The organism is Diaphorobacter caeni (assembly GCF_015354245.1).
Lineage (GTDB): Bacteria > Pseudomonadota > Gammaproteobacteria > Burkholderiales > Burkholderiaceae_C > Diaphorobacter_A > Diaphorobacter_A caeni.
Genome location: NZ_JADKYZ010000005.1, coordinates 343,018 through 396,552, shown reverse-complemented (window position 1 = coordinate 396,552; position 53,535 = coordinate 343,018). Strand labels below are relative to the sequence as shown.

Sequence of the window (53,535 nt, the reverse complement as noted above, 5' to 3'; positions counted from 1 at the left end):
CACTGCGATACATCGTCACCAGTTCACGCAGGCTCACTTCATCGGCAAGCAGGCGCGTGGCGCGATTGAGCACGCGCAGCTGCTCCTCGGAGCCCTCCCCACCATCAGCCCGCTGCGCCGCGGCATTCTTGATGCGATCCAGGGCGCCGGTTAGCGCCTGCCCGAACTTCACCGGAACCAGCAGATCACGATCCACCATGCTCGGGCGCAGCGACGACGAGATCGCATCGTCGAGCGTCTGGCGTTCCAGCAGCAACGAGAGCTGGGCACGAATCTCGCTGTCGGGCGGCGCGGAGAGCGAGCGCTCTGGCAGGCTCATGTCAGCCTGATCACGCGTATAGGTGATGCTCTCGATACCCTTGTCAAAGTTCAGGCCCTGACTGCCTGGGGTGATCTTGTTCATGGCGCGTGACGTCCTCGGTGGGCGGGTTGACGAATGAATGGGCCAGAAGGAATGACCGGGAAAGGAGATCAGAAATCCGGCTGCATAGCGAATGAGTAACCAACGCACCGCACTAGTTCCATCCCGCCGTGAAATCCTTGCACACCCGCATCACTTCACGCGTGAGCCACCGTCGACTGGTGCCATTGGCGCAAAAAGTCATAGCAATCACTGATCGCCCGAGCGGTCACCTCATCCTGCGGCAGGCGCGTGCCCAGCACCAGCCAATGGCCCGCAGGCGTCGCACGCAAACCCACTTGCAACGGATGCCTCGCACTGCGGATCGAGGCCGCCGCACGCATCTGCTCCAGCAGCGTGCGTTCCATGTCATAGCGCAGCGGCTGCGACCACAGCACCAGCACATCGTGCTCGGACTGCACCACGCCGAGCAGACTCTCATCGCCCATGCGGAACTGCACCTCGTCGCCCGAACCCAGCTCCGCCGCGTCCAGCCCTACCTCGTGGCAAAAATCTGCCAGCGCCTGTTGAAAGTTAGCCATCACTCACCTTCCTCTTCACGTTCAATTGCCTTGTCCAGCGCGTCCTGCAGGGCATTGAACACGCCCTGGCGCTGATCGGCGTCGACAAAGACGCGCTCGGGCATGCTGCGCATCAACGACTTCAGGCCGGTCAACATGTGGATCTGCGCCTCGGTCGTGCGTGCGCCCTGCTTTTCAACCAGCGTCGCAAAGCGCGAGCCGGCCACCCATTTCTCCGAACTCAGCGTCACCAGCTCCTTCGTCAGCGCCACGGCATCGCCGCCCAAGGAGCCATGCCGACCCGCCAGTTGCGTGAACAACTCCTTGGCCGAATCAAGCACCGTGGCCACCACGCGCAGGTGGTAGAGATCCTGGATCAGGTTCTGCAGCCGCGTGGGATCGCAGGAGCTGCGCGCTGCCGCCACGTCCTGCCCCAATGCCTTGATGAGCCGGTCCATGCCCACCGCGAAATCCTTGGGGCCCAAGCGCGAGAGCGCAAGCGACAGCGTGCCCACCAACGTGGGCTCGCCCAGCACGATGTCGGTGTAGGTCTGCTGAAACTCCTGCAGCTCCTCCTTGGAGCCCATGCCTTCGCTGGCCGCGCCCAGGGTGTTGAGGTCGGCGCGAATCTGCGGACCGGCCTCCATATCGAGGTCATCGAGCGCCTCGCGAATGGCGTCCAGCACCTCGCCATCCGCGCCCTCTTCCTCGCCCTTGTTCAGCGCATATTGCAGCGCCAGAAACTGGTCCGACGCGCGCCCGAACTTCTGGCGCGCCAGCCGCCCGGGGTCTTGCCGCCCAGCCAGCAACAGGTGGGCGAACATCGCCTCTTCCTCGGCGTTCTCGAAGGTGCCCGAGGCTTCCATGCACTCGGCCACCTCGTTCTTGTTCATGCGCTCGAGCGAGCGCATGGTGTCCTTCTTGCGCTCGGCTGCGTTCTTCGACTCGGCCTTGGACGAGTTGAACAGACTCAGCTCCTCGGCCGACTCCGTGATCAGCATGGCCTCGTCTTCCACCTCGATCAACTGCCCCTCGAACTCGCCACGGCCGCGCGCGCCCCCACCACGGTCAAGGCCACGGGCATTGTCGCCCTGGGCTGCGTAATTGGAGAAACCTTCGATTTTGGACATGGTGCGGCTCAATGAAGCTCTGTTCAGCCCACTTGGTAACGCGCGAGGAGATCCAGTTCCATGTCCAGTCCAGTCCAGTCCAGTCCAGTCCATGGCATCCGAGCACAAGGCACCCGGACCGCTCATTCACAGAAATTTTCCGGGCGCATGGAACTCGTCGCAGATGGCGGTTACTTACCCATCAATCGAGCAACACAGCTCACCACCAACCCCTTCCACAGGAGCACAGCCATGACCGCACGTCTGGATCCGCAAGAAATCATCGCTGCATCGGAGCGCCTGCTGGCCGAAGCCCAGCAGCTGATAGACCAGGCGGACGCCAAGCTGCGCAGCGATGGCCTTGACCCAGCCAAGTTCCTCTCCACCGCCGCCTCGGAACAGGCCGAAAAGGAAGGCCGGGCGCTCTTTGAGGCCGACATGCAGGCCATTGAGCGCGAAGTGGAGGCCGAGCGCGTTCGCCTGCAGTTTCACAACCCGCAGACCAATGCGGCCAGCAAGCCGGTCAGCGGCGGAGTCCGCCGGCCACGCAACATGATTTGATTGATTCGAGCCAAACCAACCGCCCATCCGATGAACTGAATATCACCCACCTCGATATTCACAACCGACGAGAGCCATTATGGGAAACGCCAACGATCTAATAATCAATCAAACTCCCGGCCTGTCCAGTGCGGGAAACATCGACACCAAGACAGCGGATATTGACTTCATCATGACCGTGCTGGAAACGCAGACAAGGCGTACCAAGCACCTCGATACGGCCGTATCGGCACAAATGCGCGAGATGAAGATGAACAATACCAAAACCGCCTCGACCAATGCCTTGTTGAGTGAGCTGCGCGGTTTGAACAACTGCGTGCGCAAGCATGACAAGGGAAAAGATGGAGGTATGGATGACAAGAACAAGACCGATGGCAAGGTCATCCCCCCCAATGACCCCACCGCTAAAGAATTCAAAGCAAAAATCAACGTCCTATGCAGGGAACTGAATATCAGTTTCACGGATAAAAACCCCGGAGAATTGGAAGTAATGATCCAGAACATCAAATCCTCACTGGATGGTCTTTCCAATGACCAGCAAATGCACATGACCCGCCTTCAAAACCTCATGTCCAAACGAAATGAGTGCTTTGACTCCATGACCAATACATTGCGAAAAATCCAGGAACAAAAAGACCGGATGATTGCGCACATCAGCTGACCCGCACGTCAAACCACCAGGAGAGCAACATGGACCTCAATGCAGCCGTCAGGGCAGACAGCCTCACCCTGGCCGAATTCCAGTCAATGGACACGGAGACGATGCTTTACTTCGTCCAATTGAAACGCGCCACGGACCTTGAAGACAAGTTGCGCGGAAAAATGGAGAAGGTAGCCAAGAATATCGATGACCATGGCGCCGACAGCACCAAGATCAACGACAACCTGAATGAAATAGCGCGGATTGAAAAGACTGGGCGAGTAGATCCGTCCAAATTCGATGCCACCAAAGACAGGGAGTTGCTCAACGCCCTACAAAGCTCAGACGCAGAAGGTTTTGCTACCCTAACCTCGGAGCAATTGAGTTCCTTAAATCATAGCGGTAGAAGCACGAGCAACGGCAAAACCACAGAATACCAAATACACGGCGGAAACATGTCGGTCACAATATCAGATGGAGAAAAAAAAGTCACCAAATCAAGTTGGGTAACACCTCAACCCGACGGAACATTTAAAATTAAAATTCTTCCCGAATTAGGACCCATTTTAAATCTTCATATTGAAACGCGTATAGCTATTACCGAAAACTCCAAAGATTCTCAGGCAGTCATTGACAAAGCCATCTCCGACCTCAAGACAGAAAATGAATCATTGAAGGTCAAGGTGGATACCGCCACCAATCTGCAGCAATTGGACATGATCGAGTTGCAGCAACTCATGACCAATATGAATCAGGCCTTCGACATGGTGTCCAACGCCATGAAGAAATTCGCCGAGACCAAAGGCGGAATCATCCGCAATACCTGATTCGCAGGGAGTAGATCATGCAAGCCAACCCAACCGCATCGGCCGCCGGAGCCAATCCGCCGAACCTGGAGACGCAGGTGCTCGATCTGTTTGCCGCAGGCGTCACGCTGGGCGACATGTTTCACTTTTCCGAGCATGACTACGAGGCGGTCTACGCCCTCGCGCACAGCCTGTACAGCCAGGGCCGCTTTGATGACGCCATGCGCCTGTTCGCATTTCTCACGGCCAGCAGCCCCTATGAGAAGCGCTTTGCCAACGCGCTGGCGTCCAGCATGCAGATGCTCAAGATGTACAAGCAGGCCATCGAGTACTACAGCGTGGCTTCGGTCATGGATTTGATGGACCCCATGCCCACCTTCCACACGGCCGAGTGCCTGATGGCGCTGAGCCACTACCCCGAGGCTCGCCAGGCGCTGGAGCTGGTGCTGCGCCAAACGCAGACGCCGGAGCGCGAAGCCCTGCGGGCTCGTGCCACAGCCTTGCTGGAGCACATGAGCGAGAAGAAGCTCGGCGCAGGCGAGCGCCCACTCATCGATTTGGCGAAGCTCGACGAAGAGTCCGCCAAGTCAACCCTTTGAACTGCCACCACCACTACAACACCACCAGGGAGCAACGTCATGACGGGAACCAGAACAGTCGGCAGCATGGGCAACATGGGAATGGGCGGCCTGCAGACCATGGAAGAGGCGGGTGAAGGCAACCCCATCGTCAACGATCAGGATGAGCAGATCGATCCCGAGTTGACGCGGGACATTGGACGCAAAGGCCAACCCATCGGCACCACGGGCCACACGCCCGCAGACGAACAGGCCGGTATCTTCAACGCCATGGGCGCCCCGGCCATCGCAGACGTCATGACCGGCTTTTCCGCCGAAGAAATGGCGATTGCACTTCAGGCCATCCAGAACAAGGTGCAACAGCAGCAGATGCTGACCGCCAAGGAAGGCATCAAGCTCAGCAAGACGCAGATCGATCAGGCCAATCAGAAGTCCATGGACAAGATCAAGGACTGGATCAAGGCCAGCGATGACGCGGCCGCCAAGGCCAAGAAGAAGTCGATCTTTGGTTGGTTGTCCATCATCGGCGCGGCCATCGCCTGCGTGGTGGCGGTGGTCGCCACGGTGGCCACGGGTGGCCTGGCCTCCCCGCTGCTGGCGGTGGCGGCGATCGGCGTGGCAACGCTTGCCTATTCGGCAGGCAAGATGGTGCTGGAGAAGCTCGGGGTTCAAGGCGACCTCTCGGACCTCTTCACCTTTGTTGCCAACAAGGTGATGCAGATTCTTCCCATCCCGGAGGAAAAGCGCGAGGCCATTGCACAGATCGTGGGCTGCGGCCTGGTGATGCTGGCGACCGGCGGCGCAACCCTGGTGGTGGACCCGACCGTGTTCAGCAAGGTGGTCGGCGGCTCAGCGGCGCTCGTCACAGACAACCAGGAGGTCCTCGGCTGGGTGAACATGGTGGCAACGGCAGCGGCGGCCGTCGGCACGGCCATTGCCGTGACCGTCATGACCGGCGGCGGCGGAGCGGCCAAGGCGGTGTCCGGAATCATCAACGCCATCAGCGCGGTGGGCAGCGCAGCGCAGAACATCGGCTCCGGCGTGATGGATCTGGAGATCGCCAAGGACGTGAAGGCCGGTGAGCAGGCCAAGGCGGACAAGAAGGAAATGGATGCCTTCCTGCTGAAGCTGCAGCGACTGCTGGAGGAGGACACCGAGCAACTCAAGAAGGTGCTGCAGGAGCTGGAAGAAGGCTTCGCCTCGATCTCGCAGATTCTGTCCGAGAGCGCTGCAAGCCGCACCCAGATCACATCCAACATCGGCCGCACGATGGCCTGATGCCCCGCCCCCATTGCACAGAGGTTCCCATGAACGCCACCGTCAATCCGTTCAGCGCCGACATCTCGGCCCACTTCAAACAGCATACGGCTGCCGAGAGCGAAGCCTATGTCACCGAGCTCTATGCCACGGCCTCCGTGAATGACCGCGAACTGATCGAAGCTGCTCTGCAGTCCATTGGCGACGAGATCGGCAGCGGCGCGAACGATGCCGTGGAAAACAGCGGCTTCACCAAGGAAAACATCGCGCAATGCAAGGAAGCCATCCGCGAGTTCAACGCACTCAGCGCCCAGAACATGAGCGTGGACATGCTCGACATTCTGAAGTTGCTGCAGAGTTCCTCGCAAAGCATGCGCAATACCTACCGCAAGATCCGCAGCGATGAGTCCAACGCGCAGATCAGCACCATGCTCGATGCCGCCAAGGAGATGAAGAGCGCCGCCGATCACCGCTACAAGGCGGCTCAGATCCAGGCATGGACGCAGATTGCCACGGGCGCGGTGCAAGGCATCGGCGCAGGCATGAGCGCCTTCGGCTCCGTCAAGTCCCTGGGGAAGATGGACAGCATCACCAAGGTGGACAGCGCGGGCAAAGAGTTCAGCAAGCTGGTGGATACGAGGGCATCCAAGAACTGGGGGAACTTCGGCTCCACTTCCAATGCCGCGGGAGAGTCGCTCGGCAACATGGGTGGCGGCATCGGCAAGCTCATCTCCGCAGGTGAGGAACGCGAAGCATCGTTGGCCGATGCCCGCTCCCGCGAGCTGGACGCCTCGGGCAAGCTGCATGAGTCCGCTTATCAGGACGCCAACGACCAGATGCAGCGCAACCAGGAAATCATCCGGGACGTGATGGACAAGCTGCAGGCCATCCAGCAGTCAAATCTGGAAACCAACCGCCGCATCAACAACAACATCTGACGTGAAGACCGCAGACATGAATACAAGCACCACGCCCGATCTGGCCGAGGCATTGCTCTCGGAAGTGGATCAGTACGTGCAGGCGCTGGGCGAGCTGCCCGCCAACAAGCGCCTGTCGGCCCCGACGCTGGATCTGGTCTACAAGCTCGCGCTGCAGCAGCTCGGCTTCGGTCACGTGAAGACCGCGCGGGACTACCTCAGCCTGCTGCTGGTCTATGCGCCCACCGATGCGCGCTTTCTGGAAGCCCTTGCCCAGTGCTGCGAGCAGGAGGGCGATTCGGACGAAGCGCTGCGCCACTACTCGCTGGCGCTCTACATCTCGCCCACCTCCAACCGGCTCGCACTGGCCGTGGCGGAAAACCTCGCCCGACGTGGCGAGGAGGCATCGGCCATCAGCATCCTGCAGGACGTGGTGCGCCTTGCCAATCAGCCTTCGGAACTGAAGTACCGCTTGCGCGCCGAGGTCTGGCTGCAGCGCCTGAAGGAAGGCGCGGTGGAGCCCACATGAGCCACACTCCAGTGAGGTTGCACCGTGCTCGATCCCGATGATGTGAACCTGCTCACTCAGATCGGCTTTCTCGCCGCAGCGCGTGGCGACGCCAAGCGCGCCGAAGTGATCTTCGGCGCGCTTTTGCGCGTTCGGGCGGAGCGTGCGTTCGCCCACGTGGGTCTGGCCATGACGTGGCTGAACGCGGGCCGCGCAGGCGATGCAGTGGCGCATCTGCGCAACGTGCGCCTGCCCGACAAGGAAGACAACGATCTGGTGCAGGCCTTTCTGGGATTGGCTCTGCAACTCGACGCGCGCGCCAGTGAGGCTCAGCGCGTGCTGACCAGCGTTGCGCAAACTGCTGAAAACACCCATGCCACTGAAGGCGCATTGCTGGCACAACGTCTGCTCGGACAGAGTGCGACAACACCGCAGGCGGCAAATCCAACCCCTGGCCCCTCGGCATTCGCGCTGGGCCAGAGATAACACCTACATCCGAGGAGCGCTCCATGGACATCATCAACACTGCGGCAATGGCGGCTCTGAGCACCGCCACCTCCACCTCGGCCGTGGGTGCAAGCGCCGCCACCGCTGCCCCCGATGCGCTGGCAGCGGCCCGTTTTGCCGAGCTGATGGCGCAGCCCGTCGCGCCCGTTCAGGCACCCAACGCACTGGAGGCCACCGCCGCAACCGCTGCGCTGCAGCCAACGACCAACGCACTGCCCGCCAACCCCAGCGTGGGCGACCGCATTCTGCAGGGCATGGAGAACGTCTCGCAGACCTTCCGCAATTCCTGGGAAGGCGTGAACAAGATGCTGGACACCACCAACGCCGATACCGGCAACGTGCAGGACATGCTCAAGCTGCAGATGCAGCTCACGCAGGTGGCGTTTGAATATGACCTCGTGGGCAAGCTGGTGAGCCGCTCCACGCAGAACATTGACCAACTGGTGCGCGTGCAATGATGTTTCCCCGAATGGCCGCACTCATGGAGTGCAAGAACTGGTTTCGTGTGGCTCTGGCCTGTCTGTGTCTGACGCTGGCGGCCTGCGGCGCACGCGTCGATCTGATGGGCAACATCCCCGAGGACGAGGCCAACGATGTGCTGTCCGCGCTGCTCAAGGAGAACATCTCCGCAGAGAAAACCGCGGGCAAGGAAGGCATGGTGGGCGTGCGCGTGAATGCCGACCAGGTAGGCCGCTCGCTGGAAATCCTGCGCGCCAACGGACTGCCGCGCGAGCGCTTTGCGGGCATGGGGCAGGTGTTCAAGAAGGACGGCCTGATCTCCTCACCCGTGGAAGAGCGCGCCCGCTATATCTATGCGCTGTCACAGGAGCTCGGCAATACGCTCTCCAAGATCGACGGCGTGCTCACGGCTCGCGTACATGTGGTGCTGCCCGAGCGCGGTGCGGTGGGCGAGGCGGGCACGCCTTCCACTGCGGCTGTGTTCATCAAGCATCAGGACGGCTACAACCTCGAGATCATCCAGCCGCAGATCCGCAAGCTGGTGACCAACAGCATTCCGGGACTGACGACGGATCGGGTCTCGGTGATTTTCGTCGCCTCTCAGGCAAGAGATGCCGCGAGCAAGGACAGCGCGGCCGCACCACCGCAGGTCTGGGGCATGGATGTGGCAGCTGGCAATGCGGGCAGCTTCGCTTCAGTGCTTTGGGGACTCGCGGGTTTGCTGGTGCTGACCTTGCTGGCGCTGGCTGCGCTGGTCTGGAAGTTCGTGCTCGGCAAGAAACCGGTGAGAACGGTTCCGACAGCCATTGCAGGTGAGGCTGCATGACGAACATGAGCGCCGCCCTGCCCGATCTCGACTCGCCGCTCGCTGCTTCGCTGCAGGTGTTCAATCTGCTGCCAAGCCGCACATTGCATGGTGAGCGGGCGCGCAGGCTGTGGCCCGAAGATGCAGCGCACGCCGCGTTGGTGGCCCATCCCGCGATGGCGCAGGTGCTGCACCGCCAGCGCTCGGAGCAACTGCTGCATTCGCTGGGTGCAGATGCGGCCCCGGTGCTGAATGTGCAATATCCCGGCATGCCGCTGGCGTTGGCGCAGACGCCGCAACTCTCGCAGATCGCCCGGCTCGCTGGCGCTGCGCTGCTTGGAGGTCATCTGCGTCGCATGATCACACGCGCTCAGGTGAATCAGGCGCGGGAATCACTGCAGCCCGAAGTCTTTGAATGGGCGCAGCAGCGCGCAGGTGATTTGCATGAGGGCATGAGCGACGAGCAATTGCGTCCGTGGCTGAACGCCGATTTCCATGACAGCGCGCAGTGCCTGGGCTCCGGTCTGTTGGCTCACGCCTTTGGTGATGCGCCATCCCCTGTGCGGTTGCGTGCGCACTTGAAACTGCACCCCGCTGCGGACGATGGACAACTGCGCGAAGCGAGCGGCATGTCCGCACGCGGCGCACGCGAGCTGTGCCTCGCACTGATGAAGCAATTGGATTCGACATGGCTTTCCTACTTCCCCGCGATCCGCTGACCCCGTCCCGCAGCTTGCAGGCGCAAGTGGCGCCAGGCCAGCGCATTCTGCGTGCTGCGGATGTTGCCGTCTGGGGCGAAGCCGAGGCATTGCTGGCCTCGGCGCGCGCACAGGCGGACGCCATCGTCGCCCGCGCGGAGTCCGAACTCGAAGCCGAGCGCCAACGCGGCTATGCCGAAGGTCTGGCCGAAGCGCAGATGGAGCAGGCCGAAAAGATGATCGATACGGTGAGCCGCACCATCGACTACTTCGCTCGCGTGGAAGGCGACATGGTGAATCTGGTGATGTCCGCTGTGCGCAAGATCATCGATGACTTCGACGATACCGAGCGCGTGCTCATCGTGGTGAAGAACGCGCTTTCCGTGGTGCGCAACCAAAAGCAGATGACGCTGCGCCTGCATCCGCAGCAGGTCGAGGTGGTGCGCTCTCGCGTCAACGATCTGCTCGCGGCCTACCCGGGCGTGGGTTATCTGGACATCGTGCCCGATGGCCGTCTCGCCATGGAGTCCTGCATTCTGGAGAGCGAGATCGGTCTGGTGGAAGCGAGCATCGAAAGCCAGATCAAGGCCATCGAGGCAGCCTTCCACAAAGTATTGGGCAGCCGCGTATGAACGCCTACGCCGCCAGCATCAGCAGCTCATCGGGCAAGCGCTCGATCCATCAGTTCGACTACATCACCGAGATGATGCAGATCGCGCTGGACGACACGCCCGTTCTGCAGATAAAGGGCCGCGTCACGCAGGTGGTGGGCACCATCATCAAGGCCGTGGTGCCGACGGTGAAGGTGGGCGAGGTCTGCGTGCTGCGAAATCCGGGCGAAGACTTCGAGATGAAGGCCGAGGTGGTGGGCTTTGCGCGCGATGCGGCCCTGCTCACGCCCATCGGCGACATGTACGGCATCTCGTCCGCCACTGAAGTCATCCCCACGGGCCGCGCGCACATGGTGCCCGTCGGCTTCGGGCTGCTGGGGCGGGTACTCGACGGTCTCGGCCGTCCACTCGATGAGGCAGAGCGCGGGCCGCTCGAAGCCACCAAGTTCTACCCGGTGTTCCAGGAAGCACCAGATCCGCTCAAGCGCCGCATCATCAGCCGGCCGCTGGAGCTGGGCGTGCGCGCGCTCGACTCGGTGCTGACCTGCGGTGAAGGCCAGCGCATGGGCATTTTTGCGGCAGCCGGCGGCGGCAAATCGACGCTCATGGGCATGCTGGTCAAGGGCGCGGATGTGGACGTGACCGTGGTCGCGCTGATCGGTGAACGCGGCCGAGAGGTGCGGGAGTTTCTGGAGCACGAACTCGGCGAGGAAGGTCGCAGGAAAAGCGTGATCGTCTGCGCGACCAGCGACAAGTCATCGATGGAGCGCGCCAAGGCCGCCTATGTGGCGACGGCGATCGCGGAGTATTTCCGCGACCAGGGCAAGAAGGTGCTGTTCCTTATGGACTCGGTCACGCGCTTTGCCCGTGCGCAGCGCGAGATCGGCTTGGCTGCGGGAGAGCCGCCGACACGTCGCGGCTATCCGCCCAGCGTGTTCGCCACGCTGCCCAAGCTCATGGAACGCGTGGGCATGAACGACAAGGGCTCGATCACCGCGCTCTACACCGTGCTGGTCGAAGGCGACGACATGACCGAGCCGATCGCCGACGAAACGCGTTCGATCCTGGACGGCCACATCGTGCTCTCGCGCAAGCTGGGCGCGGCCAATCATTACCCGGCCATCGACGTGCTGGCGTCCGCATCACGCGTGATGAATGCGGTGATCACGCCCGAGCACAAGAAGGTGGCGGGCCGTCTGCGCGAGTTGATGGCCAAGTACGACGAGGTCGAACTGCTCGTGAAGATCGGCGAATACAAGCGCGGAGGCGATGCCACCACCGACGAAGCCATCGACAAGATCGAGCACATCCGCAGCTTTCTCAAGCAGCGCACGGAAGAGCATTCGTCGATGTCTCACACCCTTGAACAACTCACGGCGCTGGTTGGCGCAGGAGGCACGCGGTGAGCATTTTCAAGGAGCTTCTGGCGATCAAAGCCTTCCGTGAAGGGCAGGCGGAATCCGCCATGCGCATGCAACGCAGCATCGCTCTTGAAGCCAGCGAAAAGCGCGAGGCCGCCGAGGTGCTGCTCGCCCGCTTGCTGGCCGAAGGGGTGGACAAAGAACGCCATATGTACCGCGAGCTGTGTGAGCGCATCGTCAAGCTGCGGGACATCGAGAACGTGCAGCAGTCCGTGGCCGCGCTGCGCGTCCGCGAGATGCAACAGCAAGACAATGTGGATGCCGCCATCCGCGTGCTGGACGAGGAAAACCAGAGGCTCGACAAGGTGCGTGCGGCTCACAAGGAGGCCAGCCGCCAGAAATCCAAGTTCGTGGATCTCTCGCACAACCACACCAATGAGCTGACCCGCGAAGCCGAGCGCAAGGAAGACCTGGAACTCGAAGAGGTGGCCAACATCAAGCGCGACCGCGAGGATTGGGAAGAGTATGCGGGAGGCGAGCAATGAGCGGTGATCGTCCCATTCATCTCGACCTGGGCATGCCCTCCGGCAGCCGCTATGACGTGGGCCATCAGGGCACGGATCAGCAAGCCCAACCCGAGCAACGCAACGCAACGCAATTGGCAGACGATGCCGCCGCCTTGCGCACGCTGCTGGACGCGCGCAGCGCTCCTGGCCAGTCAGGCCTGGGTACTCCCGCGCAGCCACCACAAGCCTCGAGCCCGTTTGCGCTGTTCGGCCAAGGCGCGACCTGCGAAGCATCCACATCCACATCCACAGGAACATCGACTCACGAAGCACTCGCAGGCCTTGACCAGACGCTCAGCCAGATGGCCCAGCGCCTGCTGGTGGGCGATGGCAGCAGCGGGCGACGCGGCGTGCAGATCCAGTTGAGCAAGGACAGCTTGCCCGGCGTGGTGATGGATGTGTTTGAAGACGCGGGCGCGGTGGTGGCCGAGTTCACCTGCAGCCTCGAAGCATCGCGCGAGCGTCTGAAAAAATCCGCGCAGTGGCTTGCCGATGGGCTGAGCCAGGCGCTGCAACGCCCCACCTGTGTTCGCGTGCAGACCGACGACCCGGAGGACCGCTGCGCGACACAAGTGCAGGCGGGCCACTGATTCGCTGCAGCAAAGTCACCTCGCAAGTCACCCGAACCACCACCCTCATTCCAAAGCAGCTTCTCCACATGTCCGCCCTACCCCAACAACCTGCAATTCGTGCGCTGCCGCTGCCGCGCCTGACACGCAACGAAGCGCAGGGGCGCACCATCATTGCGCAGCGTGGAGTCGATCTGCCCCTGCAACTGGGTGACTCGACATGGCTGGCGCGTCTGGTGCCGATCACGCATGCAAGCGCTCCCCAGGACCATGATCCGTCGGCGCAGCCAAGCTCGGTGATCCGCATGGAATGGGCAGGGGCCAACTTCACACTGCGCCTGCCCATTGCGGCGATGGAGCAGCAGGTCAGCGCACAACTGGGCGGCGCGAGCCTGCCCGAGTTGCCACCATCGCTCGCACAGGCGGCACAGGAGGCGGTGCTGTCCAGCGTGCTGCATGCGTTGCAACGCCTTGGGCGCGGCACTCCGTCGTTGGTGAGCCAGTTGTCGGCGTCCGTCGACAAAGCGGCTGAACCGGCCCACGCCTTCAAGCTCACACTGCGCACGGAACAAGGCCCGCAAGCCATTGAAGGCAGCCTGCACGCCGACGGCCTCGGCCTGCTGCTGGTGGCGGGTCTGCTCAAGGACCGACCCTTTGCTCCGGCCAGCATCGAACCCGATTTCCCTCTGAAACTGCATGCAGAGCTGGGCTTCACGCGCACCACCGCCGAGGAAGTGGCGCAATTGGGCACGGGCGATGTCGTGCTCATGAGCACCTGCTTCATTACCGCGCAGCGCGTGCTGTGGCTGAGTGCCGATGGCCACGCCGGCATCCATGCCCAACTGCACTTGCCGGGCGCAAACGATGCGCCCGCGCCACCAAGCCTTTCGATCATCCAGACCTGGACGGCCCACATGCCTACCGACACCAATACATCTCCGAGCAACGATCAGGACATCGCCCAAAAGAGCGCGGAGGTGGTATCACTTGAATCACTGCCCGTGCGCCTCTCCTTCGATCTGGGTGAGGTCACGCTGACACTCGTGCAGGTACATGCGCTGCAAGTCGGACAGGCACTGACACTCGATCATCCATTGCAGGGCGCGGTGCGCATCCGCGCCAACGGAGCGCTGATCGGCGAGGGCGACCTTGTTGAAGTGGATGGACGCATTGGCGTGTCCATAGCGCGCATTCTGGGCTCGTCCCGCTGAAGCGCAGACGGAGCAGGCTTCATGCAGAATTTCGACCCCATCACGCTGGCGATCGTACTGGCGATCATGGCCTTGCTGCCCACGCTGGTCGTGGTGTGCACTTCATTTCTCAAGATCGCGGTGGTGATGTCGCTGTTGCGCAATGCCATCGGCGTGCAGCAGGCACCGCCCAATCTGGCGCTCTACGGCATGGCGCTGATTCTCTCGGCCTACGTGATGGCACCCGTCGGCACGGCGATGTTCGAGCGACTCACCACACAACCCGACTCCCTGAAGAACGTGACCAGCTTTGTGACCTCGGTACGCGAAGGTGCGGAGCCGCTGCGCGAGTTTCTCACCAAGAACAGCCGCCTCGAGCAGCGCGACTTCTTCATGCGCACAGCCCAGCGCACCTGGGGCCCCAAGCTCTCGGAAGGCATCACCCAGACGGACTTCATGGTGCTGATCCCGGCGTTCATGGTGAGCGAGCTGACGTCGGCGTTCCAGATCGGCTTTCTGCTCTATCTGCCGTTTGTGGTGATCGATCTGATCGTCTCCAACATTCTGCTGGCGATGGGAATGATGATGGTCTCGCCGGTCACCATCTCGCTGCCGCTCAAGCTGTTTCTCTTCGTGATGGTGGATGGCTGGTCGCGCCTGATCCACGGTCTTGTGCTCACCTATGTTTGAGGTATCCAGTCATGCAAACGGTTGACGTCGTATCGTTCTTTTCGCAGGCACTCTATCTGGTGCTCTGGCTGTCGCTGCCTCCCATCATTGTGGGCTCGATCGTAGGCACGCTGTTCTCGCTGTTCCAGGCGCTCACCCAGATTCAGGAGCAGACGCTGTCCTTCGGCATCAAGCTGATTGCCGTGTCGCTCACCATCCTGCTGACGGCCCGCTGGGTGGGCGGCGAGATGTTCAACTTCACGCTGCAGTTGTTTGACGCGATTCCCAACATGGGCCGCTGACGCACGAGATTTGCGCTTTTCCCGCGAAAGGATGGAACTGCATGGACCTGCCGGTTACTTACGAAGAAGCCAAGACGCTCATTGGGACGTTGGCTTTGACGCAACCGCGCATTCTTGCCATGTTCATCGTGCTGCCGCTCTTCAATTCGCAACTGGTGCCCGGGCTGATCCGCTTCGGCATCGCGGGAACGCTTGGCGTGATGGCCATGCCGCTGGTGGCTGCCGATGTGTCGGATCTGAACCTGAACTTTGTGGCGCTGTCGGTGCTGATCATGAAGGAGGTCTTCGTCGGCTTCGTCATCGGCTACCTCGCCTCGATTCCGTTCTGGATATTCGAAGCCATTGGCTTTCTGGTGGACAACCAGCGCGGCGCAAGCATCGCATCCACGCTCAACCCGCTCACCGGCAATGACTCCTCGCCCATGGGCATCATGTTCTATCAGGCGTTCATCGTTTTCTTCCTGATCTCGGGTGGGTTCTCGCTGTTGCTGGGCGTGCTCTACGACAGCTTTCTCTACTGGAGCGTGACGCAGTGGTCGCCCACATTGAGCGCCGAATCCATCCCGCTGATGCTCAAGCAGCTCGATCAGCTCATGCACATGGCCGTACTGCTCGCGGCTCCGGTGCTGGTCGCGATGTTCCTTTCGGAGTTCGGTCTCGCGCTCGTGAGCCGCTTCGCGCCGCAGCTGCAAGTGTTCTTCATGGCCATGCCGATCAAGAGCGCTCTGGCCGTGCTTGTGCTGATGCTCTACGCGTCCACGCTGTTCGAGTACGGCAAGGACGAGATTCTCGCCATCGTTCGCATCCTGCCCTTCCTGCGCGAGCAGTGGGGCGCGGGCTCTTCCTGATCCCACGAAACGAGTGCAGCCGTCATGAGCGAAAAGACCGAACAACCCACCTCCAAGCGCCTGCGCGAGTCGCGCAGGAAGGGTGACGTCGCCTACAGCAAGGACTTCACGCAGACGCTGCTGATCCTGTCCATCTTCGGCTATCTGCTGGTCAGCGCCTCGGCCATCGTCGAGAGTCTGGGCAAGCTCATGCTGCTGCCCGGCACCGTGCTGCAACTGGGCTTTTCCCAGGCCGCCGAGACCGTCGTGAACGCGGCACTGCGCGAATGCGCGGAGGTGGTGCTGCCGTTCATCGGCATCGTGCTCATCGTCGGCATCTTCGCCGACACGATGCAGGTGGGCATTCTGTTCGCATTTGAAAAGCTCAAGCCATCGGCCAAGAAGCTCAACGTGATCGCCAACGTGAAGAACATCTTCTCGGTGAAGAATTTCGTGGAGTTCCTCAAGTCGGCGCTCAAGATCGGGTTTCTGTCAGCGCTGCTGAGCATTCTGATCCGCGATGCGCTGCCCATTCTCACCAGCATTCCCGATGCGGGCATGGCGGGCTTCGGCAGCGTGGTCGGCGCGCTGCTCAAGACCATGCTGATCAACATCGGCATCGCCTACGGAGCGATCTCCCTGGCTGACTTCGCATGGCAGCGCTACCAGTACCGCAAGGGCCTGATGATGTCCAAGGACGAGGTCAAGCAGGAATACAAGGAGATGGAGGGCGACCCCCACATCAAGCACAAGCGCAAGCATCTGCATCAGGAAATGATGCAGGAAGGCGCCGTCAACAGTGCCAGAAAGGCGACCGTCGTCGTGACCAACCCTACCCACTATGCCGTTGCGCTGCGCTATGACGCGGATGAAACCCCGCTGCCGGTGGTGCTCGCCAAGGGCGAAGGTGCCCTCGCCGAACGCATGATGCAGGCGGCTCGCGAAGCGGGCGTCCCTGTGATGCAGAACATTCCGCTTGCGCGCGCGCTCACTGCGCAGGCCGAATCCGGTCAATACATTCCCTCCGAGCTGGTCGAACCAGTCGCCGAGCTGCTGCGCCTGCTGCAGCAGATGAACCAACACAATCAGGACCCACTCGCATGAGAAGCACCGCCCCGCCAGATCCCGCAAGCGCCCGACTGCTGCAGGCCTACTCCGCGCAGATCGGTCTGGACAGCAAAGATTTCCGCCTCAACGATCCGCTCGACATGCAGGTGGATGACCGCTATCGCCTGCGCCTGCGTGCCCTGCCCGAAGGCGGCATCGTCATCGTTTCCCGCCTGCAAACCCTGCCCGATCCCGGCAACGACCGCGACAAGCTGATACTTCGCGTCGCGCAGATGGCTCTCGGCATGATGAAAGAACATGCCAGCACCTGCGTGGTGGACGAGCGCGAGCGCGCCATCTGGCTGCAGCAGACCGTAGCGACCCACTCCACGCATGAGATCGACGAAGCCATCGGCGATTTCGTGAACGCTCTGGCTTTCTGGTCCAAGGCCATCACGACTGTCTGAATGGATGACGCCATGACGAACCACGCGCCCTCCATCCTGCAAAGCCTCTTGCGCAAGCCCAGAGCCCTGTCCTGCGCCATGGCCACGGCCTGCGCCATGCTGCTGGCATCGCCTGCCGCGCAAGCCTCCCCTCCACCATGGGCAGACGCGCCCTACAGCTACTACGCCAACAACGAGTCGCTGCGGACCGTGCTCGGCAATTTCGCGGGCAGCTTCAGCCTTGCGCTGGAGGCCTCTCCCGAAGTCAGCGGCAACATCAACGGCAAGTTCAACGCGCAGAACCCGACCGAGTTCATGGACCGACTCGGCAGCGTGTATGGCCTGAACTGGTTCACGCACGCCGGCACGCTGTTCGTGAGCCGCACCACGGAGATGAGCACCAAGGCCATCTCGTCGGGCAGCAGCAATATCGCGATGGTGCGAGAGGCTCTGGGCAGCCTCGGCCTTCTGGACAAGCGCTTTGGCTGGGGAGAACTGCCCGAGCAGGGCGTGGCGCTGGTCTCCGGCCCACCGGCCTACGTCGGCCTGATCGAGCGGACCATGGCGACGCTGCCGCTGGCGGCCGGCGGCCAGCAGGTGGCGGTCTTCAAACTCAAGCATGCCTCTGTGGATGACCGCACCATCATGTACCGGGATCGGCAGATCACCACGCCCGGCCTGGCCCAGGTGCTGCGCAATCTGATCAACAACGCGGGCAGCTCGGGATCGTCCGGCGTGAGCAATTCGTCGATGTCATCCGTGGCCAACATGCTGGCCTCGTCGCCCGGCATGGCCGCCGCAGCCAACACCGCGGGCATGAATTTCGACCCCAACGGCAACGGTGCCGCCAACGGAGTGGCGGCGTCGCCCTATGGCACGGCCAACGCGACAGGCGCTGCACCCAGCGGCATGGGTCAGACTGCCAACGGTGCTCGGGCACAGAACGGCAACGCTCAGATGGGGATGCGGCGCACGGCAGCTCCATCGATCCAGGCGGACTCGCGTCTGAACGCCATCATCGTGCAGGACACGCCCGAGCGCATTCCTCTATACAAGGCGCTGATCGATCAGCTCGACGTAGCCACGCCGCTGATCGAGATCGAGGCGCTGATCATCGACGTCAACACCAATCGCCTCGACGAACTGGGCATCGCCTGGTCCGGCCGCAAGGGAGGCACGGTCGGCGGCTTCGGCAACATGACGCCCACAGGCGACGGCAACGACCTGATCGTCGGCGGGATCAACCGCTCAGCCACCTTTGACCCGACCACGCTGGTGGTGAACACCGGCAACTTTCTCGTCAGCCGCATCCGCGCACTGGAGACCAATGGCGATGCGTCGATCCAGTCGCGTCCGTCGATACTCACGGTGGACAACACGGGAGCGCTGCTGGATCTCTCGGAGACCTTCTACGTGCGCACCATCGGCGAACGGGTCGCGACGGTCACTCCCATCACGGCAGGCACCACGCTGCGCGTGACGCCGCATTTCGTGATGCGTGACGGAGGCCCGGTCGTTCAACTCGATGTGGACATCGAAGACGGACAGATTCAGGAGACTACCGTCGACACCCTGCCCACCGTGCGCCGCAGCACCGTGAGCACCCAGGCCATCGTCGGCGAAGGCCAGACGCTGCTGATCGGCGGCTACCGCAGCACCTCACGCACCAGCTCGGTCGAGAAGGTGCCGGGCCTCGGCTCCGTGCCCATTCTTGGCTTGCTGTTCTCCAACCGGACCAACAACTCCCAGATCCGCGAACGCCTGTTCATGATCCGGCCTCGGGTAGTGTCATTGCCTCCTCAGCTCGGCGTTGCCGTGAATGCCCTGAAGACCCAGGATCCCTTCCCGCAGGAGATGCTGCCGACAACGCTGCACGCTCCGGCACCGTCGTCCGAGAGCGTTCCGGCGCTGACAGGTGTTCAGCCTCAATGAAATCGATACGGGATGCGGCGGTCGGAACAGCCCCCCCACGGGAGCTCCTCCGCACCGCGCCATCCCGGCCTTGCCGGATCCAGCCTGTACAAGGTGAGGCGCAAAGAAATGGACAGGAAAAACAGCAGGGTATTGAACGGGAGCGCGTCTTGCGACCGGGGGACTCAGAAGTCGAGCACCACGCCGCGCGCTTGCAGCTTGGCCTTGAGCGTGGAGCGCGCGCGCGACAGGCGACTGCGCACCGTGCCGACGGGTACCGTGAGCAAGACGGCCGCTTCCTCGTAGGACATCTCGTCCACCGCCACCATCAGCAGCACGTCGCGCATGCTTTCGGGCAACTCGGCCATCGCATCATTCAGATGCTGCAGATGCTGGGCCTGTCCAATGGCCTGCTCAGGCGTCAGGCTCTCGGACACCACATGCGCGAGCTCCGACTCATCAGCGAATTCGTAGCGCCGATGCGGCGCTCGCGACAGATGATTGCGCACGAGATTCATCGCGATGCCGTACAGCCAGGTCGACAGCTCCGACTGTCCACGGTATGTCTCGTAGGAGCGTACGGCCTCGAGAAACGCCTGCTGCGTCATGTCGTGCGCCTCGTCGCGATTGCCAATGTTCTTGATGATGAAACGGTGCAGACGACTGCCGTGGCTCTCCACAAGATTGCGGAACAGCAGCTCTCTGTCTTGCGGTTCTTGCACCATGTTGTGCGGGAACTGAAGTTGGGCGGACATGTCAGCCACGCTTTCTGATGGCATTCAACACTTCGGAAGCAATGGACGATTCAAGGCGCGCGCGAGCTTGCGACGCAGTCGTCTTCTGAAGCCATCTTGTCGCCATATGCCACGTCCCCTCATGTTTCGATTCGAGCCCCGCACGTCGTTGGACGCAGGGGGACTCCCCGGTGAATAGGTGTGCCGCTGGAGCGCAAGGGTCAAGGGCCAATTTGCAGCACATCGTCAATTCGCCAGCATTGATTCGAATCACTTGAATCCGTGTACTGTCCCAATGGATTCACGATTCATAACGATTAATAACAATGCCGCAGTTTTCAAATCGTATCGAAAGCGTGAAATTTTGTATGTCACCTATTCAGGGTAATTTGTGGCGATTTTTTCGCAATGCGGAAAAAACAGACCAAAATTAGTAACAGGCGACGGTTGCGCACTGGGCGCATGTCCCATGCACGCGTGCAGCGCGCATGACGCTCATCTCAGGAACGCGATTGAAGCGCCGCGGTGAGCCAGGTCTCTGCCGTTTTCGTGCTCACCGGTGACTGTCCATGGGCGGCGGCATTCTCGAATTGCCGCGCCATGACGGCGTCAATCTCACGGCGCTGCTGGGCATCAACATCGGCTGGCGAGATGCTCAACTGGGCACAGGCACGCTGAAACGCGCTGCTGTTGGAGCTTGCGCTGCAACTGATCTGCGTAAAGAAATCAACGCCGCTCAGGGCGTTTTGCGACGTTTCCGCCATGTCGATGGCCTGCTGCACGACGCGAGACGAAAGCGGCTTGCCGGGCGTGGGCGAAAGCCCGAGTTCTCGGGCGACATTCGACTGGATCCCGGCCGAGAAGGAGCGGCTCAGCGCATCCATGAAAACCGAGGTCGTATCCACATCAGGCGCCACCCAAGCCACGCTGCGCTGGGACGGCGTGTGCCCCTGCGCGAGCACCTTCCACTGTTCGCCGTCGTGCCCCATGACGACGGCATTGCCCTGCGCTGCCGCGTTCCGGAACTCGTCCAGAGTGGGATGCGCATCAGTCGGTGTCGCTATGGAAGGTCGGAGGGAATCAATCACGTTTTTGCTGGCTGAGGGCGAGTGAGGTTTCGAGATTAGTAACAGCGCATTCGATCGAGTTCCAGCGCAATGCAACTAAATGCCATCTCACTGAGAAATATCCCAATAATGAACCAATGCAAGTCATCGGACTGTCAAGATATGAAACAGCACAGGTGCTTGTTCTGATGCTTATTTTGATCGCAGACACCCGTTCGAGCGCTGTGGGTCTCTGCACCATCCGGTGCACAGTCCGCAATGTTCTTCATTTCGTGCCCTGGCGTCTCCAATTGACACTCAGCAAAAAGCCGCTTGAATCGCTTCAAGCGGCTTTCTTTTGAGCCGGAATGTCCGGATCGCGCACCAAGTGCGCGAATGCTCAGCGCTTCTGACGGAACTTGCGCAGAGCGGCGATCTGAGCGGCCATGACGGCCAGTTCGGATTGCGCGCGCGCCAGATCGACATCGCTCTTGGCGTTCTTGAGGGCTTCCTCGGCAGCCTTGCGGGCTTCTTCAGCCTTCTGATCGTCCAGATCCTTGCCGCGGATGGCGGTGTCGGACAGAACGGTCACGCGGTCGGGTTGCACTTCCAGAATGCCGCCAGCCACGAAGACGAATTCTTCGTCGCCGTTGGGCAGCTCGATGCGAACGGAACCGGGCTTGATGCGGGTGATCAGCGGAGTGTGCTTGGGCAGAATGCCCAGCTCGCCAGCTTCACCGGGCAGCGCAACAAAGCGTGCCTCGCCGGAGAAGATCGATTCTTCGGCGCTGACCACATCGACTTGGATGGTGTTCATGTTGGGCTCCTGGAAAAGGTTGGAAAACGACGGCTTGTTCAAGCGGTTGGCTGACTGACGGCGATGGAGCCGTCGGCCAGCCAAGGCTCATCAAGCAGCCATCTTCTTGGCCTTTTCGAAGGCTTCGTCAATCGAACCGACCATGTAGAACGCCTGCTCTGGCAGGTGATCGCACTCGCCGGCCACAATCATCTTGAAGCCGCGGATGGTTTCCGCCAGAGGCACGTACTTGCCTGGAGCGCCCGTGAACACTTCGGCCACGTGGAACGGCTGCGACAGGAAACGCTGGATCTTGCGAGCACGGGCCACCAGCATCTTGTCTTCAGGTGCCAGTTCGTCCATACCCAGAATCGCGATGATGTCACGCAGTTCCTTGTAGCGCTGCAGAGTGCCCTGCACCTGACGGGCCACGGAGTAGTGCTCTTCACCCACAACTTGCGGGTCCAGCTGACGGCTGGTGGAGTCGAGTGGGTCGACCGCAGGGTAGATACCCAGCGAAGCGATGTCACGCGACAGCACGACGGTGGAGTCCAAGTGAGCGAAGGTCGTAGCAGGCGATGGGTCGGTCAAGTCATCGGCAGGCACGTAAACGGCCTGAATCGACGTGATCGAGCCGACCTTGGTCGACGTGATACGCTCTTGCAGACGGCCCATTTCTTCGGCCAGCGTAGGCTGATAACCCACGGCGGAAGGCATACGACCCAGCAGAGCGGACACTTCGGTACCGGCCAGTGTGTAGCGGTAGATGTTGTCCACGAAGAACAGAACGTCCTTGCCTTCGTCACGGAACGCTTCAGCCATGGTCAGGCCGGTCAGCGCAACGCGCAGACGGTTTCCTGGGGGCTCGTTCATCTGACCGTAGACCATCGCGACCTTGGACTCGTTCAGGTTGGACTGGTTCACGACGCCGGCATCCGACATTTCGTGATAGAAGTCGTTGCCTTCACGGGTACGCTCGCCCACACCTGCGAACACCGACAGACCACCGTGGCCCTTGGCGATGTTGTTGATGAGTTCCATCATGTTCACGGTCTTGCCCACGCCGGCGCCACCGAACAAACCCACCTTGCCGCCCTTGGCGAAAGGGGAGATCAGGTCGATCACCTTGATGCCGGTTTCCAGCAGTTCCTGCGATGGCGACAGTTCGTCGTATGCAGGAGCCTTGCGGTGGATGGGAGCGGTGAGGCTCTGATCCACTGGACCACGTTCGTCGATGGGGTTGCCCAGCACGTCCATGATGCGGCCCAGAGTCGCCTTGCCGACTGGCACGGTGATCGGGTGATCGGTGTTGTACACCATCAGACCGCGCTTGAGGCCGTCGGACGATCCCAGAGCAATGGTACGCACGATACCGTCGCCCAGCAGCTGCTGGACTTCGAGGGTCAGTGCCGAACCTTCGAGCTTCAGGGCGTCATACACCTTGGGCATTTGGTCACGTGGGAACTCGACGTCCACCACCGCGCCAATACATTGAACAATCTTGCCTTGTACTTGAGCCATTTGTTTGCTCCAGAAATTTAAACTGCCGCGGCACCCGACACGATCTCCGAAAGTTCCTTCGTGATCGCGGCTTGGCGCGTCTTGTTGTAGACCAGCTTCAGTTCGTTGATGACGTTGCCAGCGTTGTCGGTGGCGGCCTTCATGGCCACCATGCGTGCTGACTGCTCCGAAGCCATGTTTTCGGCAACCGCTTGATAGACAAGCGATTCCACATAGCGCACGAGCAATTCGTCGATCACGGTCTGAGCGTCGGGCTCATAGATGTAGTCCCAGCCATGCTCGGACTTCTCGGCCTGCATCTTCTCGGAGGACAGGGGCAGAAGCTGCTCCACCACCGATTCCTGCTTCATGGTGTTGATGAACTTGGTGTACGAGAGGTACACCGCGTTGATCTTGCCTTCTGCATAGGCGTCGAGCAGCACCTTGACGGGGCCGATGAGCTTTTCCAGATGCGGCGTATCGCCAAGGCCCGTCGCATGAGAGACCACCTTGGCGCCGATGCGGTTCAGGAACCCGAGGCCCTTGTTGCCGATGGCCACCGCCTGAACGCTGACACCCTCGCCCTGCAAGTCGCGCAGTTTGTTGGTGACGGCACGAAGCACGTTGGTGTTCATGCCACCGCACAGTCCCTTGTCAGTCGTCACCACAATGACGCCAGCCACCTTCGAGTCGTTCAGCTTCATGAAAGGATGAACGTACTCGGGGTTGGCTTGGCCAAGGTGCGCAGCGATGTTGCGCACCTTTTCACTGTATGGACGAGCAGCGCGCATGCGGTCTTGAGCCTTGCGCATCTTGGCGGCGGCCACCATTTCCATGGCCTTGGTGATCTTCTTGGTGTTTTCCACCGATTTGATCTTGCCGCGTATTTCCTTACCTGCTGCCATGATGGTTCCTCGTCCGGATTAAACGAACGACTTCTTGAACGCAGCGATGGCTTGGGACAGCTCGGCCTCGTCCTTGCCTTCCTTGTCGAAGGCACGGTTCTTGTCCAGACGCTCCACCAGGCCAGCGTGGCTGGTCTTGAGGAACTGGTGCAGACCGTGTTCGAAAGGCAGAACCTTCTTCACATCGATGTCGTCCAGGAAGCCCTTGTTGGCTGCGAACAGCGACGCAGCCATCATGCTGATGGGCAGTGGGCTGTACTGAGGCTGCTTGAGCAGTTCAGTCACGCGCGCGCCACGGTCGAGCTGCTTGCGGGTGGCTTCGTCCAGATCGGAAGCGAACTGCGCGAACGCAGCCAGTTCACGGTACTGCGCCAGGTCGGTACGGATACCGCCGGACAGGCCCTTGATCAGCTTGGTCTGGGCAGCACCACCCACGCGCGACACCGAGATACCGGCGTTGATGGCGGGACGGATACCGGCGTTGAACAGGCTGGTTTCCAGGAAGATCTGACCGTCGGTGATCGAAATCACGTTGGTAGGAACGAAAGCGGACACGTCGCCGGCTTGGGTTTCGATGATCGGCAGAGCCGTCAGCGAACCTGTCTTGCCCTTGACTTCACCCTTGGTGAAGGCTTCCACGTAGTCGGCGTTCACGCGAGCTGCGCGCTCGAGCAGACGGCTGTGGAGATAGAACACGTCGCCGGGGAACGCTTCGCGTCCTGGTGGGCGGCGCAGCAGCAGCGACACTTGACGGTAAGCCACGGCCTGCTTGGACAGGTCGTCGTACACGATCATGGCGTCTTCGCCACGGTCGCGGAAATACTCGCCCATCGTGCAGCCGGAGTAGGCCGACACGTACTGCATCGCAGCGGATTCGGAAGCGGTGGCAGCCACGACGATGGTGTAGTCCATCGCGCCGGCCTGCTCGAGAGCACGCACCACGTTCTTGACCGAAGAAGCCTTCTGGCCGATGGCTACGTACACGCAGACCACGCCCTGCCCCTTCTGGTTGATGATGGCGTCGATCGCGACGGCGGTCTTGCCGGTCTGACGGTCGCCAATGATCAGTTCGCGCTGGCCACGGCCGATTGGCACCATGGCGTCGATCGCCTTGGTACCTGTCTGCAGAGGCTGGTCAACGGATTGACGCGCGATAACGCCTGGAGCGACCTTTTCGATCACGTCCGTCATCTTGGCGTTGATCGGGCCCTTGCCGTCGATCGGCTGACCCAGCGCGTTCACCACGCGGCCAATGAGTTCGGGGCCGACGGGCACTTCCAGAATGCGGCCCGTGCACTTGACGGTGTCGCCTTCGGAGATGTGTTCGTACTCGCCCAGAATCACGGCGCCGACGGAGTCGCGCTCGAGGTTCAGTGCCAGGCCAAAGGATGGCTGGCCGTCGGAGCCTGCTGGGAATTCCAGCATTTCGCCCTGCATCACGTCGGACAGGCCATGCACGCGCACGATACCGTCAGTCACGGAAACGACCGTGCCCTGGTTGCGGATATCAGCGCCAGCAGCCAGCCCTTCGATGCGGCTCTTGATCAGTTCTGAAATTTCAGCGGGATTGAGTTGCATGACTCTTTCCTTCAATTTTGGTTAGCCGGGTCCTCGCCGCATCACGCAGTGAGGGCTGCTTTCATTTGTTCCAGTCGTGCCTTGACCGAGGTATCGAGCACCTCGTCTCCAACGACCACGCGCACGCCACCGATCAGCGCCTCATCCACCTTGGTGGAAAGCTCCAGCTTGCGGCCGAAACGCTTTTCGAGCGAAGCACGGAGATCGGCGAGAGCGGCCGCATCCATAGGGAAAGCGCTGTAGACCACTGCGTCCGAAGAACCCTTGCTGGCGTTCACCAGCGAGCGGAACTGGGCGGCGATCTCTGGCAGCACGTCCACGCGACCGTTGTCGATCACGGTCTTCAGGAAGTTGGTGGCCATGGCAGGCAGCTGCGTGCGGATGACCGAAGTGAACAGGCCGAGCAGCTGCTCGGGCGTCACTTTCGGGTTGTCGGCCAGCGAGCGGACTTGAGGATCGGCGGCAATCGCCGCCAGCTCGTCCGCCCAGGAAGCCGTGGCCGTCAGGTCCACGCCCGCAACATCCTTGCAGGCCTTGAACAGAGCCTCAGCGTAAGGGCGGGCAATGGTGGCGAGTTCTGCCATGGTTGCTCCCTTACAGCTCGGTCTTCAGACGGTTCAACAGATCCGCGTGAACGCCAGCGTTGACTTCCTTGCGGAGAATCTGCTCGGCTCCCTTGACGGCCAATGCCGCCACCTGCTCGCGCAGGGCTTCACGGGCTTGAATCGACTGTTGTTGGGCTTCGGCCTGTGCTGCAGCGACAATCTTGTTGCCTTCTTCTGTAGCGCGTGCTTTCGCCTCTTCAATGATGGCCTGCGCGCGACGCTCGGCATCAGCCAGGCGCGTTGCAGTTTCGTTGCTGGCAGCGGTCAATTCCTGCTTCACGCGCTGGTCAGCAGCGGCGAGTTTGGTCTTGGCACGGTCAGCAGCAGCGAGACCATCAGCGATTTTCTGGGCTCGTTCATCCAGTGCCTTCGCGATCGGGGGCCACACGAACTTCATCGTGAACAGCGCCAGGATCAGGAAAACAATGGCCTGAACGAACAGGGTCGCATTGATACTCACGGCAACACCTTTCTATCTAGGGCGTTGATCGGAGCTTAAGCCAGGACGAAGGGGTTGGCGAAAGCGAACAGCAGGGCGATGGCAACACCGATCAGGAACGCAGCGTCGATCAGACCGGCCAAGATGAACATCTTGGTTTGCAGTTCGTTGATCAGTTCAGGCTGGCGTGCCGACGATTCCAGGAACTTGCCACCCATCAGAGCGATACCGATCGAAGCGCCGATAGCGCCGAGACCCACGATCAGACCACAAGCCAGAGCGACGAGACCGAGAATGTTTTCCATGATGACTCCAAGAAATGAAAGAAAGAAAGGTTAAGGAAAAGGAAAGGAAGGATCAGTGAGCTTCATGTGCCTGGCCGAGGTAAATCAGCGTCAGCATCATGAAAATGAAGGCCTGCAGGGTGATGATCAGAATGTGGAAGATCGCCCAGATAGAGCCTGCAATGATGTGCCCCACGGGGAGCAACACACCAGAGAGCGACATAGCGGCTGCGCCACCCATCAGGGCAATCAGCATGAACACCAACTCACCAGCGTACATGTTGCCGAACAGTCGCATGCCGTGCGAAACCGTCTTGGCAACGTATTCAATGATCTGCATGAGCAGATTCACAACGCCGAGGATCACGGCGAAGATGGGGTTCTTGCTGGTGCCGAACGGTGCAGTCACCAGTTCGTGAGCCCAGCCGCCAGCGCCCTTGATCTTGACGCTGTAGAAGAAGCACAGGATCAGAACGGCGGAAGACAGGCCCAGCGTGGTGGACAGGTCGGCGGTGGGCACCACGCGCAGATAGGCGTGTGCGTCACCCGTGCCGTGTTGCCACAGGACTGGCAGCAGATCCACCGGCAGCATGTCCATCGCGTTCATCAGGAAGATCCAGACGAACACGGTCAGAGCCAGAGGAGCGATGAATTTGCGCGATTGCGCGTTGTGGATGTTGGCCTTGGCCTGGTTGTCCACCATTTCCACCAGCATTTCCACCGCCGCCTGGAAGCGACCGGGAACACCGGAGGTGGCTTTGCGCGCGGCAAGCCAGAAGAGGAACAAAAACACCGCGCCAAGAATCACACTAACGGCGATCGAGTCGAGGTTCACCACGGAGAAGTCGATGATGGACTTCTGCTTGATGTTTTGGAGATGCTGCAAGTGGTGACGGATGTACTCACTGGCAGTCATGACGTGCGCTTCTTCTGCGGCCATCGGACAACTCTTCTCTCAATTAATCAATCAGTTCTACTTGCTGCGACGCACCAGCAGTGCGACCCAGTAAGCCTTCATAGTGACGACCATGCCTATCAGCAAAGCCAACCAGCTCACTCCGGCAACGATCCGGGGTGCAGCCGCCAGCATGGCCACCGTCAACAAAATCTTGACCAGCTCCCAGCCAAAGAGCCCGACCATGGCACCACCAGCGGAGCCGCCGCGTCCGCGAGCCAAGCCTCGCGCAAACACCAGCGACGGTATCACCACCGACAGTGACCCATATGCCACCGAGTACGCAATCTGCGCCTTCGACGACACCAGCCACGCCACCAGCACGGCTGCCACCCCCACCAGCGCCTGAGCCATGACGATCCACCAGATGGAGAGCGTCTTGTGTCTCGCGCGCCATTCCTGCGCTTCCTGCGCGGTCAGGGGCTTGAAATCGGAATCTTCGACCTCAGTTTCAGTCTCGGGCGTCATGTCTTTGTTCATTAGGCGACGCCCCTGTAACAGACTAAATCTTTAACAAAGCTCTTGATTATAAATAGAAACCCGGACAGGTCGATAGCACCCGCCCGGTTTCTTACATTCCAGGGGCGCTGCCGCATGTTCTGTCGCCCTCAACCAACGGGCGGTGGCATCCACACAAACTTTGCTTGCCAAAGCGTTCCGGCCCTGCTTTGACAGGGGCTTAGCGCCATGGAGCTTGCGATTTTGCACTTTGCCCTTACATGATGGTGACAGGCAATCCACCCCAAGACTGCGAGTACACCACCATGACGACCGAAGCCACCACCCAAACCCCCGATCCCCGCAAGGAATCCCTGATCGAATATCCCTCCAAGTTCCCCATCAAGGTCATGGGTGACGACGCGGAAGGCTTCGTGCAGTCGGTGACCAAAATCGCCGAGGAGTTCGACCCCACCTTTGACGCCAGCACGGTCGAGCTGCGCAAAAGCACGGGCGGAAAATACCTTGGCGTGACGGTGACGATCACCGCCACCAGCCGCGAGCAGCTGGACAGCATCTACCGCGCATTCACCTCGAACCCCATGGTCAAGGTCGTGCTGTAAGGCCTGCCGTGACCGATCCCTTCATGCAGGTTCGCGCGCTTGGGCGGGTCGACTATGTCGACACCGCCCTTTCCATGCAGCAATTCACCCAGAGCCGCACCGCAGACACCCCCGACGAACTCTGGCTGTGCGAGCACGAACCGGTGTTCACGCAGGGCATCGCCGGCAAGGCCGATCACCTGCTGCACCCGGGCGACATCCAGATCGTGCAGACCAACCGCGGCGGCCAGGTGACCTACCACGGCCCGGGACAGCTGGTCGCCTACCCGCTGGTCGATCTGCGCCGCGCGGGCTACTTCGTCAAGGAATACGTCTACCGCCTCGAAGAAGCGGTGATCCGCACGCTGATGCACTTCGGCGTCACCGGGCACCGTGTCGCTCATGCGCCCGGCGTCTACGTGCGGCTGGACGACCCGGCTGGCCACGGCATGCTCGCACAGCGCCCACAGAAGGGTCTTGGGAAGGACGACGCACAGGACTTCACCGGACTTGGGAAAATCGCCGCTCTGGGCATCAAGGTCTCTCAGCACTGCACCTACCATGGCCTGGCGCTGAACGTGAACATGGATCTCGAGCCCTACACCCGAATCAACCCTTGTGGCTACGCAGGGCTGCGCACGGTGGACCTCTCTACAATGGGCGTCACCATCCCCATTGATGAGGCGGCCCATGTGCTGGCAGACCAGCTGCAGCGCCGCCTTGCACCCTGAACAGACGAGCAGAGTCATGAGCACACCCGAAGTCGTACGCGAAGCGCAATCGGCAGAAGCCTACAACCCGCTGGCCAAGCAGAAGGCTGCCGCCAAACTCTCGCGCATTCCCATCAAGGTCGAGCAGGGCGAAGTCCTCAAGAAGCCCGAGTGGATCCGCGTGAAGGCGGGCTCGCCCACCACGCGCTTCTACGAGATCAAGGACATCCTGCGCGAGAACAAGCTGCACACGGTCTGCGAAGAAGCCTCCTGCCCCAACATCGGTGAATGCTTCGGCAAGGGCACGGCCACCTTCATGATCATGGGTGACAAGTGCACCCGCCGCTGCCCCTTCTGCGACGTGGGCCATGGCCGCCCCGATCCGCTGGACAAGGACGAGCCGCTCAACCTCGCCAAGACGATTGCGCAGCTGCGCCTGAAGTACGTGGTCATCACCAGCGTCGACCGCGACGATCTGCGCGACGGCGGCTCCGGCCACTTCGTCGAGTGCATCAAGAACATCCGCGAGCTGTCGCCGCAGACGCAGATCGAAATCCTCGTGCCCGACTTCCGTGGCCGCGACGACCGCGCGCTGGAAATCCTCAAGGCCGCGCCGCCCGACGTGATGAACCACAACCTCGAAACCGCACCGCGTCTGTACAAGGAAGCGCGTCCCGGTTCCGACTACCAGTTCAGCCTGAACCTGCTCAAGAAGTTCAAGGCGCTGCACCCCAATGTGCCAACCAAGAGCGGCATCATGGTGGGCCTGGGCGAGACCGACGAAGAGATCCTGCAGGTGATGCGCGACATGCGCGCGCATGACATCGACATGCTCACGATCGGCCAGTACCTCGCGCCCTCCAACAGCCACCTGCCGGTGCGCCGCTACGTGCATCCCGACACCTTCAAGATGTTCGAAGAAGAAGCCTACAAGATGGGCTTCACGCACGCCGCCGTCGGCGCGATGGTGCGCTCCAGCTACCACGCGGACCAGCAGGCACACGCCGCAGGCGTTTGATTCTTCAGACGCTGAGCTCCAAGAAAAACCGCGCCAGATCGGCGCGGTTTTTTTATGCATGAAAGAAAGCGCCCGCCGCATGGCGAGGCACTTCCTTGTCGGTCAGGCAGCGGCCCGTTCAGCCACCGCCTGTGGTGCCACCTGGTAGCCATCGAACTGCATCGAATACTGCGCGCGGCCCGATGAGAGCGCACGCAGCGTGCCGATGTAGCCGAACATCTCCTTGAGCGGCACCAGCGCGTCGATCACCGTCGCGCCCACACGCAGCGCATGACCGCGCACCTGGCCTCGGCGGCGGTGCAGATCACCGATCACATCGCCCAGATACTCGGCGGGCGTGATCACCTCGACGGCCATCACCGGCTCCAGCAGTTGCGGCTTCGCTTTCAGAAACACGCTGCGCAGCGCATGCGCCGCAGCCAACTCGAAGACCATCGCCGACGAGTCGCGCTCGTGAAAACCGCCATCGAGCAGCACCGCGCGGAAATCGACGGCCGGATAGCCCGCCATCGGTCCCGCTTCAGCCGCTCGCCGAACGCCGGCCTCCACCGCCGGGACGAACTCGCGCGGAATGGCTCCGCCCACGATCCTGCTCTCGAACTGCACGCCGGCGCCACGCTCCAAAGGCTCGATGCGCAGCGTGAGCTGCGCGAACTGCCCGGGGCCACCGCTTTGCTTCTTGTGCACATGCGACAGCTCCGCCGCTGCGGCAATGGTCTCGCGATAGGCCACCTGCGGGCGACCCACGACCACCTCCACGCCGTAGCGCTCGCGCAGCTTGTTGACGGCCACCTCGAGCTGCAGCTCGCCCATGCCCGACAGAATCGTCTGACCCGATTCCTCGTCCTGACGAAGGCGCAGGCTCGGGTCCTCGCGCAGCATGTTGTGCAGCGCACGGGACAGGCCCTGCTGGTCGGCCTTGGTGCGCGGCTCGAGCGCGAGATGGATCACCGGCTCGGGCACGGCGATGGATTCCAGTTGCACCGGATGTGCAGGATCGCTCAGGGTCTGCCCCGTGAGCGTGTCCTTGAAACCCACCACCGCAGCGATTTCACCAGCCACCAGCTCGTCGCGTTCCACGCGCTTGTCGGCATGCATCTCATAGAGGCGCGCGGCACGCTCCATGCGCCCCGTGCCCGTGTTGAGCACCATGTCGCCACGGCGCAAACGGCCCGCATACAGGCGCACGAAGACCATGCTGCCGTGCTCGTCCGCAACCACCTTGAAGGCCAGCGCGGCAAGCGGCGCATCGACGTTCGCATCAACCGATCCTTCGCGTTCGCCCGGAGCGGGAAGCCAGTCGACCACCGCATCCAGCAAGGTCTCCACGCCACGGTTGCGGAAGGCGGAACCCGCGAGCACCGGCACCAAGGCGCGCCGCTGCACACCGAGGCGAATGCATCGCTGCAGTTGCTCGAGCGACGGCTCTTCGCCGCGCAGCCAGGCCTCCAGCGCCGCGTCATCCTGCTCGACCACGGCCTCCAGCAGACGCTCACGAGCGGCCTGCGCCGCCGCCAGCATCTCGATAGGAACAGCGGTGTTCTGCGGCGGCTGCGATGCGTCGTCACGCACCCAGGTCAGCGCACGCATGCGCAGCAGATCCACGACACCGACGAAGCCCGCCTCCGCGCCAATGGGCATGTGCACGGGCACGGCGATCACGCCCAGACGCTCGCGCATCGACGCGACCACGCGCTCGAAGTCCGCGCCCGTGCGATCGAGCTTGTTGACGAACGCGATGCGCGGCACGCCGTGCCGGTCGGCAAGACGCCAGTTGGTTTCAGTCTGCGGCTCCACGCCGGCGACGCCATCCAGCACGACGACCGCGCCGTCGAGCACGCGCAGCGCTCGTCCGACCTCGATGTTGAAGTCGATGTGGCCGGGCGTGTCGATCAGGTTGATCTGCACGTCGCGCCAGCGCACGGTGGTCGCCGCGCTGTGGATGGTGATGCCGCGACGGCGCTCCTCCGGATCGAAGTCCATGTGGGCAGCACCGTCGTGCACTTCGCCCATGCGATGGCTTTCGCCCGTGTGGAAAAGGATGCGCTCGCTGGTGGTGGTCTTGCCCGCGTCGACGTGGGCAATGATGCCGATGTTGCGGATGTTTCTTGGGTGGTTGTTCATGGTGAATCTTTCCGGCCTTCTTCACGCTGGAAGAAGGCCTCATGTCGGGACGATCAAGCCGCCCCGGCATGGATTCACCGGAGCTGGCTCAGCTCAGAAATGCAATCGATCGGCCGGAACACGGGCGCACGCGCGCACGCAGCCACCCCGCGTTCCGGCGAGCGGGAATCGTGGCGATCAACTTGTCGAACGTGCGGGTGAACATGATTCAAAAAATGAACAAAGCGAAAAAACAAAACCCCGGAAGACCTTGCCTGCCGGGGTTTGTGAGCCGGAAGGACACTGCCTTCCGAATGCCATCGAAAGGACGCAGCTATGCAGCGAACGTGATTTGGAGGGCGTTGAATTTGAACATCCGCATATTGTCTTCCTTTCTCAAAAAGCCTGCAAGGCGCGATGCATGCCGCGCGCGGCCCGCGCTCATGGCGATGGCACGCCAAGACGCCGTGCCAGACGCTGCAGATTCGCGCGGTCCATCTGCAACTCGCGTGCCGCGGCCGCCCAGCTCGAGCCATTGCGCGCAAGGCTCTGCGCGATCAGCTGGCGCTCATAGTTCTCCACGGCGCTGCGAAGCCCCATCGCTGGCATCGGCTCCGCATCGCTCGGCAATGGCACCGCCGAAGCATCCCCGGCGGAGCGCTGCGCGAGCCCCGGTCCCGGCCCCAGATCCTGACGCCGCAGCGTGACGATGCGCGCGCGCCGCGTGCTGCGCCCGCCGGATTCCGGCGCGCGGCTCAGCGCCTTGAGCACCGCACGACTCAGCAGATGCTCAAGCTCGCGCACGTTGCCTGGCCAGTCCTGCTGGAGCAGCGCTGCCTGTGCATCGGCATCGAGCCGCAGCCCGCCAAGCGCAAGTCTGGATCGGTTCTCTTCCAGAAAAAATCCCGCGAGCTGCAGCACGTCGCTGTCACGCTCGCGCAGCGCGGGCACCTGCAGCGGATACACGCTGAGGCGATGAAAGAAATCCGCGCGCATGCGGCCCGCCTGCACTTCCTGCGCAAGATCGCGGTTGGTGGCGGCGATGATGCGCACATCGACGTGGTGCTCGCGATCCGAGCCGAGGCGCTGCAGCTGACCGCTTTGCAGCACGCGCAGCAGCTTGGCCTGCACGGGCAGCGACAGCTCGCCCACCTCGTCAAGAAACAACGTGCCGCCATGCGCCTGCTCGAACTTGCCGCGCCGCTCCGACAGAGCGCCGGTGAACGCGCCGCGCACATGGCCGAAGAGTTCGCTCTCCACCAGATTTTCGGGAAGCGCCGCGCAGTTGATGCTCACCAGAGGCCGACCCGCCCGCGTCGAGCGCGAGTGCACGGCCTGCGCGACGAGCTCCTTGCCCACGCCCGTCTCTCCGGTGATCAGCACCGTCAGATCGCTCTCGGCCACCAGCGCGATGTCGGCCTTGAGCTTCTGCATCGCCGGGCTCTGGCCGATCAGGCTGCGCGGCGCAGACGCATCGGCTCCCGCACTGCTGCCTGCACCACGAAGGGCTCCCGCGTGCGCCGCCGCACTGGTCAACTGGCTCACGCGCTGCGCCGTGGTGACCGTCGCCGCCGCGAGATTGCTGAAGGCCTGCAGCACGGCCAGCGAATGCGGATCGGACAAGCGCCCTTCCTCCAGGGCATCCAGCGTGAGCAGCCCCCATGTCACGCCACCGACCTGCAGCACGCAGCCCATGCAGTCGTGCACATGCAGCGCTCCATCCGGCGCGTTGACCAGTCCGTCGTAGGGGTCGGGCAAGGGACTGTCGGGCGCAAAGCGCATGGCCTGCCCCGCCGCCATCAGCTGCGCAAAGCGCGGATGCTCGGCGATGCGAAAGCGCCTGCCCAATGCGTCCGGCACCAGCCCGTCGATCGCGAGCGGACGCAGCCATTCGCCGTCCTCCAGCTTCAGCAGCGCTGCGGCATCTGCTGGAAGCACGGTGCGCAACGCCGCCAGCAGCCGGCGCAACCGCTCGCGCTCGGACAGCTCCTGCGCCAGATCGGCGACCAGAGGGATCAGGGCATGCAGCGTGGCGGAGATAGTCAATTTGACACCTTGCACCGTCAAAAAGACGCGTATTGATGAAAGTCATATTGACTCACATTTCAGCAAACCTTTGTCAAGCAATGGATTTTCAACTGGCACGTCGATTGCAAAGAAGTGAGCAGACACCTTTTTCAATGACGCACAAGGAGCTTTTTCACCGATGCTGACCGAACAACAGAAAAACATCGTCCGATCCACCGTCCCGCTGCTGGAAACCGGCGGCGAGGCGCTCACCTCGCACTTCTACCGGATCATGCTGGCCGAGCATGCCGAGGTGCGCCCGCTCTTCAACTCGGCCCACCAGCAAAGCGGCGCGCAGCCACGGGCGCTCGCCCACAGCGTGCTCATGTACGCCAAGCACATCGACCGTCTTGAGGCACTGGGCGATCTGCCCGCGCAGATCATCAACAAGCACGTGGCGCTGCAGGTGCAGCCCGAGCACTACCCCATCGTCGGCGGCTGCCTGCTGCGTGCGATCCGCGAGGTGCTGGGGGCCGAGATCGCCACCGACGAAGTGCTGGCCGCTTGGGGGGCCGCCTACCAGCAGCTCGCCGACATCCTGATCGGCGCGGAAGCCCAGGCCTACGATCGCAACGCCGGCGTCGACGGTGGCTGGCGCGGTGCGCGCGCCTTCATCGTGCGCAAGAAGATGCAGGAGAGCAGCGAGATCACGTCGCTGCACCTCGTGCCCGCCGACGGCGGCATGGTCATGGCGCACGAGCCCGGTCAGTACATCGGTCTGCGTCTGGTCATCGACGGCGAGGAACAGCGCCGCAACTACTCACTCTCCGCGCCAAGCAACGGCGAGAGCCTGCGCATCAGCGTGAAGCGCGAACCCGGCGGCAAGGCGTCCAACCATCTGCACGACGCCGTCAAGGAGGGCGATACGCTGCAGGTCTTCCCTCCGGCGGGACACTTCACGCTCAAGGACAACGACCGCCCGCTGGTGCTGATCAGCGGCGGCGTCGGCATCACCCCGACACTGCCGATGCTGCAGGCAGCGCTGCTGACCGAGCGCGAGATCACCTTCATCCACTGCGCGCGCGAACGCGGCGTGCATGCGTTCCGCGACCAGATCGACGCGCTCGCGCAGCAGCATCCACAGCTCACGCGCCACTATTGCTACGACCGCGCCACCGCGGAGGACGACGTGAGCGCGCAGGGCCTGCTGACGGCGCAGCAGCTTGGCGACTGGCTGCCCGCAGCGCGCGATGCCGACGTGTACTTTCTCGGCCCGCGTGGATTCATGCGTTCGGTGAAGCAATCGCTTGCGCAACTGGGCGTGCCCAAGGAGCAGGTGCACTACGAGTTCTTCGGCCCCGCCGAAGCACTGGACTGAAGACCACGCTGGATGCAGCGGACGATCTGCGCTGCGGCCTCAACCGCCGCTGCAGATCGCTTCCGGCTCGTCGCTGTCGAGCACCGTGCGGGCCCACTCGGTGAGCCTGCCCGCATCGGCCCGCAGAATCTCCTGCTTGACCGCGAGAATCTGCGCCGGATGCATCGAGAAACTGCGCAGACCGAAGCCGAGCAGCAGCTTGGTCATGGCCACGTCGCCGGCCATTTCTCCGCAGACGCTGACCCCCTTGCCCGCCTCGTTCGCCGCCGCGATCACGTCGGCGATCAGGCGCAGCACGGCCGGGTGCATCGGGTCGTAGAGATGCGCGACGGCCTCGTCCGCGCGGTCGATGGCGAGCGTGTACTGCACGAGATCATTCGTGCCGATGGAGAGATAGTCGAAGTACTTCAGAAAGCTGCGCACCATGAGCGCGGCGGCCGGCACTTCGATCATCGCTCCGATCTTGAGCTCGCCGTACGGCACGCCGCGCGTGTCGAGTTCGGAGCGGGCGATGTCGAGCTGCGCAAGCGTCTGCCGGATCTCCCCCACGCCGGACAGCATGGGAAACAGCAGGTGCACCGGACCGTGCACCGCCGCGCGCAGGATCGCGCGCAGCTGGGCGCGGAACATCACCGCATCGGCCAGACTCCAGCGGATCGCGCGCAGACCCAGAGCCGGATTGAGCACCGAGTTCTCCCGCTGGCCTTTGTCGAGCGGCTTGTCCGCGCCGATGTCGATGGTGCGGATCGTCACCGGCGCGCCCTTCATGCCCTCAAGCGCCTCGCGGTACGACTGGTACTGCTCGTCCTCGTCCGGCATGATTCCGGCGCGCCCCATGAACAGGAATTCGGTGCGGAACAGGCCCACGCCAGCCGCGCCGCCACGCAGCGCCGCCTCGCAGTCGCTGGGCCGTTCGATGTTGGCGAGCAGCTCGATCGACTGCCCGTCAAGCGTGACGGCGGGCGTATGCCGCAGGCGCGACAGGCGTTCGCGTTCAAGCGACACCTGACGCCGACGGAATCCGTATTCTTCCAGGATGATCGGCGACGGATTGACGATCACCACGCCCGCATCGCCGTCGATGACCACCCAGTCGTCCTGACGCACGAGCTGGCTGGCGCTGCGCGCGCCGACCACCGCCGGGATGTCCATGCTGCGCGCCACGATGGCGGTGTGCGAGGTCTTGCCGCCCACGTCGGTGATGAAGCCCGCGAACACGCTGCTCTTGAACTGCAGCATGTCGGCCGGAGAAAGATCGTTGGCGACGAGCACCAGCGGGTCTTCGGCGAATTCTTCGCCGAGGCCGGTGAGCGTGGGCTGGGCCCTGCGCGGGCTGGCGGGCGGCGGCGCCACCGGGCTGGCCACGCCGCGCATGTAGCGCAGAATGCGCTCGGCCACCTGCTCGAGGTCGGCCTTGCGTTCGCGCAGGTACTCGTCCTCCATCTCGTCGAACTGGCGCGTGATGAGCTCCAGCTGCGTGGTCAGCGCCCATTCGGCGTTGTAGAGCCGGTCGGAGATCCAGCGCTTGACGCCGTTCTCGAGCAGCTCGTCCTGCAGCAGCATCAGATGCACGTCGAGCAGCGCGGCCAGCTCGTGCGGCGCGTCGGCCGGCAGGTCTTCCTGCATGCGCTTGAGCTCTTCGACCACGGTGTCGCGCGCGCGGCGCACGCGCTTGATCTCGTCGTGCACCTGCGTGGGCTCGATGAAATAGTGCACCACTTCCATGCGGCTGTTCACCGCAATCACCGCCCTGCCTATGGCGATTCCTGGAGCCACCGCCAATCCATGTATTGCAAATGTCATGGTCGCTCAGCCTCCAATTTTTGTCGCTGCCGCGGCATGGCCCATCGCCTCGTGCCGCAGCGTTTTCCGCTTCGAATCCCTGCTTCGCCCACTGCAGCCGCAGCGGGCGGAAGTCATTCAACCGTTCATTCGCCTTCGCCGAATTTTCCGTCGATCAGCGCGATCAGCGCATCCATCGATTCGGCTTCCTGCTCGCCATCGGTCTCGATCTCGATCTCGGTTCCGATGCCTGCCGCCAGCATCATGACGCCCATGATGCTCTTGGCGTTCACGCGGCGCTCGCCACGCGAGATCCACACGTCGCAGGGACAGCTGCCCGCCAGCTTGGTGAGCTTGGCCGATGCACGGGCGTGCAGTCCCAGTTTATTGCTGATGGTGATGCTTTTCTTGATCATTTGTAGAACTGTTCATTCGGACCTGATTCTGGGGCGCGGTGGGCGCGACCTGCATCACGCCCTGCGTGCCTCCCGACATGGCGCGCGCCACCAGCGAGTCAAGCTCTTCTCTGCGATAGCACACGGAGCGCAGCAGCATGGGCAGATTCACGCCACAGATCAGGCGCACGCGCTGACCATCCGTGAGCCGCTGGGCCACGTTGCAAGGCGTCGCGCCGAACACGTCGGTCAACAGCAGCACCTGTCCCCGATGCTGGTCGAGCATGGCCTGCGCCGCGGCCTGGGTTTCTTCCGGTGGCTCGTTGGGGGGAACGTCCAAGGCCTGCACTTCATCCGTGCATTCAGGAAACACGTGAAGCGCACATTCGCGCAGCGCGTGTGCCAAGGGTGCATGGGCGATGATGAGAATGTGCGTCGTCATGTTGGAAGAAGTCTGCCAGACATTATGGCGTGATGCCGGCATGCGCATGCCGGCCGGGGCGCTGAAACCGGCCGCGCGAGAAGCAAACAATCGTCGCGGTGCGGGTTTTCAGGGATGCGCATGCGCCCCACCAGCGGCCTATTGCAACGTGATCGACTCCAGAAAGCCGTCGGCCACGGCATCGTCCCTTTTGTCGGCGTAGACCACCGCGTGCACGAGTTGCACCTTGCCGCCTTTGAGCCGTGCAAACCAGACCGCGTCCACCTGCACCTCCGTGCCATCGGGCCTGCGCCCCACGCTCCGCATGCGCACCGACTGCGGAACGTTCAGCCCGCCCTTGCGCGAGAAGGCGCTCTCTTCGGGGGGCGTTCCAGCCGCCTGCCTGGGCAACTGCAGCTGCGCCCGAACGGCATCGTGCCAGAGCCCGAGCACGCCGCTGATGCGCGACGGATCGCTCAGCTCCATCCATGACATCGCGAACAGCGCCCCCTTGGCCTCGCAGCCGATCATGGAGAGCTCAACCTTGTCCCGCCCCAGCTCCACGGTCTTCGAGCCGTGATCGGGCTTGCAGGGAAGGGAGACGGTCAGCTGCGCGCGCTCGACCGGCACATTGCGCCAGTTGAGCGCCGGACTGCAGGCGGCGAGCGACCATGCCGCACATGCTCCCCAAGCCAGAGCACGCAGAGCGCGTCGCGCGGAGGTCTGCGAAAGGATGCCGAATGCTTGCATGCGGCGATTATGGGGTCAGCCTGCGCCTGCGCACTTCGGGGCCATCCCTTGCACGACCCGATAGAACTTTTGCCGCCGCAGCGGCTCCATCAGTCAACGCCCCGGTTTTTCGGGTTGCGGCACAATGGGAACCGTTGCCCGGCACGCTGGCTTCGATGGAACAACGAGCGGCGCGTCCTCTCAGGAACGATGAAATGAATCTCAAAAAGTGGCTGGCCGCCGCCGTGGTGGTGGCATTTGCAGGCGCAGGCGCCTGGGTTTTCCTCGGCACCGGCTCCGCGCCCGCGCCGCAGTCGACCTTTGTCCTGCTGGACGGCTCGACCAAGACCACCGAGCAGATGAAGGGCCGCGTGACCCTCGTGAACTTCTGGGCCACGAGCTGCACCACCTGCGTCGCGGAGATGCCCGAGATCGTCAGCACCTACCAGAAATACAAGGACAAGGGCTTCGACACGCTGGCCATCGCCATGCAGTACGACCCGCCGGCCTATGTGGTGAACTACGCCGAGTCGCGCAAGCTGCCCTTCCAGATCGCCATCGACAACACCGGCGCCAATGCCAAGGCCTGGGGCGACGTGAAGCTCACGCCCTCGACCTTCATCGTGGACAAGCAGGGCAAGATCGTGAAATCGTTCGTCGGCGCGCCCGACTTCGCCGAACTGCACAAGCTGATTGAAAAGCTCCTCTCGGAAGCCTGATCGATCCGCAGCTTCCCACAAGACAAAGAGGCCGACTCCATCGCTGGAGTCGGCCTCTTTGTCTTGTGCGGTCCGTCGCTTACTTGTTGCGATAGGCGTCGTGGCAGGACTTGCAGCTGTTGGCGGTCGCGCCGAACGCGGCCTTCATGCCTTCGAGCGTGCCGGTCTTGGTCGCGGCGGCCAGCTTGGCGGACTCGGCCACCAGCTTGTCGGCGTGCTCCTTGAACTTCTCGGGCTCCAGCCAGATGTCGTCCTTGGCCTTGGTGGGTGCGCCCTTTTCGGTGCCCGGACCGAAAGCCGCCCAAGGCAGCTTGGCCATCGCGGCCACCACGTCGGCATTTTCCTGCGCTGCCTTGGCGTCAAACGGGACCTTGCCCTGAGCCATCGCGCCCAGACGGCCGAAATGCTGCCCCATGACGAACAGTGCGCCCTGACGGTATTTGATGGCGTCTTCGGCCTTGGCGAACTGGGCCGAGGCGGGCAGCGCAAACAGGGTGCAGGCCGAGGCGGCAAGCATGGCGGCTAGAGCTTTGAATTTCATCGTGGTGACCTTTCTTTCTTGGTGGAATGGGGAACCCGGACACATTCACAATAGCCGACAAGGAGGTCGAAGGCATGACACATTCGCCCTTTGCCCACTATCATGAGCCATTGTGTACGCTTCCTATCGGAAGTGCACGCGGGTTGCGCTTTATTTCAAACAATGCCCACGGAATCCACCCCATGCCCCACACCTCCGTCCGCATCTGGGACCTTCCCACACGCCTGTTTCACTGGACACTGGCCGCCTGCGTGGTCGCCCTCGTAGTGACGGCCAAGCTCAACGCCATGGACTGGCACTTCCGGCTGGGCTACTGCGTGCTGGCGCTGCTGGTGTTCCGGGTGGTCTGGGGGCTGGTCGGCGGCTACTGGTCGCGCTTCAAGAGCTTTCTGTTCACCCCCGGCCAGTTCGCACGGCATCTTGCCGGCAAGGAAGACCACTCTGCCGGGCACTCTCCGCTGGGCGCGCTGTCGGTGTTCGCGCTGCTGCTCGCGCTCATCCTTCAGGTCACGACGGGGCTCATGAGCGACGATGAGATCTCCGTTTCGGGCCCGCTCGCACGCCATGTCTCGGGCGAACTGGTGAGCACCGCGACCTGGTGGCACGCCCGGATCGGCCAGTATCTGCTCTACGTGCTGGTCGGACTGCATGTGCTGGCGATCCTCGTCTACGCGGTGCGCGGCAAGAAGCTCGTCGGCCCGATGATCACCGGCGACAAGCAACTGCCCTCCGCCACCCCGTCCTCGCGCGACAGCGCGGGCACGCGCGTCGCCGCGCTGGTGCTGCTGGCCGCCGCAGGGGCGTTCGCCTGGTGGGTATCCACATTAGGGTCATTCTGAAATCGGACCGGCGCGCTCAGCGACTACACTGGGTCATCCTTGTTCTGAACGCGGACGCCTCCGCGTCATCGGCGGGAAGCGACAACGCATCTCGCGCCGATGGCCGGCCGCCGCGCCCTTGATTGCCCGTGGACGACCACTCCCCCTCCATCGACCTGATCATTCCCACGCAAGCCCACGAGATGGAAGTGGTGCGTGACATCTTCCGCGAATACGCCGGAACACTGGACGTCGACCTGTCGTTTCAGGATTTCGAAGAGGAACTGAGCACCCTGCCCGGTGAGTACGCCGCGCCGCGCGGCCAGATCCTGCTGGCCTACGTGGATGGCAGCCTCGCGGGCTGCTGCGCCCTGCGGCCTCTGGACTCCGCCGACTACACCAACGCCGCCGAGATGAAGCGCCTCTACGTGCGCAAGGCGTTCCGCGGCTTTGGGCTGGGGCGCACGCTGGTCGAGGGCATTCTGGACGCCGCTCGCCTGTCGGACTATGCCTGCGTGCTGCTCGACACGCTCGACGGCATGGAGTCCGCCCGCGCGCTCTACGCCGATCTCGGGTTTGAAGAAATCCCGCCGTACTATCACAACCCGGTCGCGGGCTCGCACTACCTCAAGGTGGATCTCGACTGAGCCGCGCGCTCGATGTCCGCAAGGCACATCGCCGCCTCATCCCACTGGTTCTCGCTGAACACCTGAACGCCGGCGGCCCTCAGCGCGGCAGCGCTCACCCCTTCGCGCTCCACGCGGACACCCGCAAAGCGGCCATCGGCGATCCATGAGCTGCCGCACGAAGGACTGCCCTCCTTGAGAACCGCCACGCGAATGCCTAACTCACGCACCAGACGCACAGCCCGTTCCGCGCCCAGCACAAAGGCCCCAGACACATCCCTGCCGTCGCGATCCACCACCCGCGCCCGGTGCACGAGCACGTCGGCGCCCGACGCGCCCGCCTCGATCTCCGCGGGAGCCCTCGGCGTGGGCAGCCCGCCCTCAGTCTCCGGGCACAGCAGGCGCAACCGTCCCTCGGCCCGCCAGCGCGCGAGCACCGGATGCGCCGATGGCCTGCTGGCGCCGTCATAACGCACCGGCACGCCCATCAGGCAGGCGCTGACCAGCACGGGCATCACGGCACGCTCCATCCGATGCTCAACACTGCCATCACACGCCGCGCATCAAACCGCCATCCACGCGCAGGTTCTGCCCGGTGATGTAGCTCGCGGCATCAGAGGCGAGAAACGCGATCGTCGCTGCGACCTCCTCCGCCTTGCCATAGCGCTGCATCGGCACGGCGGCGCGGCGCTCCTCCTTGGCCGGCAGACTGTCGATCCAGCCCGGCAACACGTTGTTCATGCGCACGCCGTCCTTGGCGTACTGGTCACAGAAGATCTTCGTGAAAGCCGCCAGGCCGGATCGCGCCATGGCCGACGTGGGAAACATCTCCGACGGCTCGAACGTCCATGCCGTGGAGATGTTCACGATGGAGCCACTCCCCTGCTTCTGCATGATCGGCGTGACGATGCGCACGGCGCGCACAACGTTGAGGAAATAGACCTCGAGTCCCTTGATCCAGTCCGCGTCCGAAATCTCCAGCAGCGGCCCCTTGGGGCCGTGCCCCGCGCCATTCACCAGCACGTCGATGCGCCCCCACCGCGCCATGACTGCGTCGACCAGCGCCTGGATGTCGGCCGCGTTCTGGTTTGACCCCGTCGCGCCCAGCCCACCCAGTTCGGCAGCCAACGCTTCGCCCTTGCCGGACGACGACAGAATCGCCACCTCAAAACCATCCGCCCGCAGCCTGCGCGCCGCTGCCGCCCCCATGCCGCTGCCTCCGGCGATGACCACCGCCACTTTCAAAGACTTCTCATTCATCATCATCTCCAAATCAGTGACTCGAATATAGCGGCCTCGGCGGCGAAGCCACGGCTTCTTCGACACCTCCGGCCCACAAAGCAAAAAGGCCCGCGGACATCATCCGCAGGCCTTCTTCATCGAACTTCCATCAGAAATTCAACGAATCACTCCATCAAGCCTTGGCTTGGCTGAGCATGGTGTCGGCATCGCTCACTTCAAACTTGCCAGGACCTTCAACGTTCAGGGTTGCCACCTTGCCATCCTTGACCAGCATGGAATAGCGGTTGCTGCGCAGGCCCAGACCCTTGCCGTTCAGATCCAGCGTCAGGCCAGTGGCCTTGGCGAAAGCGGCGTCGCCGTCGGCCAGCATGCGCACCTTGCCGTCGGTCTTCTGGTCACGCGCCCAGGCGCCCATCACAAAGGCGTCGTTCACCGACAGGCACCAGATTTCGTCCACGCCGGCCGCCTTCAGCTCGGCGGCCTTTTCCACGTAACCGGGCACGTGCTTGGCGGAGCAAGTGGGGGTGAAGGCGCCAGGCACGGCAAACACGGCAATGGTCTTGCCGGCCGAAGCCTTCTGCACGTCAACCGCGTTCGGGCCGAGGCTGCAGCCGTTGCCTTCGACTTCGGAATACTCCATCAGCGTTGCTGCGGGAAGTGTGTCGCCAACTTTGATCATTGCTTTGCTCCTTGTGGAATTGAACGAATTGGGTGCGAAAAACGCTTTCGACGCCCAAAAAGAAAAACGACCCACATTGTGGGTCGTTTCTTCAGGCCTTGCAGCCGGTAAAGCCTTTAAGGCTTACACCAGAACAGCCTTTTGCACCAAGCGGGTAGCAACCCAGTTCTTGGTCTTGGACAGCGGGCGGCTTTCCGTGATCTCGATGGTGTCACCCATCTTGAACTCACCCTTTTCGTCGTGCGCGTGATACTTGCTCGAACGAATCATGATCTTGTCATAGATCGGGTGCTTCACACGGCGCTCCACGAGCACCGTCACGGTCTTCTCACGCTTGTCGCTCACCACCTTGCCAATCAAGGTGCGCTTGAGGGATTTTTTAGCTTCCGTCATGTCGGCTCCTTAATTACTTGGCGGCTTGCTTTTCAGCAAGAATGGTCTTGGCACGAGCGATGTCGCGGCGAGTAGCCTTGAGCGTCGCTGTGTTACCCAGTTGTTGCGTAGCCTTTTGCATGCGCAGACCGAAGTGTGCCTTTTGCAGGGACTTCACTTCGGCTTCCAGGCCGGCCACGTCTTTTTGGCGGAGTTCAGCAGATTTAGTCATTTCTCATATCTCCTGATCAAGCACCGATGTGACGGGCAACGAACGTGGTGCGCAGCGGCAGCTTGGCAGCAGCCAGGCGGAACGCTTCACGAGCCAGCTCTTCGGGAACACCAACGATCTCGTAGAGCACCTTGCCGGGCTGAATTTCAGCGACGTAGTACTCTGGATTGCCCTTACCGTTACCCATACGGACTTCAGCAGGCTTGGTCGAGATTGGCTTGTCGGGGAACACACGAATCCAGATGCGGCCACCGCGCTTGACGTGACGAGAAATCGCACGACGAGCAGCTTCGATCTGGCGGGCCGTCAGACGGCCACGGTCCGTGGACTTCAAACCGAAATCGCCGAAGGCAACAGTGTTGCCGCGAGTGGCGATACCGGTATTGCGGCCTTTGTGTTCCTTGCGGAACTTACGGCGTGCAGGTTGCAGCATCTTTATTCTCCTTTGCCGTCCGCTGCTGTAGCGGGCGCGTCAGTCTTGCGAACGCGCTTAACGGCGGTTGCGTCGGTGCCACCGGCACCAGCGGGCTTGTCGCTGCCGTCAGCAGGAGCGGCGTTGGAGCCACCTGGACGACGGTTGCCGCCACGGCCTGCGCCTGGACGGCCATCACCACGACCATCACGGCCGTCGCGACGTGGACCACGTGGACGACGCTCTTCTTCAGGACGCGGTGTCTCTGCCACTGGCAGATCGTTGCGGCCCAGAGTGTCACCCTTGTAGACCCACACCTTCACGCCGATCACACCGTAGGTGGTCTTGGCTTCGGAGGTGCCGTAGTCGATGTCGGCGCGCAGGGTGTGCAGTGGCACACGGCCTTCGCGGTACCACTCGGTACGTGCGATTTCGATACCGTTCAGACGGCCGGACGACATGATCTTGATGCCCTGGGCACCCAGACGCATGGCATTCTGCATGGCGCGCTTCATGGCACGACGGAACATGATGCGCTTTTCGAGCTGCTGGGTGATCGAGTCAGCGATCAGCTTGGCATCGATTTCAGGCTTGCGCACTTCTTCGATGTTCACTGCCACTGGCACGCCCAGACGCGTCGCGAGTTCCTTCTTCAGGTTCTCGATGTCTTCGCCCTTCTTGCCGATCACGACGCCCGGACGAGCCGAGTAGATCGTGATGCGGGCGTTCTTGGCGGGGCGCTCGATCAGAACGCGCGAAACCGCGGCGTTCTTCAGCTTGGCCTTCAGGTACTCACGCACCTTGATGTCTTCGGCCAGCATGCCCGCGAAATCGCGGTTGCTTGCGTACCAACGGCTTGCCCAGTTGCGGCTAACTGCAAGGCGGAAGCCGGTTGGGTTGATTTTCTGTCCCATTTTCTTCCCTTAGGCCTTAGTTACCCACAGTCACGTACACATGGCACGTGGGCTTGCTGATGCGGTTACCGCGGCCCTTGGCGCGAGCGGTGAAACGCTTGAGTGTGGTGCCTTGCTCGACGTAGATGGTCTTGACGCGGAGTTCGTCAATATCAGCACCGTCGTTGTGCTCGGCGTTGGCGATTGCCGACTCCAGAACCTTCTTGATGATCACAGCAGCTTTTTTCTGTGTGAACTGCAAGGTGTTCAGAGCCTGATCAACCTTCTTGCCACGGATGAGATCCGCTACCAGGCGACCCTTGTCAACCGACAGACGGACGCCCCGGAGGACTGCACGTGTTTCAGACATGGTCGTTCCTTATTTCTTCTGGACTTTTTTGTCCGCGGGGTGACCCTTGAAGGTGCGCGTCAGGGCGAATTCGCCCAGCTTGTGGCCCACCATCTGGTCGGTAACATACACCGGCACGTGTTGCTTGCCGTTGTGCACGGCAATGGTCAGACCGATGAAATCGGGCAGAACCATGGAACGACGCGACCAGGTCTTGACTGGCTTCTTATCCTTGGTGGCGATGGCCTTTTCGACCTTGGCCAGCAAGTGATGGTCAACAAATGGGCCCTTTTTCAGAGAACGTGTCATTTGCTACCCCTTACTTCTTACGACGCGACACGATCATGGTCTGTGTGCGCTTGTTGTTACGGGTACGGTAGCCCTTCGTCAGGTTACCCCATGGGTCAACTGCGTGACGGCCTTCACCGGTACGACCTTCACCACCACCGTGCGGGTGATCGATTGGGTTCATTGCAGTACCGCGGACGGTTGGGCGGATACCCATCCAACGCTTCACACCGGCCTTGCCCAGTTGGCGCAGGCTGTGCTCTTCGTTGGCGACTTCACCGATCGTGGCGCGGCACTCGATGTGGATCTTGCGCACTTCGCCAGAGCGCATACGCACTTGAGCGTATGTGCCTTCGCGGGCCAGCAGCGTTGCCGAAGCACCTGCGGAACGGGCGATCTGGGCACCGGCACCGGGCTTGAGCTCGATGCAGTGGATGGTCGAACCCACCGGAATGTTGCGGATGGGCAGGGTGTTGCCGACGCGGATCGGGGCTTCCGAACCGGACAGCAGCGTTGCACCGACTTCAACGTTGCGAGGAGCGATGATGTAGCGACGCTCGCCGTCTGCATAGCACAGCAGAGCGATGTGCGCAGTACGGTTTGGATCGTATTCAACGCGTTCAACCTTGGCGGGGATACCGTCCTTGTTGCGCTTGAAGTCCACCACGCGATAGTGGTGCTTGTGACCACCGCCCTTGTGACGGGTAGTGATGTGACCGTTGTTGTTACGGCCAGCCTTCTGGAATTGTGGTTCCAGCAGAGCTGCGAACGGAGCACCCTTGTGCAGGTGATCACGTGTGACCTTCACCGTGCCACGTTGGCCCGGTGTCGTTGGTTTCAGCTTGATAACGGCCATGGTTTACGCAGCCTCCCCGGACAGGTTCAGCTCTTGACCTTCGTTCAGCAGCACATAAGCCTTGCGAACATTGTCGCGACGACCCATGGTCTTGCCAAAACGCTTGGACTTGCCCTTTGTGTTCACCACAGAAACGCCCTTGACCTCAACCTTGAACATCAGTTCAACGGCAGCCTTGATTTCAGGCTTGGTCGCGTTCTGCAGCACCTTGAATGTCACAGCGTTGGACTTTTCAGCAACCATGGTGGCCTTTTCGGACACGATGGGAGCGACCAACACTTGCATCAGTCGGCCTTCGTCGAAGGTGCGCTGTGCGGGAGTCGGATTAGTGCGGCTCATGCGAACATCTCCTTGAGCTTGTCGAGGGCACCCTTGGTGACGAGCACCTTCTTGTAGTGCACCAGCGACACCGGATCCGCATAACGTGGCTCGACGACGAACACGTTCTTCAGATTGCGGGAAGCGAGGTACAGGTTCTCGTCCACTTCGTCAGCAATCACCATCACGGATTGCAGGTTCATGGCCTTGAACTTGTCGGCCAGGACCTTGGTCTTGGGCGATTCGAGCTTGAGGGACTCGACCACGGCCAGACGACCGTCGCGGGCCAGCTGGGACAGGATCGAAGCCATACCGGCGCGGTACATCTTCTTGTTGATCTTCTGCGTGAAGTTTTCTTCAGGCAGATTCGGGAACACGCGACCACCCCCACGCCACAGTGGCGAGGAAGTCATACCGGCACGTGCGTTGCCAGTACCCTTTTGCTTGAAAGGCTTCTTGGTCGAGTGCTTGACCTGCTCGCGGTCCTTCTGGGCGCGAGTGCCTTGACGGCCGTTGGCGCGGAAGGCAACAACGATCTGGTGAACCAGGTCTTCGTTGTACTGACGGTCAAAAACGGTTTCGGGCACATCGATCTTCGATGCGGCCTGGCCTTGTTCATTCAGGAGTTCGAGCTGCATTAGTTCGCTCCTTTGGAAGCGGCTGCCTTGATGGCGGGACGCACTGTCACGAAGCCACCCTTGGAGCCCGGAACAGCGCCCTTGATCATGAGCAGTTGGCGTGCTTCGTCAATGCGAACCACGTCGAGGTTTTGGGTGGTGACGGTTTCGTCGCCGAGGTGACCAGTCATGCGCTTGCCAGGAAACACGCGACCTGGGTCCTGCGCCATACCGATCGAGCCAGGAACGTTGTGCGAACGGCTGTTACCGTGCGACGCGCGTTGCGAGGCCATGTTGTGACGCTTGATCGTGCCGGCGTAGCCCTTACCGATCGAAGTGCCTTGCACGTCGACCTTCTGGCCCACTGCGAACAGCTCTGCCACGGGCAGAGTTGCACCTGCGGCGTACTTGCCAGCAGTTTCAGCGGTCACGCGGAATTCACGGATCACTTCACCGGCTTCCACACCCGCCTTGGCGAGGTGACCGGCTTCTGGCTTGGTCACGCGAGATGCCTTGCGCGAACCGAATGTCACTTGCAGCGACACGTAGCCATCGTTCTCTTGGGTTTTCACCTGGGTCACGCGGTTGTTCGACACATCCACCACTGTGACAGGAATCGCATCCCCATCATCAGTGAACAGACGCATCATGCCCACCTTGCGGCCCAGCAACCCGAGGGAGTTGCTCAGACTCATTGATTTTCTCCAGTACTCCCGCCGCTCCGACTTCAATTGGCCAGAACGTTTGCACTCAAGTGCCAAGCACAATGTGCACGAAAGAAGGTTAATAAAACTCCACCTCTTGCCAGAGCCGGAACACTTGCGGATTCCGAAGCGGGCCTTTGCCGCGCAAAAACGCAGCAAAAAAGGCGAAGTCCAAAAGTATAACGCGGACTGCTTTTTCAAGCAAGCCCGCGTTATTCTGGTACGACGCTCTACCTTCGTCGTACCGTTTGCGCAACAACCTTAGTCGCTTATTGCAGCTTGATTTCCACGTCGACGCCGGCTGGCAGGTCGAGCTTCATCAGAGCGTCAACCGTCTTGTCAGTCGGATCAACGATGTCCATCAGACGCTGGTGCGTACGGATTTCCAGCTGGTCGCGGCTCGTCTTGTTGACGTGGGGCGAACGCAGGATGTCGAAACGCTTCATGCGTGTCGGCAGGGGCACTGGACCCTTGACGATCGCGCCGGTGCGCTTGGCGGTATCAACGATTTCGGCTGCGGACTGATCGATCAGCTTGTAGTCGAATGCCTTCAGGCGGATGCGGATTTTTTGCTTGGACATTTTGTAATTCCTGGTTGTTCAAGAATTACGCAATGATCGTGGCAACCACACCGGCGCCGACAGTACGGCCACCTTCGCGGATGGCGAAACGCAGACCTTCTTCCATGGCGATCGGAGCGATCAGCTTCACGGTGATGGACACGTTGTCACCAGGCATGACCATTTCCTTGTCGGCTGGCAGCACGATGGAGCCGGTCACGTCAGTCGTACGGAAGTAGAACTGTGGACGGTAGTTGTTGAAGAACGGAGTGTGACGGCCGCCTTCGTCCTTCGACAGAACGTACACCTCAGCGGTGAATTCCGTGTGTGGCTTGATCGAACCGGGCTTGCACAGCACTTGGCCGCGCTCGACGTCTTCGCGCTTCGTGCCGCGCAGCAGCAGACCCACGTTGTCGCCAGCTTGACCCTGGTCCAGCAGCTTGCGGAACATTTCCACGCCAGTGACGGTGGTCTTCTGGGTGTCCTTGATACCGACGATTTCGATTTCTTCGCCGACCTTGACGATACCGCGCTCGATACGGCCTGTCACCACGGTACCGCGACCGGAGATCGAGAACACGTCTTCGACTGGCATCAGGAACGCGCCGTCCACTGCACGCTCAGGCGTGGGGATGTAGCTGTCCAGAGCTTCTGCCAGACGCAGGATGGCGGGCTCGCCCTTGTCGGACTGGTCGCCTTCGAGAGCCAGCTTAGCCGAACCACGGATGATCGGGGTGTCGTCGCCTGGGAAGTCGTACTTGTCGAGGAGTTCGCGAACTTCCATTTCGACCAGCTCGAGCAGCTCTTCGTCATCGACCATGTCGCACTTGTTCAGGAACACGATGATGTAAGGAACGCCAACCTGACGGGCCAGCAGGATGTGCTCGCGGGTCTGGGGCATTGGGCCGTCAGCAGCGGAGCAGACCAGGATCGCGCCGTCCATCTGGGCAGCGCCGGTGATCATGTTCTTCACATAGTCGGCGTGACCTGGGCAGTCCACGTGAGCGTAGTGACGGCCGTTGGTTTCGTACTCGACGTGAGCGGTGTTGATCGTGATGCCGCGGGCCTTTTCTTCGGGCGCAGCGTCGATCTGGTCGTAAGCCTTGGCTTCGCCGCCAAACTTCTTCGACAGAACGGTAGCGATAGCGGCCGTCAGCGTGGTCTTGCCGTGGTCAACGTGACCGATGGTACCGACGTTGACGTGCGGCTTGGTCCGTTCAAACTTTTCTTTTGCCATTTTTTTCTCCAAAAAGAGCGGTGTGCGTGTTCAGGTTTAACGTCTGCACCCGATTGCTTGATCGTCCCGCACGCAGCAACAGGACGGCACCGGATCGCAGATTGCAAAAATTTTGCGAATTCTGCTCTGAACACCCAGCCACCGGCCGGGCGTCCAGAAAAGCGTCAATTACTTGGCGCGTGCTGCAACGATGGCTTCGGCCACGTTGCGAGGAGCTTCGGCGTAGTGCTTGAACTCCATCGTGTAGGTAGCGCGGCCTTGCGTTTGCGAACGCAGCGACGTTGCGTAGCCGAACATTTCCGACAGTGGCACTTCCGCCTTGATGGCCTTGCCGCCACCAACCATGTCTTCCATGCCCTGCACCATGCCGCGGCGGGACGACAAGTCACCCATCACGGTACCGGCGTAGTCTTCTGGCGTTTCCACTTCCACGGCCATCATTGGCTCGAGGATCACGGGGTTGGCCTTGCGAGCAGCTTCCTTGAAACCGAAGATGGCGGCCATCTTGAACGCCATTTCGTTCGAGTCCACGTCGTGGTACGAACCGAAAGTCAGAGTGACCTTGACGTCCACAACGGGGTAGCCCGCCAGCACGCCGGAAGTCAGCGCTTCGATCACGCCCTTTTCCACCGCAGGGATGTATTCGCGAGGAACCACACCGCCCTTGATGGCGTCGACGAATTCAAAGCCCTTGCCGGCTTCTTGCGGCTCGACGGTGAACACGACGTGACCGTACTGACCCTTACCACCGGATTGGCGAACGAACTTGCCGTCCACGTCTTCGACCTTCTTGCGGATGGTTTCGCGGTAGGCCACTTGGGGCTTGCCCACGTTGGCTTCCACGTTGAATTCACGCTTCATGCGGTCAACGATGATTTCCAGGTGCAGCTCGCCCATGCCGGCGATGATGGTCTGACCGGATTCTTCGTCGGTACGCACGCGGAAGGACGGATCTTCTGCAGCCAGACGCGACAGAGCGATACCCATCTTTTCCTGGTCGGCCTTCGACTTGGGTTCCACGGCCTGTGCGATCACAGGCTCAGGGAACACCATGCGCTCGAGCACGATGGGGTTGGCGACGTCGCACAGCGTTTCGCCGGTCGTCACGTCCTTCAGGCCCACGCAGGCAGCGATGTCGCCGGCGCGGATTTCGTCCACTTCCACGCGATCGTTCGCCTGCATCTGCACGATACGGCCGATGCGTTCCTTCTTGCCCTTGGTCGAGTTGAACACGGTGTCGCCCTTGGTGAGAACGCCCGAGTACACACGCACGAAGGTCAGCTGACCCACGAACGGGTCGGTCATCAGCTTGAATGCCAAAGCGGAGAAAGACTCGTTGTCGTCAGCCTTGCGCGACAGCTTCTTCTCTTCGTCTTCAGGATCGGTACCTGCAACGTCAGGAATGTCGACTGGCGATGGCAGCAGATCGAGCACGGCGTCCAGCATGCGCTGCACACCCTTGTTCTTGAACGCGGAACCGCACAGCATCGGCTGGATTTCGGTGGCGATCGTGCGCTGACGCAGACCGGCGATGATTTCCTGCTCGGAGAGCTCGCCCTCTTCCAGGTACTTGTTCATCAGCTCTTCGCTGGCTTCAGCCGCAGCTTCCACCATGCCTTCGCGCCACTTGTTGGCCACGTCGACCAGCTCAGCAGGGATGTCGCGGTATTCGAACTTCATGCCCTGGGAAGCTTCATCCCAGTAGATCGCCTTCATCTTGAGCAGGTCGACCACGCCTTCGAAGTTGTCTTCAGCACCGATTGGCACCACGATTGGCACAGGATTGGCCTTCAGGCGCAGCTTCATCTGGTCCACGACCTTGAAGAAGTTGGCACCGGTACGGTCCATCTTGTTCACGAAGGCCAGACGAGGCACCTTGTGCTTGTTGGCCTGACGCCACACGGTTTCCGACTGTGGCTGCACGCCACCCACGGCGCAATACACCATCACGGCGCCGTCCAGCACGCGCATGGAACGTTCCACTTCAATCGTGAAGTCCACGTGACCGGGGGTGTCGATGATGTTGATGCGGTGGTCTGGGCGGGACATGTCCATGCCCTTCCAGAAGCAGGTCACGGCAGACGATGTGATCGTGATGCCGCGCTCTTGCTCCTGCTCCATCCAGTCGGTGGTGGCAGCGCCGTCATGCACTTCGCCCAGCTTGTGGGTCACGCCGGTATAGAACAGGATACGTTCCGACGTTGTGGTCTTGCCTGCGTCGATGTGCGCAGAGATACCAATATTGCGATAGCGCTCGATGGGGGTTTTGCGAGCCATGATGAATCCTTGGGTTAGATCGGTTATTCAAGAACCAGCGTTCGCATATGCGAGCGACGGCTCCGTCTTCAAGGGGTCTGAATCCACGCAAGGCCGCACATGCAA

General features: G+C 61.8%; 66 protein-coding genes (1 of these 66 only partly in view). 29 read left to right on the top strand and 37 right to left on the bottom strand.

What is annotated here, in order from left to right; translation table 11 throughout:
• From sctX to sctW, 3 genes are all read right to left on the bottom strand, one after another.
• Positions 1-403 carry the 5' portion of a type III secretion apparatus assembly protein SctX gene (gene sctX, locus ISG32_RS15145; protein ID WP_194771842.1) on the bottom strand. Its footprint begins 17 nt before the window's first position, so the window shows 403 of its 420 coding nt (coding positions 1-403); it begins with the start codon at positions 401-403; its stop codon lies off the left edge, out of view.
• A gap of 155 nt (positions 404-558) precedes the next feature.
• Positions 559-942: a type III secretion system chaperone family protein gene (locus tag ISG32_RS15140; RefSeq protein ID WP_194771841.1), complete on the bottom strand. Its 384-nt coding sequence runs from the start codon at positions 940-942 to the stop codon at positions 559-561.
• Positions 942-2,051: a type III secretion system gatekeeper subunit SctW gene (sctW, locus tag ISG32_RS15135; protein ID WP_194771840.1), complete on the bottom strand. Its 1,110-nt coding sequence runs from the start codon at positions 2,049-2,051 to the stop codon at positions 942-944. The genes ISG32_RS15140 and sctW overlap by 1 nt, the downstream gene beginning before the upstream one ends.
• 231 nt (positions 2,052-2,282) lie before the next feature.
• Here sctW and ISG32_RS15130 point away from each other — a divergent pair, with 231 nt between their 5' ends.
• The 22 genes from ISG32_RS15130 (at position 2,283) to sctC (ending at position 19,286) form a co-directional block, all read left to right on the top strand.
• A complete protein-coding gene (locus ISG32_RS15130) occupies positions 2,283-2,591 on the top strand; it encodes a hypothetical protein (protein WP_194771839.1) in 309 nt (102 codons plus the stop codon).
• Positions 2,592-2,670: 79 nt separating this feature from the next.
• On the top strand, positions 2,671-3,252 hold the full coding sequence (locus tag ISG32_RS15125) for a hypothetical protein (protein WP_194771838.1): 582 nt from the start codon (positions 2,671-2,673) through the stop codon (positions 3,250-3,252).
• A 29-nt stretch (positions 3,253-3,281) separates the two neighbouring features.
• Entirely contained in the window at positions 3,282-4,058 is a 777-nt protein-coding gene (locus ISG32_RS15120; protein ID WP_194771837.1) for a hypothetical protein, read from the top strand.
• A 17-nt stretch (positions 4,059-4,075) separates the two neighbouring features.
• A complete protein-coding gene (locus tag ISG32_RS15115) occupies positions 4,076-4,636 on the top strand; it encodes a SycD/LcrH family type III secretion system chaperone (RefSeq protein WP_194771836.1) in 561 nt (186 codons plus the stop codon).
• Between the two features lie 39 nt (positions 4,637-4,675).
• A complete protein-coding gene (gene sctE / locus ISG32_RS15110) occupies positions 4,676-5,893 on the top strand; it encodes a type III secretion system translocon subunit SctE (protein ID WP_194771835.1) in 1,218 nt (405 codons plus the stop codon).
• A gap of 29 nt (positions 5,894-5,922) precedes the next feature.
• Positions 5,923-6,810, top strand: coding sequence for a hypothetical protein (locus ISG32_RS15105; protein WP_194771834.1), 888 nt, complete (start codon positions 5,923-5,925; stop codon positions 6,808-6,810).
• A 16-nt stretch (positions 6,811-6,826) separates the two neighbouring features.
• Entirely contained in the window at positions 6,827-7,318 is a 492-nt protein-coding gene (locus ISG32_RS15100; protein ID WP_194771833.1) for a tetratricopeptide repeat protein, read from the top strand.
• Positions 7,319-7,342: 24 nt separating this feature from the next.
• Positions 7,343-7,783 (top strand): hypothetical protein, encoded by a 441-nt coding sequence (locus tag ISG32_RS15095; protein WP_194771832.1) that lies wholly within the window; start codon positions 7,343-7,345, stop codon positions 7,781-7,783.
• A 23-nt stretch (positions 7,784-7,806) separates the two neighbouring features.
• Complete coding sequence (sctI, locus tag ISG32_RS15090; RefSeq protein ID WP_194771831.1) at positions 7,807-8,262, top strand: type III secretion system inner rod subunit SctI; 456 nt, start codon at positions 7,807-7,809, stop codon at positions 8,260-8,262.
• On the top strand, positions 8,259-9,089 hold the full coding sequence (gene sctJ, locus ISG32_RS15085; RefSeq protein WP_407645061.1) for a type III secretion system inner membrane ring lipoprotein SctJ: 831 nt from the start codon (positions 8,259-8,261) through the stop codon (positions 9,087-9,089). The genes sctI and sctJ overlap by 4 nt, the downstream gene beginning before the upstream one ends.
• Positions 9,086-9,787 carry a hypothetical protein gene (locus ISG32_RS15080; RefSeq protein WP_194771830.1) on the top strand — a complete coding sequence of 234 codons (702 nt, stop codon included), beginning with the start codon at positions 9,086-9,088 and terminating at the stop codon, positions 9,785-9,787. Before sctJ ends, ISG32_RS15080 begins: the two co-directional genes overlap by 4 nt.
• Positions 9,757-10,398 (top strand): HrpE/YscL family type III secretion apparatus protein, encoded by a 642-nt coding sequence (locus ISG32_RS15075; RefSeq protein WP_194771829.1) that lies wholly within the window; start codon positions 9,757-9,759, stop codon positions 10,396-10,398. Before ISG32_RS15080 ends, ISG32_RS15075 begins: the two co-directional genes overlap by 31 nt.
• Before the next feature lie 44 nt (positions 10,399-10,442).
• On the top strand, positions 10,443-11,783 hold the full coding sequence (sctN, locus tag ISG32_RS15070; protein WP_194771899.1) for a type III secretion system ATPase SctN: 1,341 nt from the start codon (positions 10,443-10,445) through the stop codon (positions 11,781-11,783).
• Positions 11,780-12,283, top strand: a complete 504-nt coding sequence (sctO, locus tag ISG32_RS15065) for a type III secretion system stalk subunit SctO (protein ID WP_194771828.1) — start codon at positions 11,780-11,782, stop codon at positions 12,281-12,283. Before sctN ends, sctO begins: the two co-directional genes overlap by 4 nt.
• On the top strand, positions 12,280-12,894 hold the full coding sequence (locus ISG32_RS15060; protein ID WP_194771827.1) for a hypothetical protein: 615 nt from the start codon (positions 12,280-12,282) through the stop codon (positions 12,892-12,894). The genes sctO and ISG32_RS15060 overlap by 4 nt, the downstream gene beginning before the upstream one ends.
• A 68-nt stretch (positions 12,895-12,962) precedes the next feature.
• Complete coding sequence (gene sctQ, locus ISG32_RS15055) at positions 12,963-14,084, top strand: type III secretion system cytoplasmic ring protein SctQ (protein ID WP_194771826.1); 1,122 nt, start codon at positions 12,963-12,965, stop codon at positions 14,082-14,084.
• A 21-nt stretch (positions 14,085-14,105) separates the two neighbouring features.
• A complete protein-coding gene (sctR, locus tag ISG32_RS15050; protein WP_194771825.1) occupies positions 14,106-14,753 on the top strand; it encodes a type III secretion system export apparatus subunit SctR in 648 nt (215 codons plus the stop codon).
• Between the two features lie 11 nt (positions 14,754-14,764).
• Positions 14,765-15,034, top strand: coding sequence for a type III secretion system export apparatus subunit SctS (gene sctS, locus ISG32_RS15045; RefSeq protein WP_166067892.1), 270 nt, complete (start codon positions 14,765-14,767; stop codon positions 15,032-15,034).
• Positions 15,035-15,075: 41 nt separating this feature from the next.
• Positions 15,076-15,882: a type III secretion system export apparatus subunit SctT gene (gene sctT / locus ISG32_RS15040; protein ID WP_194771824.1), complete on the top strand. Its 807-nt coding sequence runs from the start codon at positions 15,076-15,078 to the stop codon at positions 15,880-15,882.
• 24 nt (positions 15,883-15,906) lie between these two features.
• On the top strand, positions 15,907-16,965 hold the full coding sequence (gene sctU, locus ISG32_RS15035) for a type III secretion system export apparatus subunit SctU (RefSeq protein ID WP_194771823.1): 1,059 nt from the start codon (positions 15,907-15,909) through the stop codon (positions 16,963-16,965).
• On the top strand, positions 16,962-17,375 hold the full coding sequence (locus ISG32_RS15030; protein ID WP_194771822.1) for a CesT family type III secretion system chaperone: 414 nt from the start codon (positions 16,962-16,964) through the stop codon (positions 17,373-17,375). Before sctU ends, ISG32_RS15030 begins: the two co-directional genes overlap by 4 nt.
• A 12-nt stretch (positions 17,376-17,387) precedes the next feature.
• Positions 17,388-19,286 carry a type III secretion system outer membrane ring subunit SctC gene (gene sctC / locus ISG32_RS15025; protein ID WP_228529833.1) on the top strand — a complete coding sequence of 633 codons (1,899 nt, stop codon included), beginning with the start codon at positions 17,388-17,390 and terminating at the stop codon, positions 19,284-19,286.
• Positions 19,287-19,450: 164 nt separating this feature from the next.
• On the opposite strand, the gene ISG32_RS15020 is transcribed toward sctC, so the two are convergent.
• The 11 genes from ISG32_RS15020 to ISG32_RS14970 form a co-directional block, all read right to left on the bottom strand.
• Positions 19,451-20,020: an RNA polymerase sigma factor gene (locus ISG32_RS15020; protein WP_228529832.1), complete on the bottom strand. Its 570-nt coding sequence runs from the start codon at positions 20,018-20,020 to the stop codon at positions 19,451-19,453.
• A 479-nt stretch (positions 20,021-20,499) separates the two neighbouring features.
• On the bottom strand, positions 20,500-21,087 hold the full coding sequence (locus tag ISG32_RS15015) for a BspR family type III secretion system anti-sigma factor (RefSeq protein WP_194771820.1): 588 nt from the start codon (positions 21,085-21,087) through the stop codon (positions 20,500-20,502).
• A gap of 358 nt (positions 21,088-21,445) precedes the next feature.
• Entirely contained in the window at positions 21,446-21,862 is a 417-nt protein-coding gene (locus ISG32_RS15010; RefSeq protein WP_194771819.1) for a F0F1 ATP synthase subunit epsilon, read from the bottom strand.
• A gap of 90 nt (positions 21,863-21,952) precedes the next feature.
• Positions 21,953-23,362, bottom strand: a complete 1,410-nt coding sequence (gene atpD, locus ISG32_RS15005; RefSeq protein ID WP_194771818.1) for a F0F1 ATP synthase subunit beta — start codon at positions 23,360-23,362, stop codon at positions 21,953-21,955.
• A 17-nt stretch (positions 23,363-23,379) separates the two neighbouring features.
• The gene (atpG, locus tag ISG32_RS15000) at positions 23,380-24,246 is read right to left on the bottom strand and encodes a F0F1 ATP synthase subunit gamma (protein WP_194771817.1); all 867 of its coding nucleotides are present in this window, start codon (positions 24,244-24,246) and stop codon (positions 23,380-23,382) included.
• An 18-nt stretch (positions 24,247-24,264) separates the two neighbouring features.
• On the bottom strand, positions 24,265-25,824 hold the full coding sequence (atpA, locus tag ISG32_RS14995; protein ID WP_194771816.1) for a F0F1 ATP synthase subunit alpha: 1,560 nt from the start codon (positions 25,822-25,824) through the stop codon (positions 24,265-24,267).
• A gap of 41 nt (positions 25,825-25,865) precedes the next feature.
• Positions 25,866-26,408 carry a F0F1 ATP synthase subunit delta gene (locus ISG32_RS14990; RefSeq protein WP_194771815.1) on the bottom strand — a complete coding sequence of 181 codons (543 nt, stop codon included), beginning with the start codon at positions 26,406-26,408 and terminating at the stop codon, positions 25,866-25,868.
• A gap of 10 nt (positions 26,409-26,418) precedes the next feature.
• Positions 26,419-26,889: a F0F1 ATP synthase subunit B gene (locus ISG32_RS14985; protein WP_194771814.1), complete on the bottom strand. Its 471-nt coding sequence runs from the start codon at positions 26,887-26,889 to the stop codon at positions 26,419-26,421.
• A 35-nt stretch (positions 26,890-26,924) separates the two neighbouring features.
• Complete coding sequence (gene atpE / locus ISG32_RS14980) at positions 26,925-27,173, bottom strand: F0F1 ATP synthase subunit C (protein WP_011803767.1); 249 nt, start codon at positions 27,171-27,173, stop codon at positions 26,925-26,927.
• Between the two features lie 52 nt (positions 27,174-27,225).
• Complete coding sequence (gene atpB / locus ISG32_RS14975) at positions 27,226-28,092, bottom strand: F0F1 ATP synthase subunit A (protein ID WP_194771813.1); 867 nt, start codon at positions 28,090-28,092, stop codon at positions 27,226-27,228.
• Positions 28,093-28,125: 33 nt separating this feature from the next.
• Positions 28,126-28,587 carry an ATP synthase subunit I gene (locus ISG32_RS14970; protein WP_194771812.1) on the bottom strand — a complete coding sequence of 154 codons (462 nt, stop codon included), beginning with the start codon at positions 28,585-28,587 and terminating at the stop codon, positions 28,126-28,128.
• Positions 28,588-28,871: 284 nt separating this feature from the next.
• On the opposite strand from ISG32_RS14970, the gene ISG32_RS14965 reads away from it, so the two are divergent.
• From ISG32_RS14965 to lipA, 3 genes are read left to right on the top strand one after another with little or no spacing between them, the layout of a single operon-like run.
• Complete coding sequence (locus tag ISG32_RS14965; RefSeq protein WP_194771811.1) at positions 28,872-29,168, top strand: YbeD family protein; 297 nt, start codon at positions 28,872-28,874, stop codon at positions 29,166-29,168.
• Between the two features lie 23 nt (positions 29,169-29,191).
• Positions 29,192-29,878: a lipoyl(octanoyl) transferase LipB gene (gene lipB / locus ISG32_RS14960; RefSeq protein WP_194771897.1), complete on the top strand. Its 687-nt coding sequence runs from the start codon at positions 29,192-29,194 to the stop codon at positions 29,876-29,878.
• 16 nt (positions 29,879-29,894) lie between these two features.
• Positions 29,895-30,875 (top strand): lipoyl synthase, encoded by a 981-nt coding sequence (gene lipA / locus ISG32_RS14955; protein WP_194771810.1) that lies wholly within the window; start codon positions 29,895-29,897, stop codon positions 30,873-30,875.
• Between the two features lie 102 nt (positions 30,876-30,977).
• On the opposite strand, the gene fusA (ISG32_RS14950) is transcribed toward lipA, so the two are convergent.
• Together fusA (ISG32_RS14950) and norR are read right to left on the bottom strand one after the other, a co-directional pair.
• Positions 30,978-32,999, bottom strand: a complete 2,022-nt coding sequence (gene fusA, locus ISG32_RS14950) for an elongation factor G (protein ID WP_194771809.1) — start codon at positions 32,997-32,999, stop codon at positions 30,978-30,980.
• Between the two features lie 420 nt (positions 33,000-33,419).
• Positions 33,420-35,024, bottom strand: coding sequence for a nitric oxide reductase transcriptional regulator NorR (gene norR, locus ISG32_RS14945; RefSeq protein WP_194771808.1), 1,605 nt, complete (start codon positions 35,022-35,024; stop codon positions 33,420-33,422).
• Between the two features lie 160 nt (positions 35,025-35,184).
• Here norR and hmpA point away from each other — a divergent pair, with 160 nt between their 5' ends.
• Positions 35,185-36,363 (top strand): NO-inducible flavohemoprotein, encoded by a 1,179-nt coding sequence (gene hmpA, locus ISG32_RS14940; RefSeq protein ID WP_194771807.1) that lies wholly within the window; start codon positions 35,185-35,187, stop codon positions 36,361-36,363.
• A 39-nt stretch (positions 36,364-36,402) separates the two neighbouring features.
• Here hmpA and ptsP read toward each other — a convergent pair whose 3' ends face one another.
• The 4 genes from ptsP to ISG32_RS14920 form a co-directional block, all read right to left on the bottom strand.
• Positions 36,403-38,166, bottom strand: a complete 1,764-nt coding sequence (gene ptsP, locus ISG32_RS14935; protein ID WP_194771806.1) for a phosphoenolpyruvate--protein phosphotransferase — start codon at positions 38,164-38,166, stop codon at positions 36,403-36,405.
• Between the two features lie 125 nt (positions 38,167-38,291).
• Positions 38,292-38,561 (bottom strand): HPr family phosphocarrier protein, encoded by a 270-nt coding sequence (locus tag ISG32_RS14930; protein ID WP_194771805.1) that lies wholly within the window; start codon positions 38,559-38,561, stop codon positions 38,292-38,294.
• Positions 38,530-38,982, bottom strand: a complete 453-nt coding sequence (locus tag ISG32_RS14925; protein ID WP_194771804.1) for a PTS sugar transporter subunit IIA — start codon at positions 38,980-38,982, stop codon at positions 38,530-38,532. Before ISG32_RS14925 ends, ISG32_RS14930 begins: the two co-directional genes overlap by 32 nt.
• 138 nt (positions 38,983-39,120) lie before the next feature.
• Positions 39,121-39,711 carry a hypothetical protein gene (locus tag ISG32_RS14920; protein ID WP_228529831.1) on the bottom strand — a complete coding sequence of 197 codons (591 nt, stop codon included), beginning with the start codon at positions 39,709-39,711 and terminating at the stop codon, positions 39,121-39,123.
• A gap of 194 nt (positions 39,712-39,905) precedes the next feature.
• Here ISG32_RS14920 and ISG32_RS14915 point away from each other — a divergent pair, with 194 nt between their 5' ends.
• Positions 39,906-40,409 carry a TlpA disulfide reductase family protein gene (locus tag ISG32_RS14915; RefSeq protein WP_194771803.1) on the top strand — a complete coding sequence of 168 codons (504 nt, stop codon included), beginning with the start codon at positions 39,906-39,908 and terminating at the stop codon, positions 40,407-40,409.
• A 79-nt stretch (positions 40,410-40,488) separates the two neighbouring features.
• On the opposite strand, the gene ISG32_RS14910 is transcribed toward ISG32_RS14915, so the two are convergent.
• Positions 40,489-40,950 carry a c-type cytochrome gene (locus tag ISG32_RS14910; protein WP_194771802.1) on the bottom strand — a complete coding sequence of 154 codons (462 nt, stop codon included), beginning with the start codon at positions 40,948-40,950 and terminating at the stop codon, positions 40,489-40,491.
• A 182-nt stretch (positions 40,951-41,132) separates the two neighbouring features.
• On the opposite strand from ISG32_RS14910, the gene ISG32_RS14905 reads away from it, so the two are divergent.
• The gene (locus tag ISG32_RS14905; protein WP_194771801.1) at positions 41,133-41,789 is read left to right on the top strand and encodes a cytochrome b/b6 domain-containing protein; all 657 of its coding nucleotides are present in this window, start codon (positions 41,133-41,135) and stop codon (positions 41,787-41,789) included.
• A gap of 182 nt (positions 41,790-41,971) precedes the next feature.
• Positions 41,972-42,415 (top strand): GNAT family N-acetyltransferase, encoded by a 444-nt coding sequence (locus tag ISG32_RS14900; RefSeq protein ID WP_194771894.1) that lies wholly within the window; start codon positions 41,972-41,974, stop codon positions 42,413-42,415.
• Here ISG32_RS14900 and ISG32_RS14895 read toward each other — a convergent pair.
• The 16 genes from ISG32_RS14895 to fusA (ISG32_RS14820) all read right to left on the bottom strand — a co-directional run bounded on the left by ISG32_RS14895 (position 42,391) and on the right by fusA (ISG32_RS14820) (position 53,430).
• Positions 42,391-42,909, bottom strand: a complete 519-nt coding sequence (locus ISG32_RS14895) for a DUF523 domain-containing protein (protein WP_228529830.1) — start codon at positions 42,907-42,909, stop codon at positions 42,391-42,393. The two genes, ISG32_RS14900 and ISG32_RS14895, sit on opposite strands and share 25 nt — an antisense overlap.
• Positions 42,910-42,943: 34 nt before the next feature.
• Positions 42,944-43,654, bottom strand: coding sequence for an SDR family oxidoreductase (locus tag ISG32_RS14890; RefSeq protein WP_194771800.1), 711 nt, complete (start codon positions 43,652-43,654; stop codon positions 42,944-42,946).
• Between the two features lie 154 nt (positions 43,655-43,808).
• Positions 43,809-44,315, bottom strand: coding sequence for a peroxiredoxin (locus ISG32_RS14885; protein ID WP_194771799.1), 507 nt, complete (start codon positions 44,313-44,315; stop codon positions 43,809-43,811).
• Positions 44,316-44,438: 123 nt separating this feature from the next.
• On the bottom strand, positions 44,439-44,708 hold the full coding sequence (gene rpsQ / locus ISG32_RS14880; protein WP_194771798.1) for a 30S ribosomal protein S17: 270 nt from the start codon (positions 44,706-44,708) through the stop codon (positions 44,439-44,441).
• Positions 44,709-44,721: 13 nt separating this feature from the next.
• A complete protein-coding gene (gene rpmC, locus ISG32_RS14875) occupies positions 44,722-44,919 on the bottom strand; it encodes a 50S ribosomal protein L29 (RefSeq protein WP_166309895.1) in 198 nt (65 codons plus the stop codon).
• 16 nt (positions 44,920-44,935) lie between these two features.
• Positions 44,936-45,352: a 50S ribosomal protein L16 gene (gene rplP, locus ISG32_RS14870; RefSeq protein WP_166067925.1), complete on the bottom strand. Its 417-nt coding sequence runs from the start codon at positions 45,350-45,352 to the stop codon at positions 44,936-44,938.
• A gap of 2 nt (positions 45,353-45,354) precedes the next feature.
• Positions 45,355-46,245 carry a 30S ribosomal protein S3 gene (rpsC, locus tag ISG32_RS14865; protein WP_194771797.1) on the bottom strand — a complete coding sequence of 297 codons (891 nt, stop codon included), beginning with the start codon at positions 46,243-46,245 and terminating at the stop codon, positions 45,355-45,357.
• Between the two features lie 16 nt (positions 46,246-46,261).
• Complete coding sequence (gene rplV, locus ISG32_RS14860) at positions 46,262-46,594, bottom strand: 50S ribosomal protein L22 (protein ID WP_123295387.1); 333 nt, start codon at positions 46,592-46,594, stop codon at positions 46,262-46,264.
• Between the two features lie 9 nt (positions 46,595-46,603).
• Positions 46,604-46,882 (bottom strand): 30S ribosomal protein S19, encoded by a 279-nt coding sequence (rpsS, locus tag ISG32_RS14855; RefSeq protein ID WP_047349368.1) that lies wholly within the window; start codon positions 46,880-46,882, stop codon positions 46,604-46,606.
• Positions 46,883-46,892: 10 nt separating this feature from the next.
• Positions 46,893-47,717, bottom strand: coding sequence for a 50S ribosomal protein L2 (rplB, locus tag ISG32_RS14850; RefSeq protein WP_187722811.1), 825 nt, complete (start codon positions 47,715-47,717; stop codon positions 46,893-46,895).
• A gap of 3 nt (positions 47,718-47,720) precedes the next feature.
• Positions 47,721-48,056, bottom strand: coding sequence for a 50S ribosomal protein L23 (gene rplW, locus ISG32_RS14845; RefSeq protein WP_194771796.1), 336 nt, complete (start codon positions 48,054-48,056; stop codon positions 47,721-47,723).
• Complete coding sequence (gene rplD, locus ISG32_RS14840; RefSeq protein WP_194771795.1) at positions 48,053-48,673, bottom strand: 50S ribosomal protein L4; 621 nt, start codon at positions 48,671-48,673, stop codon at positions 48,053-48,055. Before rplD ends, rplW begins: the two co-directional genes overlap by 4 nt.
• Complete coding sequence (rplC, locus tag ISG32_RS14835; protein ID WP_194771794.1) at positions 48,673-49,347, bottom strand: 50S ribosomal protein L3; 675 nt, start codon at positions 49,345-49,347, stop codon at positions 48,673-48,675. Before rplC ends, rplD begins: the two co-directional genes overlap by 1 nt.
• Before the next feature lie 278 nt (positions 49,348-49,625).
• Positions 49,626-49,937, bottom strand: coding sequence for a 30S ribosomal protein S10 (gene rpsJ, locus ISG32_RS14830; RefSeq protein ID WP_005796953.1), 312 nt, complete (start codon positions 49,935-49,937; stop codon positions 49,626-49,628).
• A 25-nt stretch (positions 49,938-49,962) separates the two neighbouring features.
• Positions 49,963-51,153 (bottom strand): elongation factor Tu, encoded by a 1,191-nt coding sequence (tuf, locus tag ISG32_RS14825; RefSeq protein ID WP_194771793.1) that lies wholly within the window; start codon positions 51,151-51,153, stop codon positions 49,963-49,965.
• Positions 51,154-51,321: 168 nt separating this feature from the next.
• Complete coding sequence (fusA, locus tag ISG32_RS14820; RefSeq protein WP_194771792.1) at positions 51,322-53,430, bottom strand: elongation factor G; 2,109 nt, start codon at positions 53,428-53,430, stop codon at positions 51,322-51,324.
• Positions 53,431-53,535 lie beyond the last annotated feature (105 nt).

Bases quoted from the DNA above. Each gene is read 5' to 3' on its own strand.
- rpsQ (WP_194771798.1), bottom strand. From the start codon at position 44,708: ATGACGGAAGCTAAAAAATCCCTCAAGCGCACCTTGATTGGCAAGGTG.
- ISG32_RS15130 (WP_194771839.1), top strand. From the start codon at position 2,283: ATGACCGCACGTCTGGATCCGCAAGAAATCATCGCTGCATCGGAGCGC.
- ISG32_RS14920 (WP_228529831.1), bottom strand. From the start codon at position 39,711: ATGCAAGCATTCGGCATCCTTTCGCAGACCTCCGCGCGACGCGCTCTG.
- rpmC (WP_166309895.1), bottom strand. From the start codon at position 44,919: ATGACTAAATCTGCTGAACTCCGCCAAAAAGACGTGGCCGGCCTGGAA.
- ptsP (WP_194771806.1), bottom strand. From the start codon at position 38,166: ATGACATTTGCAATACATGGATTGGCGGTGGCTCCAGGAATCGCCATA.
- atpA (WP_194771816.1), bottom strand. From the start codon at position 25,824: ATGCAACTCAATCCCGCTGAAATTTCAGAACTGATCAAGAGCCGCATC.
- atpE (WP_011803767.1), bottom strand. From the start codon at position 27,173: ATGGAAAACATTCTCGGTCTCGTCGCTCTGGCTTGTGGTCTGATCGTG.
- rplV (WP_123295387.1), bottom strand. From the start codon at position 46,594: ATGTCTGAAACACGTGCAGTCCTCCGGGGCGTCCGTCTGTCGGTTGAC.
- ISG32_RS15030 (WP_194771822.1), top strand. From the start codon at position 16,962: ATGAGAAGCACCGCCCCGCCAGATCCCGCAAGCGCCCGACTGCTGCAG.
- ISG32_RS14890 (WP_194771800.1), bottom strand. From the start codon at position 43,654: ATGAATGAGAAGTCTTTGAAAGTGGCGGTGGTCATCGCCGGAGGCAGC.
- ISG32_RS15060 (WP_194771827.1), top strand. From the start codon at position 12,280: ATGAGCGGTGATCGTCCCATTCATCTCGACCTGGGCATGCCCTCCGGC.
- sctS (WP_166067892.1), top strand. From the start codon at position 14,765: ATGCAAACGGTTGACGTCGTATCGTTCTTTTCGCAGGCACTCTATCTG.
- ISG32_RS15100 (WP_194771833.1), top strand. From the start codon at position 6,827: ATGAATACAAGCACCACGCCCGATCTGGCCGAGGCATTGCTCTCGGAA.
- rpsC (WP_194771797.1), bottom strand. From the start codon at position 46,245: ATGGGACAGAAAATCAACCCAACCGGCTTCCGCCTTGCAGTTAGCCGC.
- sctQ (WP_194771826.1), top strand. From the start codon at position 12,963: ATGTCCGCCCTACCCCAACAACCTGCAATTCGTGCGCTGCCGCTGCCG.
- lipA (WP_194771810.1), top strand. From the start codon at position 29,895: ATGAGCACACCCGAAGTCGTACGCGAAGCGCAATCGGCAGAAGCCTAC.
- sctE (WP_194771835.1), top strand. From the start codon at position 4,676: ATGACGGGAACCAGAACAGTCGGCAGCATGGGCAACATGGGAATGGGC.
- atpG (WP_194771817.1), bottom strand. From the start codon at position 24,246: ATGGCAGCAGGTAAGGAAATACGCGGCAAGATCAAATCGGTGGAAAAC.
- rplD (WP_194771795.1), bottom strand. From the start codon at position 48,673: ATGCAGCTCGAACTCCTGAATGAACAAGGCCAGGCCGCATCGAAGATC.
- atpD (WP_194771818.1), bottom strand. From the start codon at position 23,362: ATGGCTCAAGTACAAGGCAAGATTGTTCAATGTATTGGCGCGGTGGTG.
- ISG32_RS15080 (WP_194771830.1), top strand. From the start codon at position 9,086: ATGACGAACATGAGCGCCGCCCTGCCCGATCTCGACTCGCCGCTCGCT.
- fusA (WP_194771809.1), bottom strand. From the start codon at position 32,999: ATGAACAACCACCCAAGAAACATCCGCAACATCGGCATCATTGCCCAC.
- ISG32_RS14885 (WP_194771799.1), bottom strand. From the start codon at position 44,315: ATGATCAAAGTTGGCGACACACTTCCCGCAGCAACGCTGATGGAGTAT.
- ISG32_RS15125 (WP_194771838.1), top strand. From the start codon at position 2,671: ATGGGAAACGCCAACGATCTAATAATCAATCAAACTCCCGGCCTGTCC.
- ISG32_RS15020 (WP_228529832.1), bottom strand. From the start codon at position 20,020: ATGTCCGCCCAACTTCAGTTCCCGCACAACATGGTGCAAGAACCGCAA.
- sctR (WP_194771825.1), top strand. From the start codon at position 14,106: ATGCAGAATTTCGACCCCATCACGCTGGCGATCGTACTGGCGATCATG.
- ISG32_RS15075 (WP_194771829.1), top strand. From the start codon at position 9,757: ATGGCTTTCCTACTTCCCCGCGATCCGCTGACCCCGTCCCGCAGCTTG.
- ISG32_RS15120 (WP_194771837.1), top strand. From the start codon at position 3,282: ATGGACCTCAATGCAGCCGTCAGGGCAGACAGCCTCACCCTGGCCGAA.
- rplW (WP_194771796.1), bottom strand. From the start codon at position 48,056: ATGAGCCGCACTAATCCGACTCCCGCACAGCGCACCTTCGACGAAGGC.
- ISG32_RS15010 (WP_194771819.1), bottom strand. From the start codon at position 21,862: ATGAACACCATCCAAGTCGATGTGGTCAGCGCCGAAGAATCGATCTTC.
- ISG32_RS14910 (WP_194771802.1), bottom strand. From the start codon at position 40,950: ATGAAATTCAAAGCTCTAGCCGCCATGCTTGCCGCCTCGGCCTGCACC.
- ISG32_RS15105 (WP_194771834.1), top strand. From the start codon at position 5,923: ATGAACGCCACCGTCAATCCGTTCAGCGCCGACATCTCGGCCCACTTC.
- fusA (WP_194771792.1), bottom strand. From the start codon at position 53,430: ATGGCTCGCAAAACCCCCATCGAGCGCTATCGCAATATTGGTATCTCT.
- tuf (WP_194771793.1), bottom strand. From the start codon at position 51,153: ATGGCAAAAGAAAAGTTTGAACGGACCAAGCCGCACGTCAACGTCGGT.
- sctU (WP_194771823.1), top strand. From the start codon at position 15,907: ATGAGCGAAAAGACCGAACAACCCACCTCCAAGCGCCTGCGCGAGTCG.
- ISG32_RS14925 (WP_194771804.1), bottom strand. From the start codon at position 38,982: ATGACGACGCACATTCTCATCATCGCCCATGCACCCTTGGCACACGCG.
- ISG32_RS14895 (WP_228529830.1), bottom strand. From the start codon at position 42,909: ATGCCCGTGCTGGTCAGCGCCTGCCTGATGGGCGTGCCGGTGCGTTAT.
- sctT (WP_194771824.1), top strand. From the start codon at position 15,076: ATGGACCTGCCGGTTACTTACGAAGAAGCCAAGACGCTCATTGGGACG.
- ISG32_RS14905 (WP_194771801.1), top strand. From the start codon at position 41,133: ATGCCCCACACCTCCGTCCGCATCTGGGACCTTCCCACACGCCTGTTT.
- lipB (WP_194771897.1), top strand. From the start codon at position 29,192: ATGCAGGTTCGCGCGCTTGGGCGGGTCGACTATGTCGACACCGCCCTT.
- atpB (WP_194771813.1), bottom strand. From the start codon at position 28,092: ATGGCCGCAGAAGAAGCGCACGTCATGACTGCCAGTGAGTACATCCGT.
- ISG32_RS14965 (WP_194771811.1), top strand. From the start codon at position 28,872: ATGACGACCGAAGCCACCACCCAAACCCCCGATCCCCGCAAGGAATCC.
- ISG32_RS14970 (WP_194771812.1), bottom strand. From the start codon at position 28,587: ATGAACAAAGACATGACGCCCGAGACTGAAACTGAGGTCGAAGATTCC.
- ISG32_RS15140 (WP_194771841.1), bottom strand. From the start codon at position 942: ATGGCTAACTTTCAACAGGCGCTGGCAGATTTTTGCCACGAGGTAGGG.
- sctI (WP_194771831.1), top strand. From the start codon at position 7,807: ATGGACATCATCAACACTGCGGCAATGGCGGCTCTGAGCACCGCCACC.
- rpsJ (WP_005796953.1), bottom strand. From the start codon at position 49,937: ATGTCCAAGCAAAAAATCCGCATCCGCCTGAAGGCATTCGACTACAAG.
- rplC (WP_194771794.1), bottom strand. From the start codon at position 49,347: ATGAGTCTGAGCAACTCCCTCGGGTTGCTGGGCCGCAAGGTGGGCATG.
- hmpA (WP_194771807.1), top strand. From the start codon at position 35,185: ATGCTGACCGAACAACAGAAAAACATCGTCCGATCCACCGTCCCGCTG.
- sctJ (WP_407645061.1), top strand. From the start codon at position 8,259: ATGATGTTTCCCCGAATGGCCGCACTCATGGAGTGCAAGAACTGGTTT.
- sctW (WP_194771840.1), bottom strand. From the start codon at position 2,051: ATGTCCAAAATCGAAGGTTTCTCCAATTACGCAGCCCAGGGCGACAAT.
- ISG32_RS14900 (WP_194771894.1), top strand. From the start codon at position 41,972: ATGGAAGTGGTGCGTGACATCTTCCGCGAATACGCCGGAACACTGGAC.
- ISG32_RS15115 (WP_194771836.1), top strand. From the start codon at position 4,076: ATGCAAGCCAACCCAACCGCATCGGCCGCCGGAGCCAATCCGCCGAAC.
- sctC (WP_228529833.1), top strand. From the start codon at position 17,388: ATGACGAACCACGCGCCCTCCATCCTGCAAAGCCTCTTGCGCAAGCCC.
- ISG32_RS14930 (WP_194771805.1), bottom strand. From the start codon at position 38,561: ATGATCAAGAAAAGCATCACCATCAGCAATAAACTGGGACTGCACGCC.
- rplP (WP_166067925.1), bottom strand. From the start codon at position 45,352: ATGCTGCAACCTGCACGCCGTAAGTTCCGCAAGGAACACAAAGGCCGC.
- ISG32_RS14990 (WP_194771815.1), bottom strand. From the start codon at position 26,408: ATGGCAGAACTCGCCACCATTGCCCGCCCTTACGCTGAGGCTCTGTTC.
- ISG32_RS14915 (WP_194771803.1), top strand. From the start codon at position 39,906: ATGAATCTCAAAAAGTGGCTGGCCGCCGCCGTGGTGGTGGCATTTGCA.
- rpsS (WP_047349368.1), bottom strand. From the start codon at position 46,882: ATGACACGTTCTCTGAAAAAGGGCCCATTTGTTGACCATCACTTGCTG.
- rplB (WP_187722811.1), bottom strand. From the start codon at position 47,717: ATGGCCGTTATCAAGCTGAAACCAACGACACCGGGCCAACGTGGCACG.